Source organism: Pseudomonas sp. NPDC085632 (genome assembly GCF_044541255.1).
Taxonomy (GTDB): Bacteria; Pseudomonadota; Gammaproteobacteria; order Pseudomonadales; family Pseudomonadaceae; genus Aquipseudomonas.
The window spans coordinates 1-57469 of sequence record NZ_JBITSX010000037.1 but is presented as its reverse complement, the minus strand read 5'-3'; the positions used below and the strand labels follow the sequence as shown (position 1 = coordinate 57469).

Annotated in this window: 48 protein-coding genes and 1 pseudogene (1 of these 49 cut by a window edge); 23 read left to right on the top strand and 26 right to left on the bottom strand. The window is 60.0% G+C overall.

Features of this window, described 5'->3' with window-relative positions; all coding sequences use genetic code 11:
• The 6 genes from thiL to ACIF4X_RS20875 all read left to right on the top strand — a co-directional run.
• Positions 1-456: the 3' portion of a thiamine-phosphate kinase gene (gene thiL / locus ACIF4X_RS20900; RefSeq protein WP_397483568.1), read on the top strand. 510 nt of this gene lie to the left of the window's left edge; the window shows 456 of its 966 coding nt (coding positions 511-966); its start codon lies beyond the left edge, outside the window; it ends in the stop codon at positions 454-456.
• Positions 453-956: a phosphatidylglycerophosphatase A gene (locus ACIF4X_RS20895; protein ID WP_007910933.1), complete on the top strand. Its 504-nt coding sequence runs from the start codon at positions 453-455 to the stop codon at positions 954-956. The genes thiL and ACIF4X_RS20895 overlap by 4 nt, the downstream gene beginning before the upstream one ends.
• A 37-nt stretch (positions 957-993) precedes the next feature.
• A complete protein-coding gene (locus ACIF4X_RS20890) occupies positions 994-1737 on the top strand; it encodes a substrate-binding periplasmic protein (RefSeq protein WP_397483567.1) in 744 nt (247 codons plus the stop codon).
• Between the two features lie 222 nt (positions 1738-1959).
• Entirely contained in the window at positions 1960-2577 is a 618-nt protein-coding gene (ribA, locus tag ACIF4X_RS20885; RefSeq protein WP_053124247.1) for a GTP cyclohydrolase II, read from the top strand.
• On the top strand, positions 2574-2993 hold the full coding sequence (locus ACIF4X_RS20880) for an MFS transporter (RefSeq protein WP_397483566.1): 420 nt from the start codon (positions 2574-2576) through the stop codon (positions 2991-2993). The genes ribA and ACIF4X_RS20880 overlap by 4 nt, the downstream gene beginning before the upstream one ends.
• Positions 2993-3796 (top strand): cobalamin-binding protein, encoded by an 804-nt coding sequence (locus tag ACIF4X_RS20875; RefSeq protein ID WP_397483565.1) that lies wholly within the window; start codon positions 2993-2995, stop codon positions 3794-3796. The genes ACIF4X_RS20880 and ACIF4X_RS20875 overlap by 1 nt, the downstream gene beginning before the upstream one ends.
• 14 nt (positions 3797-3810) lie before the next feature.
• Here ACIF4X_RS20875 and ACIF4X_RS20870 read toward each other — a convergent pair whose 3' ends face one another.
• The 4 genes from ACIF4X_RS20870 to ACIF4X_RS20855 form a co-directional block, all read right to left on the bottom strand.
• A complete protein-coding gene (locus tag ACIF4X_RS20870) occupies positions 3811-5697 on the bottom strand; it encodes a TonB-dependent receptor domain-containing protein (protein ID WP_397483564.1) in 1887 nt (628 codons plus the stop codon).
• A gap of 140 nt (positions 5698-5837) precedes the next feature.
• The gene (gene dxs / locus ACIF4X_RS20865) at positions 5838-7736 is read right to left on the bottom strand and encodes a 1-deoxy-D-xylulose-5-phosphate synthase (RefSeq protein ID WP_397483563.1); all 1899 of its coding nucleotides are present in this window, start codon (positions 7734-7736) and stop codon (positions 5838-5840) included.
• A 91-nt stretch (positions 7737-7827) separates the two neighbouring features.
• Positions 7828-8715 carry a (2E,6E)-farnesyl diphosphate synthase gene (gene ispA, locus ACIF4X_RS20860; protein ID WP_397483562.1) on the bottom strand — a complete coding sequence of 296 codons (888 nt, stop codon included), beginning with the start codon at positions 8713-8715 and terminating at the stop codon, positions 7828-7830.
• Positions 8712-8954: an exodeoxyribonuclease VII small subunit gene (locus ACIF4X_RS20855; RefSeq protein ID WP_397483561.1), complete on the bottom strand. Its 243-nt coding sequence runs from the start codon at positions 8952-8954 to the stop codon at positions 8712-8714. The genes ispA and ACIF4X_RS20855 overlap by 4 nt, the downstream gene beginning before the upstream one ends.
• A gap of 355 nt (positions 8955-9309) precedes the next feature.
• Here ACIF4X_RS20855 and ACIF4X_RS20850 point away from each other — a divergent pair, with 355 nt between their 5' ends.
• The 6 genes from ACIF4X_RS20850 to ACIF4X_RS20825 are packed head-to-tail and all read left to right on the top strand — an operon-like array spanning position 9310 to position 19505.
• On the top strand, positions 9310-10101 hold the full coding sequence (locus ACIF4X_RS20850) for a YfaP family protein (protein ID WP_397483560.1): 792 nt from the start codon (positions 9310-9312) through the stop codon (positions 10099-10101).
• Positions 10102-10149: 48 nt separating this feature from the next.
• Positions 10150-11862: a DUF2138 domain-containing protein gene (locus ACIF4X_RS20845; RefSeq protein WP_397483559.1), complete on the top strand. Its 1713-nt coding sequence runs from the start codon at positions 10150-10152 to the stop codon at positions 11860-11862.
• A complete protein-coding gene (locus tag ACIF4X_RS20840) occupies positions 11847-12497 on the top strand; it encodes a DUF1175 domain-containing protein (RefSeq protein ID WP_034153738.1) in 651 nt (216 codons plus the stop codon). The genes ACIF4X_RS20845 and ACIF4X_RS20840 overlap by 16 nt, the downstream gene beginning before the upstream one ends.
• Positions 12494-17068 (top strand): alpha-2-macroglobulin family protein, encoded by a 4575-nt coding sequence (locus ACIF4X_RS20835; protein ID WP_397483558.1) that lies wholly within the window; start codon positions 12494-12496, stop codon positions 17066-17068. The genes ACIF4X_RS20840 and ACIF4X_RS20835 overlap by 4 nt, the downstream gene beginning before the upstream one ends.
• 1 nt (position 17069) lies before the next feature.
• Positions 17070-18689, top strand: coding sequence for a DUF2300 domain-containing protein (locus ACIF4X_RS20830; RefSeq protein ID WP_397483557.1), 1620 nt, complete (start codon positions 17070-17072; stop codon positions 18687-18689).
• A 3-nt stretch (positions 18690-18692) separates the two neighbouring features.
• Positions 18693-19505: a YfaP family protein gene (locus tag ACIF4X_RS20825; protein WP_397483556.1), complete on the top strand. Its 813-nt coding sequence runs from the start codon at positions 18693-18695 to the stop codon at positions 19503-19505.
• 24 nt (positions 19506-19529) lie between these two features.
• Here ACIF4X_RS20825 and ACIF4X_RS20820 read toward each other — a convergent pair whose 3' ends face one another.
• The 14 genes and pseudogenes from ACIF4X_RS20820 to ACIF4X_RS20755 form a co-directional block, all read right to left on the bottom strand.
• A complete protein-coding gene (locus ACIF4X_RS20820) occupies positions 19530-19964 on the bottom strand; it encodes a hypothetical protein (protein ID WP_397483555.1) in 435 nt (144 codons plus the stop codon).
• A gap of 62 nt (positions 19965-20026) precedes the next feature.
• On the bottom strand, positions 20027-20584 hold the full coding sequence (locus ACIF4X_RS20815) for a hypothetical protein (protein WP_397483554.1): 558 nt from the start codon (positions 20582-20584) through the stop codon (positions 20027-20029).
• 127 nt (positions 20585-20711) lie between these two features.
• Complete coding sequence (locus tag ACIF4X_RS20810; protein ID WP_397483553.1) at positions 20712-21887, bottom strand: GGDEF domain-containing protein; 1176 nt, start codon at positions 21885-21887, stop codon at positions 20712-20714.
• 189 nt (positions 21888-22076) lie between these two features.
• Positions 22077-23648 (bottom strand): annotated as a pseudogene (locus tag ACIF4X_RS20805) (DUF2875 family protein); the annotation flags it as partial.
• A gap of 133 nt (positions 23649-23781) precedes the next feature.
• On the bottom strand, positions 23782-24519 hold the full coding sequence (locus ACIF4X_RS20800) for a hypothetical protein (protein ID WP_397483552.1): 738 nt from the start codon (positions 24517-24519) through the stop codon (positions 23782-23784).
• 460 nt (positions 24520-24979) lie between these two features.
• Positions 24980-25726, bottom strand: coding sequence for a helix-turn-helix transcriptional regulator (locus ACIF4X_RS20795; RefSeq protein WP_397483551.1), 747 nt, complete (start codon positions 25724-25726; stop codon positions 24980-24982).
• A gap of 223 nt (positions 25727-25949) precedes the next feature.
• Positions 25950-26477 carry an inorganic diphosphatase gene (ppa, locus tag ACIF4X_RS20790; RefSeq protein WP_003205933.1) on the bottom strand — a complete coding sequence of 176 codons (528 nt, stop codon included), beginning with the start codon at positions 26475-26477 and terminating at the stop codon, positions 25950-25952.
• A gap of 112 nt (positions 26478-26589) precedes the next feature.
• Positions 26590-27402 (bottom strand): zinc-dependent peptidase, encoded by an 813-nt coding sequence (locus ACIF4X_RS20785; protein WP_397483550.1) that lies wholly within the window; start codon positions 27400-27402, stop codon positions 26590-26592.
• A 4-nt stretch (positions 27403-27406) separates the two neighbouring features.
• Complete coding sequence (locus tag ACIF4X_RS20780) at positions 27407-28057, bottom strand: DedA family protein (RefSeq protein ID WP_397483549.1); 651 nt, start codon at positions 28055-28057, stop codon at positions 27407-27409.
• 229 nt (positions 28058-28286) lie between these two features.
• Positions 28287-28748: an N-acetyltransferase gene (locus ACIF4X_RS20775; protein WP_003228592.1), complete on the bottom strand. Its 462-nt coding sequence runs from the start codon at positions 28746-28748 to the stop codon at positions 28287-28289.
• 115 nt (positions 28749-28863) lie between these two features.
• The gene (gene eutC, locus ACIF4X_RS20770) at positions 28864-29688 is read right to left on the bottom strand and encodes an ethanolamine ammonia-lyase subunit EutC (protein WP_397483548.1); all 825 of its coding nucleotides are present in this window, start codon (positions 29686-29688) and stop codon (positions 28864-28866) included.
• A gap of 5 nt (positions 29689-29693) precedes the next feature.
• Positions 29694-31088, bottom strand: coding sequence for an ethanolamine ammonia-lyase subunit EutB (locus ACIF4X_RS20765; RefSeq protein ID WP_397483547.1), 1395 nt, complete (start codon positions 31086-31088; stop codon positions 29694-29696).
• A gap of 163 nt (positions 31089-31251) precedes the next feature.
• Entirely contained in the window at positions 31252-32622 is a 1371-nt protein-coding gene (gene eat, locus ACIF4X_RS20760; protein ID WP_141126569.1) for an ethanolamine permease, read from the bottom strand.
• 303 nt (positions 32623-32925) lie between these two features.
• Complete coding sequence (locus tag ACIF4X_RS20755; protein ID WP_034153748.1) at positions 32926-34446, bottom strand: aldehyde dehydrogenase family protein; 1521 nt, start codon at positions 34444-34446, stop codon at positions 32926-32928.
• A gap of 380 nt (positions 34447-34826) precedes the next feature.
• On the opposite strand from ACIF4X_RS20755, the gene ACIF4X_RS20750 reads away from it, so the two are divergent.
• From ACIF4X_RS20750 to ACIF4X_RS20735, 4 genes are all read left to right on the top strand, one after another.
• Positions 34827-36737, top strand: coding sequence for a sigma-54-dependent Fis family transcriptional regulator (locus ACIF4X_RS20750; RefSeq protein ID WP_397483546.1), 1911 nt, complete (start codon positions 34827-34829; stop codon positions 36735-36737).
• Positions 36738-37003: 266 nt separating this feature from the next.
• Positions 37004-38353, top strand: a complete 1350-nt coding sequence (mpl, locus tag ACIF4X_RS20745; protein ID WP_397483545.1) for a UDP-N-acetylmuramate:L-alanyl-gamma-D-glutamyl-meso-diaminopimelate ligase — start codon at positions 37004-37006, stop codon at positions 38351-38353.
• Positions 38350-38997: a flavin prenyltransferase UbiX gene (gene ubiX, locus ACIF4X_RS20740; protein ID WP_187678807.1), complete on the top strand. Its 648-nt coding sequence runs from the start codon at positions 38350-38352 to the stop codon at positions 38995-38997. Before mpl ends, ubiX begins: the two co-directional genes overlap by 4 nt.
• Positions 38990-39274: a YceK/YidQ family lipoprotein gene (locus ACIF4X_RS20735; RefSeq protein ID WP_397483544.1), complete on the top strand. Its 285-nt coding sequence runs from the start codon at positions 38990-38992 to the stop codon at positions 39272-39274. Before ubiX ends, ACIF4X_RS20735 begins: the two co-directional genes overlap by 8 nt.
• Before the next feature lie 127 nt (positions 39275-39401).
• Here the strand turns inward: ACIF4X_RS20735 and ACIF4X_RS20730 are convergent, their stop codons facing one another.
• The 3 genes from ACIF4X_RS20730 to ACIF4X_RS20720 form a co-directional block, all read right to left on the bottom strand.
• Positions 39402-40043, bottom strand: coding sequence for an oxidoreductase (locus ACIF4X_RS20730; protein ID WP_397483543.1), 642 nt, complete (start codon positions 40041-40043; stop codon positions 39402-39404).
• Positions 40044-40070: 27 nt separating this feature from the next.
• Complete coding sequence (locus ACIF4X_RS20725) at positions 40071-41798, bottom strand: C13 family peptidase (RefSeq protein WP_397483542.1); 1728 nt, start codon at positions 41796-41798, stop codon at positions 40071-40073.
• A 102-nt stretch (positions 41799-41900) separates the two neighbouring features.
• Positions 41901-42356: a MaoC family dehydratase gene (locus ACIF4X_RS20720; protein ID WP_034153755.1), complete on the bottom strand. Its 456-nt coding sequence runs from the start codon at positions 42354-42356 to the stop codon at positions 41901-41903.
• A gap of 194 nt (positions 42357-42550) precedes the next feature.
• Here ACIF4X_RS20720 and ACIF4X_RS20715 point away from each other — a divergent pair, with 194 nt between their 5' ends.
• The 5 genes from ACIF4X_RS20715 (at position 42551) to ACIF4X_RS20695 (ending at position 45214) form a co-directional block, all read left to right on the top strand.
• Complete coding sequence (locus ACIF4X_RS20715) at positions 42551-42913, top strand: CidA/LrgA family protein (RefSeq protein WP_397483541.1); 363 nt, start codon at positions 42551-42553, stop codon at positions 42911-42913.
• Positions 42913-43629, top strand: coding sequence for an LrgB family protein (locus ACIF4X_RS20710; protein ID WP_397483540.1), 717 nt, complete (start codon positions 42913-42915; stop codon positions 43627-43629). Before ACIF4X_RS20715 ends, ACIF4X_RS20710 begins: the two co-directional genes overlap by 1 nt.
• Positions 43630-43639: 10 nt before the next feature.
• A complete protein-coding gene (locus tag ACIF4X_RS20705) occupies positions 43640-44230 on the top strand; it encodes an LON peptidase substrate-binding domain-containing protein (protein ID WP_397483539.1) in 591 nt (196 codons plus the stop codon).
• 90 nt (positions 44231-44320) lie between these two features.
• On the top strand, positions 44321-44581 hold the full coding sequence (locus ACIF4X_RS20700; RefSeq protein WP_397483538.1) for a hypothetical protein: 261 nt from the start codon (positions 44321-44323) through the stop codon (positions 44579-44581).
• Positions 44582-44653: 72 nt separating this feature from the next.
• Entirely contained in the window at positions 44654-45214 is a 561-nt protein-coding gene (locus ACIF4X_RS20695; RefSeq protein WP_397483537.1) for a hypothetical protein, read from the top strand.
• 171 nt (positions 45215-45385) lie between these two features.
• Here the strand turns inward: ACIF4X_RS20695 and ACIF4X_RS20690 are convergent, their stop codons facing one another.
• The 5 genes from ACIF4X_RS20690 to ACIF4X_RS20670 form a co-directional block, all read right to left on the bottom strand.
• A complete protein-coding gene (locus tag ACIF4X_RS20690) occupies positions 45386-47359 on the bottom strand; it encodes a hypothetical protein (protein ID WP_397483536.1) in 1974 nt (657 codons plus the stop codon).
• A 109-nt stretch (positions 47360-47468) separates the two neighbouring features.
• Positions 47469-50942, bottom strand: a complete 3474-nt coding sequence (locus tag ACIF4X_RS20685; protein ID WP_397483535.1) for a calcium-binding protein — start codon at positions 50940-50942, stop codon at positions 47469-47471.
• A 49-nt stretch (positions 50943-50991) separates the two neighbouring features.
• Positions 50992-52809, bottom strand: a complete 1818-nt coding sequence (locus ACIF4X_RS20680; RefSeq protein WP_397483534.1) for a hypothetical protein — start codon at positions 52807-52809, stop codon at positions 50992-50994.
• Between the two features lie 565 nt (positions 52810-53374).
• On the bottom strand, positions 53375-54691 hold the full coding sequence (locus tag ACIF4X_RS20675; RefSeq protein ID WP_397483533.1) for a bifunctional DedA family/phosphatase PAP2 family protein: 1317 nt from the start codon (positions 54689-54691) through the stop codon (positions 53375-53377).
• A 71-nt stretch (positions 54692-54762) separates the two neighbouring features.
• Complete coding sequence (locus tag ACIF4X_RS20670; RefSeq protein ID WP_397483532.1) at positions 54763-55458, bottom strand: DNA-3-methyladenine glycosylase; 696 nt, start codon at positions 55456-55458, stop codon at positions 54763-54765.
• 177 nt (positions 55459-55635) lie between these two features.
• On the opposite strand from ACIF4X_RS20670, the gene ACIF4X_RS20665 reads away from it, so the two are divergent.
• Positions 55636-56907: a glutamate-5-semialdehyde dehydrogenase gene (locus tag ACIF4X_RS20665; RefSeq protein ID WP_397483531.1), complete on the top strand. Its 1272-nt coding sequence runs from the start codon at positions 55636-55638 to the stop codon at positions 56905-56907.
• Positions 56876-57469 (top strand): nicotinate-nucleotide adenylyltransferase (gene nadD / locus ACIF4X_RS20660; RefSeq protein WP_397483530.1); only part of this gene is annotated, 594 nt, incomplete at its 3' end. The genes ACIF4X_RS20665 and nadD, both read left to right, overlap by 32 nt.

Below are 57469 nucleotides of genomic sequence, written 5' to 3'. Positions count from 1 at the left end.
GTGCTCGGTCAGCGTGACGCCGAACCTCATGTCGCCCAACCGCTACTCGGTCATTACTGGTCGCCACAGCCACAACTCGCCCTCGGTCAGGCCCTGCGCGGCAAAGCCACCTCGGCACTGGACATCTCTGATGGCCTGCTCGCCGACTGCGGCCACATCGCACTGGCGTCGAAGGTGCGGCTTGAGATTGAACGCGAGCGCGTACCGCTGTCGGATGCTTTAGTGGCGTTTCTTGGTCAGTGTGGCGCCGAGCGCGCGGCGTTGAGCGGTGGCGATGATTACGTGCTGGCCTTCACACTACCGTCCGTCGAGTTGCCGGCGCTGCTGGCCAATGGCTGGCCGATTCATGTGATCGGTCGTGTGTCAGAAGGTCAGGGCGTGGTCCTGCTGGACCGCGAAGGGAAGGACATCACCCCGCAAATCCGGGGCTATCAACATTTTCAGGAGACACCGTGACAGATCACCCGAAACAGGTTCCGGCCGAATTCGTTCCGCCGTCGGTCTGGCGCAATCCCTGGCATTTCCTCGCGTTCGGCTTTGGTTCCGGCACCCTGCCGAAAGCCCCGGGCACGTGGGGCTCGTTAGTTGCGCTACCCTTTATCCCGTTGTGGCAGATGTTGCCCGACTGGGGTTACTGGCTGATGCTGGGGATCACCATGCTGTTCGGCTTCTGGCTGTGCGGCAAGGTCGCCGACGATCTGCGGGTGCACGACCACGAAGGCATCGTCTGGGACGAGATGGTCGGGATGTGGATTACCCTGTGGCTGGTACCGGAAGGTTGGTACTGGTTGCTTGCGGGTTTCCTCGTGTTCCGCTTCTTCGACATTCTCAAGCCGTGGCCGATCCGCTGGATCGACCGGCATGTGCATGGCGGCGTCGGCATCATGCTCGACGACGTACTGGCCGGTGTGTTCGCCTGGCTGGCCATGCAGGGTCTGGTGTGGATTTTCGCCTGATTCCAAGGGATATCAGGGTCATGTGAGGGGACTAGGGATGGCTCGACGCTGGTTGGCGCTGCTGGTTTTTGCTTTGCTGAGCACTGTTATCAGTGCGCAGGAAGCTGCGCCGACGCCGGCAGTCATCCATCTGGCCAGCGAAGATTGGGAAGACTACACCGCCGCTGACGGCCATGGCCTCGGTTGGGATGTGTTGCGCAAAGTGTTTGAACCGGCCGGGGTGAAGCTGGACCTTCGCACGGTGCCTTACACCCGTTCGGTTGGTCTGGTGCAGTTGAAAGAGGTCGATGCGCTGGTCGGCTCTTATCGCGATGAAGCCGATCAAGTGCTGTACCCGCGCTGGAATTTTGATTCCGATCACATCTACGCGTTGGGGCTGGCGAGCAATCCGGCGCCCACCCAGGCGACGCTGGGCAAGTATCGGCTGGCCTGGGTGCGTGGTTATCGCTACGAAAACTACCTGCCGAACATCAAGCGTTACAACCAGATCGAGCGGCGCACCGGAATTCTGTCGATGCTCAAGCAGGGGCGGGCGGATTACTACATCGATGCGCTGACCGAGATCGAAGCCGTGGTGAGAACCGCGGCCGATCCGACTCAGTATCGCTATTCGCATCTGGCCGAACTGCCGTTGTTCCTCGGCTTCGCCGATACCCCGCAGGCGCGTGCGCTGATGGCGCTGTATGACCAGCGCATGGAGCAACTGGTGAAAAGCGGTGAGCTGAAGCCGATCTTCGAGAAATGGAAGCAGCCATATCCCTTCACCACCAATCCCCTGTAGGCGCTGCGGCACGCTGCGATCTTTTGATCTTGATTGTAAAAACCAGATCAAAAGATCGCAGCCTCGTTTCACTCGTCAGCTCCTACAGGAATCCATGTTGTCCGGGTTGTTATCAAACTTTTTGATCGTTATGCCCGATAATTCAGCCTAAGCGTCTGTAGGAACCTGCTGTTACAATGCCGGCCTGCGAATTTTCAGACTCTTTAGATCAGGAGCACACCGGTGCCTGTCGTCTTTGTCGCCGCTTCCAAGCTGCCAACGCCTTTTGCGCAATTCACCATGCACGGTTTTCTCGATGAAGCCACCGGCCGCGAGCACGTTGTGCTGAGCCTCGGTGAATTCACAGACGGTGCCCCGGTACTCGGCCGTTTGCACTCCGAATGCCTGACCGGCGACGCCTTGTTCAGCCAGCGTTGCGACTGCGGTTCGCAACTCGAAGGCGCCCTCAAGGCCATCGCCCGTGAAGGCCGTGGCGTGTTGCTTTACCTGCGCCAGGAAGGTCGCGGCATCGGTCTGCTGAACAAGATCCGTGCCTATGAATTGCAGGACGGCGGCGCCGACACCGTTGAAGCCAACGAACGTCTGGGCTTTGCCGCCGACCAGCGTGACTACGCCATGTGCCTGCCGATGCTTGAGCATCTGGGCGTTAAATCCCTGCGCCTGATGACCAACAACCCGCGCAAGGTCAAAGCCTTGACCGATATGGGCATTACCGTCGCCGAACGCGTGCCGCTGCACACCGGTCACAACCCGCACAACAAACTCTACCTGGCAACCAAGGCCAGCAAGCTCGACCACATGATGGGCAACGAGCATCAGGGCGAGGTTGATCGCGCGTGACGCGGGGCCAGGTGCGGCGCCGGTTGTCGGTTGATTGGTGGAAATACCTCGCGCTGGCGCTGGTGCCGCTGTTCGTGCTCAACGCCTTGTTTGGTCAGGGCGAAGGAATTCTGCCGGTATTGGCGATGCCCTTGTTCATTGCCGGTGTGGCGTCGATGTTTGTCAGCCTGAAGTTTTTCGGCCGCTATAAACACGCGCTGATCGCCACGCATAAAGCCCTCGATACCCCGGATGAACCGGCCGCGTGGATTGCCCTTGCGGCGCGACGCCGTGCCGCTTTCCTCGCGGCAGCGTTGCCAGCATGGATCGGTGCGCTGGCGGTGTTTGTCGGTCTCGAAGCCGTACCGCTGATGTTGCTGGCGCTGTCCACGGCGGTGCTGTTCTACCTCTACCGTATCCCGCGTCAACTCGGCTGATGCGCCGTCTCTGGCTGGCGCTTCTGCTGCTGCTGGCCGTTAGTGGCCCTGTGCTGGCGCAACTGCGGGTGGTCAGCCTCGCGCCGTCGCTTTCTGAAATCGTTGTCGAACTGGATTCGGCTGACTTGCTGGTGGGCGTGCTGGATGCCGGTGAGCGTCCTGCGGCGATTGCCAACGTCCCCTCTGTCGGCCGTTATGGCCAACTCGACGTGGAACAATTACTGAGCCTCAAACCTGACCTGTTGTTGCTCTGGCCCGGCAGTGTGGGACCTGCACAGCGCGATCAATTGAAGCGTCTGGACATCCCGACCTTCGTCGCCGAACCGCATTCGTTAGATCAACTCTCCACGCAGATAGAAGCCATTGCCACGCAATTGGGCAGGCCTGAACGTGGGCTGAAACTGGCTACAGATCTGCGGCAAGCACTCACCGACCTACGCCAGCGCTATCACCGGGAAGTGCCGTTGCGGGTGTTTTATCAGGTGTGGGACAAGCCGCTGTACACCGTCGGTGGCGGGCAGATCATCAGTGATGCGCTTGAAGTGTGTGGCGCGCGTAATGTGTTCGCCGACCTGAGTCTACCGGCGCCGCAGGTGAGTATTGAGGCGGTGTTGCAGCATGATCCAGAAGTGATTCTGGCGGGGGATCAGGTGCAGCTGAATGCGTGGAAAACCTGGCCGCAGGTGGCGGCGGTGAAGCGGGGTAATCTGTTGCTGATCACCGACAAAGGCCTTGAACGCCCAAGCGGCCAAATGATCAGCGCCACCGCCAAGCTCTGCCAATTGATCGCGCCGGACAGGTAATCCTGTAGGGGATTTCAGCGGGTCTCGGGGGTCCAGGTGACGCCAAACATCCACACCCGACCTTCCTCGCGATAGCCATACTGGCTACCGTCATAGCTGTAATTCGCCCGGCTGTAGCCTTTGTCGAAAACGTTATCCACTTTCAGATCCAGCTTGATCTCGCGATTCAGCGCCCAACTGCTGCGCAAGCCGAACAGCGCATAACCACCCAGCGCCTGCATATTGTCCTTGTCGTCATAACTGCTGCTGACCGCCTGCCAACTGGCGCCGAGGCTGACTTGATCAAACTGGCGATCCAGATCCCAACTCAACGTGCGCCGCGCACGCCGGGCCAAAGTGTGCCCGGTATCGCGATCGCGTGGATCGATGATCGAAACACCAAGGTTGCTCTGCCAGTCGAACAGTTCCTGCTTCAGCGCTGCTTCGAATCCATTGATTCGCGCAGAGGCGACGTTCTCCGGGCGTGAGTTGCTGCCGACGATGATCGCGTCTTCCAGGTCGGTACGGTAAATCGACGCTTCCAGACGGCTGCTGTCGCTCAACTGGCTGCGCCACTGCAGCTCATAGCTTTTCGAGGTTTCCGGTTTCAGATCCGGGTTGCTGAAATCCGGGTAATACAGGTCGTTGAAGGTCGGCGCACGGAAGCCTTCGCTGTAGCTCAGCAACAGATCATTGTCCGGGTTCAACGGCAGGGTGAACGTGCCGCTCCAGGTGTTCTGGCTGCCGAACTGCTGATTATCGTCATGGCGCAGGCCCAGCTCGGTGGAGAAACTGTCGGCCTGATAACGATGCTGAATAAACGCGGCGCGGTTCCAGCGGCTGTCTTCGTCGAACGCGGTGCTGCTGTTGACCCGGTCTTCGTACCAGTCGCCGCCGAGGATCAAGCTGTTGCGCGCGTCCAGTGTCAGGTCGTTCTGCCAGTTCACCGAGTCGCGGTAGGTGTTGAACACCGTGCGCTCGTCGCTGAGCTTGTCGAGGGTCTTTTCGCGGTTCTCGGTATGGCCGAACTCGACGCGGGTTTTCCAGGTTTCGTTGACCCGGGCATCGACGTAACTGCTGACGCTACTGACGTTGAAATCGCTGTATGGCTGCTGCTGGTAGGACTGATCCGTCGCGAAGTCATATCTACCGAACGGGTTGTCGAACTCGCTCTTGCCACGGTTATCCAGCAGATTGGCGCCGATTTCGATGTCATTGGTCAGCGCATGGCTGAGGCTCAGGCTGACAGATTTATTGCGGTAGGCATCGTGATCGCCATCGCTCGGGTACGACTCGTGAGTACGGTCAATCCCGGCGGTTTCATCAAGGCTGGCGCCGAGGTTGAATCGGGTTTTCTCATCGCCACCGGACAAGCCGAGGCTGCGCTCCCACGTCTGGTTGCTGCCGAAACCAACGTGCATCCGTGGCTGCAAGCCCTGCTCAGTGCCGCGTCGGGTGAAAATCTGAATCACCCCGCCAATCGCATCGCTGCCGTAAATCACCGAACGCGAACCGCGCAGCACTTCCACGCGTTCGATCTGCTCGATGTTCAGATGCTGCAGATTGCTGTCACCAGACGTCGAACTGCCGATGCGCTGGCCGTCGACCAAAACCAGACTCTGCGCCGACTGCGTACCGCGAATGTAGATCCCCGGCAGGCTACCGCGCCCGCCGGCCTGCGCCACTTGCACGCCGGGTACGCGACGCAGCAGGTCTGGCACATCGCTCGGTTGCAGGCGGTCGATGTCTTCGCGGGTGAACACCGTGTTGGCGGCGCTGCTGTCGTTGCGAGCTTCGACCTGACGGTTGGCGCTGATCAGCATGTCGGGCAGCTTCAGGGCTTGGTCGCGTTCGAAGGTATCGGCGAGCGCGTTGGCGGCTGGCAGCAGGAAGAAGGGCAGGGCGAGGCGCGAGAGTTTCATGGCAATCCATGGTTTGTGCAAAACCCTGTAGGAGCTGCCGAAGGCTGCGATCTTTTGATTTTGCTTTTTTGGAAGGTCTGGAGCCGCCGAGAAGCAGGATCAAAGATCGCAGCCTTCGGCAGCTCCTACAGGGGGAACGCTTAGCGGTCGAGTAGGGCCAGACGCTCACGAATCGACGCTTCGATCCCGGCCTCGTCCAGTCCGCACTCGGCCAGCATCTGCGCAGGCTTGGCGTGTTCGACGTAGATGTCTGGCAAGCCCAGATGCAGCATCGACTTGAGGATGTTCTCACGTGCAAGGAACTCGCTGACCGCGCCACCGGCGCCGCCCATGATGGCGTTTTCTTCGATGGTCACCAGCAATTCGTGGCTGCCGGCAATCTCGCGCACCAGAGATTCATCAAGCGGTTTGACGAAACGCATGTCGACCACCGTGGCATCCAGCTTCTCGGCAACTTTCAGCGCCTCGGCCAGTTGCACACCAAACACCAGCAGGGCGACTTTGCTGCCCTGACGACGGACGATGCCCTTGCCGATTTCGATTGGCTCGAGGTCTTTTTCGATGGTTGCGTTCGGGCCGCTGCCGCGTGGATAACGCACTGCCGCCGGGCCGTTGTACAGGTGGCCGGTGGTGAGCATTTTGCGCAGCTCGTTTTCATCGCTCGGGGTCATGATGACCATGCCCGGGATGCAGCGCAGGTACGACAGATCGAAGCTGCCAGCGTGCGTCGGGCCGTCTTCGCCGACCAGACCGGCACGATCGATGGCGAACAGCACGTCGAGGTTCTGCACTGCAACGTCATGCACTAACTGGTCGTAACCGCGCTGGAGGAACGTCGAGTAGATCGCCACCACCGGTTTTGCGCCTTCGCAGGCCATGCCGGCAGCGAACGTCACTGCGTGTTGTTCGGCAATCGCCACGTCGAAATAGCGCAGCGGGAAACGTTCACTGAACGCCACCAGATCCGAGCCTTCTTTCATCGCCGGAGTAATCCCGACCAGACGCGCATCAGACGCCGCCATATCGCACAGCCACTCGCCGAACACAGCCGAGTATTTCGGCCCGCTGGCCTTTTTCGGCGCAGCGGCCGGAGCGTCCAGCGGTTCGAGTTTGGTGATCGCGTGGTAACCAATCGGGTCAACTTCCGCCGGGGCGAAACCTTTGCCTTTCTTGGTGACGATGTGCAGGAACTGCGGGCCTTTCAGATCGCGCATGTTGCGCAGCGTGGCGATCAGCGTGGGCAGGTCGTGGCCATCGATCGGGCCGATGTAGTTCCAGCCCAGCTCTTCGAACAGCGTGCCGGGGACCAGCATACCTTTGGCGTATTCTTCGGTACGACGGGCGATTTCCCAGGCGCCGGGCAGGCGCGACAGGACCTTTTTGCTGCCTTCGCGCATGCTCGCGTAAGTGCGGCTGGAAAGGATTTTCGCCAGATAATTCGACAGACCGCCGACGTTGCGCGAGATCGACATGTCGTTGTCGTTGAGGATCACCAGCATGTTGGCGTTCACTTCCGGCGCATGGTTCAGCGCCTCGAAGGCCATGCCGGCGGTCAACGCACCGTCGCCGATCACTGCGATTGCCTTGCGATCACTGTTCTGCAGGCGGGCGGCAATGGCCATGCCCAGCGCCGCGCTGATCGAGGTGCTGGAGTGGCCGACGCCGAACGTGTCGTACTCGCTCTCGGCACGGCGCGGGAAGGCGGCGATGCCGTCCTTCTGGCGCAGCGTGCCCATGCGCTCGCGGCGACCGGTGAGGATCTTGTGCGGATACGCCTGATGCCCGACGTCCCACAGCAGACGGTCGTCTGGCGTGTCGAAGACGTAATGCAGCGCGATGGTCAGCTCGATCACGCCCAGGCCGGCACCGAAATGCCCACCGGTCTGACCGACCGTGTAGAGCAATTCCAGGCGCAACTCATCGGCCAGGGTTTCCAGCTCGGCTTCGCCTAACCGGCGCAGGCCGTCCGGCGTATTCGCGCGGTCGAGCAGGGGCGTGGTCGGGCGCTTGCGGGGACTCTCATGAAACGTCGTGGGCATCAGGCGAATCGTTATAGGTATAGAAGATGCGGCAGTTTACCTGATGCATCGCCCCCTGCCCACGCGTTGGTCTTTTTTGGCGGATACGCCGTCAGTTGCGCCGCTCGACGATATACCGGGCCAGCTCGCGCAAGGGCTCGGCCGCCGCGTCAAACGGTCGCAGTGCGTGCAGGGCCTGATCGCGCAGCTCCAGCGCGTAGGCCTTGGCCGCATCGAGACCGAGCAGGGCGGGATAAGTCGGCTTGTCGCGGGCAATGTCGGCGCCCTGGCGTTTGCCGAGGGTTTCGGTATCGCTTTCGACGTCGAGGATGTCGTCCTGCACCTGAAAGGCCAGGCCGATGGCCTGTGCATAAGTCTGCAAGGCCTTGAGTTCATCCTTCTCGGCACGGCCGCTGGCCAGAGCGCCGAGTTTGACGCTGACTTCGATCAGCGCGCCGGTCTTGTGCCGGTGCATCTGTTCGAGGGCTTTTTGATCGAGTTTCAAACCGACCGAACCGAGGTCGATAGCTTGACCGCCGACCATGCCTGCCGGGCCTGCCGCCTGGGCCAGCGCGGTGACCATTTGCAGGCGGATGTCGCTGCTGCAGTCGCTCAGGCGCGGGTCGAGCAGGGCGCTGAACGCGAGACTCTGCAAACCGTCACCGGCAAGAATCGCGCAGGCTTCATCGAATTTTTTGTGGGTGGTCGGCTGGCCGCGACGCAGATCGTCGTCGTCCATCGCCGGCAAATCATCGTGCACCAGCGAATAAGCGTGGATCAGCTCAACCGCGCAGGCCGCGCCGTTGGCTTGTTCAGCCTTGCCACCGAGCGCTTCGCAAGCAGCGTAGGCCAGCAACGGACGCACGCGTTTGCCGCCGTTCATCACGCTGTAGCGCATGGCTTCATAAAGCCGTGCGAGTTCCGGCAGCGGTGCGTTGAACAGGCTCTCAAGCGCCACGTTGACCCGGGTCTGGCTGGTCGCCGTATACGCCGCAATCATTCTGGCTGTTCCGCGTCGAAGGGTTCCTCGGCGAGTTCGCCATCGCACTCCAGCAGCACCTGCACCTTCTGCTCGGCCTGCGCCAGCGCTGCCTGGCAGTCACGGGTCAGGCCGATGCCCTGCTCGAAAGCGGTCAGCGAGTCTTCCAGCGACAATTCACCGTTCTCCAGACGCTCGACCAATGTTTGCAGGTCGGCGAGGGACTGTTCGAAATCCAGTGCAGCTTTTTTGCGGGCCATGGCGGCGATTTCCGGTTGACGTTAAACCGGCGCGACACTAGCAGATAGGGGGTTTATGGGCAAATGAGCAGGGTGCGACCGGGCCTTTTTCCTGAGGCGATTCTGGAAGGCTGAAACCTATTCGGCTCATTTTGTGAGCCGAATAATCTCTCTATTCGGCTCACACCCCTTAAAAAGCAGGTTTCCTACAGCAACAGCACATGTATCCGATTGTTAAAAAACCGTCGAATCGCTAATCTTCGCGCCTTCTACGACCCCATAGTCACGGGTCTTTCAGACGAAACGCAGTTTTCACCGCTGTGAAGTACCGAGGATCGGGTGCAAGGTTTCGTTCAGGCATGGCAGGAGGCGTCACATGCGTTCATTTCTTTTGCTGCTGGTCGGGTTGGCCTGCGCGCCCGCGCTGCTGGCCGCGCCGAGTGCCGAGTTGTCGGAACCTGTGGGCGGCTGGCGCTATCACGGCCTGCTCGATCGCACGGAAAACCCGCAAGTCGCCTACCCGACGCCGCCAATCGATCGCGGCATCCAGCGCAATCGCACGATGATCCAGGGCCAGCTCAAGGCCATCGGGCACATGCGTCCGCCGCATAGCCTGGCGGTGAATGGCAATCCACTGAATCTGTACACCGACGACGAGGGCCGTTTCGCCCGGCCGTACGCGTTCGGCGCCGGCTCCAATAGCGTCGAAGTGATCAGCGCCGAAGGCCAGTCGCTCAAGCGCGTGCAATTTTATGAAGCAAACAATTTGCGCACGCCGGCGCGAATTCGTCTTGTCTTGGGATGGGATGACCCGAAAGCCGAGCTCGATCTGCACATTGTCACGCCCGACGGCCAGCATGCGTTCTGGGCGCAACCGGCGCTGAGCAATGGCGGTGGTCTGGACCCGGATGGTGTCGATGGTCCCGGCCCGGAAATGTTCACCATGACCGCGCCGTTGCACGGCACTTATCTGGTTTACGTCAACTATTGGGGCAACTTCGGCAACGGCGGCTATAACTTCGAGGAGACCAGCAACCAGAACGAGGTGATCACCTCGCAAATCACGCTGGTGCTCAACGAAAACACCGTCGACGAAAAACGCGAAACGTTCATCGTGCCCCTGCGGGCGATCGGTGATCTGCTGCTGGTCAAGACTTTCAACTATTAAGCATTCCGCCACGGATGAAATCCTGAGCTTTGGGAAATGAGCGAGAAGATGAGCGATAACACTGTGACTTCGGCTGCCGACACGCCAGCGGCCAAACCTTCGCGGCGCTGGCCTTTGCTGCTGGCCGGGTTGTGCCTGGTGGCCGGCGTGGCGGGAGGTTTTGGCTGGCTGCTGCTCAAGCCCAAGGCGCCGCCGGCGGAACTGGCGAGTGACAAGCTTGGCCTGAGCCGTCCGGATGCGTTGCTGGAGACTCGCTCCCTGAGCCAGTTGCCAAAGGACCTGCTGACTGTGCCGTTCCTAAAGGCCACGCTGACCGAAGATTTCGTCTTCTATTACGAGACTCACGCGGATCGCCTCGGCTTGATCGGCAGCCTGCGCCGGATCATCTACGAGCATGATCTGAAGTTGCAGGACAGCCTGATCGAACAGCTTTTCGATCAGCCGGCTGACGTGGCGTTGTGGCGAGGCGCGGATGGTCGCCTGAAGGATTTCCTGCTGGTGATGGATCGTGGTGGGCTGGCGAAACTGCTCGAGCCGCTGGCGAAAGTCGCGCTGGATGACACGCAGCTCAGCCAGATGGGCGAACTCAAAGTCGGCGGCGATACTGTACCGCTGTACCAACTGACCTATAACGCCAGCAAAGCCCTGTTGTTCGCCTCCCACGGCGACAAACTGGTGGTGCTGTCCAATCCCGCCAAGTACTACGACCCGGAAAGCGGCGTGTCTGAAGAGTCCGGTCACGTCTCCCCACAAGCGCTGGCGGCGCTGCTCAATGGCGAAAAACTCTTTCCTGAGGCGTTCGGTCTGCCGGCGAAAACCGCGGAAACCAAGCAGCGTCTGTCGGTCAATTCCAGTGTTCTGGCCATGGGTTATCAGCGCTTCATCCCGAACTTCGCCGGGCTGCGCTTCGACATGGACGACAAGGGCTGGCACAGCTACCTCGCCATGGACGAGCTGGAAAACCAGCCCGACTTCGATTTCAAACCGGTCTGGCAAGCCATGCCACTCGGCGCCAGTGCCTGCGTAACCCTGCCGGTCGCGGCCGAACCGCAAAAACCGCTGTTGGTAAAACTTGGTGCCGAAGAGGCCGTGGCGCAGACCCTCACCGAACATGTGGCCGGCGCGGCAGGCCTGTGCTGGTACGCCGATTCGCGTTTGTACACCCCGTTGCTGGTGGCCAGTCTGAAAGACGAGGACAGCAGCAAGCTTGATGGCGACCTCGGCAAGCTGTTCGGGTCGATGGTCGGTGCGTTCGAGGCCAACGCCGACGAAAACGTCTTCCCGGTGGTCGAGAAGCAGGAAGGCCAAAACCACGTCTGGCAGCGTCAGGTCAGTTCCAACTTCGGCCCGTATGCGGCGAAGACGGCGGAAAACCCGGACGCGATTTCTGGCAAGGCGTTCATGAAGGTCAGCCTCGCCCGTCACGGTTCGACGCTGCTGTTTTCCCTCGACGACAAGCTCGTCGACAAGGCCCTCGGCACCCTCGACAAACGCTTCCCGCCGATGGCCGACGTACTGCCCAAAGGCGTGCTGATGCCGATCTACTTCGGCCCGGATTCGATGGCGCAACTGATGCAGCAGGAAACCCTCGACAGCCTGCCGCAGGACATGGAGCCGGTGTTCTACAACGCCGCGCAAACCTACCTGATTCCGAAACTGCGCACCCTCGGCGGCTATGGCAAATACGCGCTGACCTTGCCTGAAGGCAGCGAGCCCGACGGCCACTGGCAGTGGTTGCCGCTGGAATGGAAAGCGCTGTGACCGCACTGATCCGCAGCCTCGGCCTGCTTGCGCTGTTACTCAGTGCAGGCGCCCGCGCCGTTGAAGCGCCGGCGCTGGACCCTGCGCAATCCCAGGTGTTTCGCGCCTGGTTCGTGCGTATCGCCCAAGAGCAACTGAGCCAAGGCCCGAGCCCGCGTTGGTATCAGCAGGACTGTGCCGGGCTGGTGCGCTTTGCCGCCAACGAAGCGCTGAAAGTCCACGATGACAAATGGCTGCGCAGCAATGGCCTGTCCAATCGTTATCTGCCGCCGGAGCTGTCGCTCAGCGACGAGCAACGCAAGCTCGCCCAGCAATGGCAACAGGGCGGCGGCAAGGTCGGGCCGTACGTCAACGCGATCAAACTGATTCAGTTCAACAGCCATCTGGTCAGCCGCGACGTCTCGCAGGCGCGGCCCGGTGACTTGATGTTTTTCGATCAGGGCGACGACCAGCACCTGATGATCTGGATGGGCCGCTACATCGCCTATCACACCGGCACCACTACCCCCACTGACAACGGCATGCGTTCGGCAAGCCTGCAGCAACTCATGACATGGAAGGACACCCGATGGATACCCGACGCAGCCAACCCCAACTTCATCGGCGTCTATCGACTGAACTTTCTCTCCCAATGACCGGTGCCCGCATGTTGCGTATCTGCTCGCGAATTCCTTTGCTGCTGGCGCTGTTGCTGCCATTGGCGACCGTTAACGCCGAAGATTCGGTCGAGCCGAGCGGTTATACGCCGGTGTCCGGTGAGAGCTTTTTCCTCCTCGCCGACAGTAGTTTCGCGGCAGACGAGCAGGCAATGGTGCGCCTCGAAGCGCCGGGACGTGACTACCGTCGTTTCCGCATGGAACCGTATGGCGGCGCGGACATTCGTGTGTACCGCATCGACAAGCCGCTGGACTTCCTCAAGCGTCAGAAGAACCTGCACCGCGTGGTCAGTGACGGTCAGTTCAAGGGCGAAGGCCTGTCCAACACCCTCGCGTACCTGTGGGACAACTGGTATCGCAAATCCCGTCGGGTGATGCAGCGCGCGTTCTCCTATGAATCGCGCAAACAGGTCACCGAGGAAGTGCCGGAACTGAAGATGGGCAACGCCATGGTCGCGCCGACGCCGTACGACGCGCAGCCGCAATTTGCGCTGATTCCGGGTCTGCCGGTGGTCAGCCAGTTCCGTTATCCACTGTGGCAAGCCAAGCCGATTGAGCCGCCGGCCGGGGTCAATCTGGCCGGGTCTTCCAGCGATTTCGTCAGCGTTGCGCCGGGCAACGTCTATATCCCGTTAGGCAAGCTGAAGCCGGGCCTGTATCTGGTCGAAGCGCTGATCGGCAAGTACCGCGCGACCACCATGGTCTTCGTTTCCAACACCGTCGCGGTGAGCAAAATTGCCGGCGATGAATTGCTGGTCTGGGCCGCACGCAAACACGAAGGCAGCTCGGTGCCCAAGGTCAACGTGCTGTGGACCGATGGCCTCGGCGTGATGAGCAGTGGCGCCACTGACGCCGACGGTTTGCTGCGCCTGAAACACGTCAGCCCGGAGCGTTCGTTCGTGATTGGCGAGGACGAAGAGGGCGGTGTATTCGTCTCGGAAAACTTCTACTACGACAGCGAAATCTACGACACCAAACTCTATGCCTTCACCGACCGGCCGCTGTATCGCCCGGGCGATTGGGTGTCACTGAAAATCGTCGGCCGCGAGTTCAAGAATGCGCGGGATTCGGTGTTGCCGGGGGCGGCGGACGTCACGGTCAGCGTGCTCGATGCGACCGGTATCGAGCTGCAACACCTTGACCTGAAACTCGACTCGAAGGCCGGCACTCAGGGCCGTTTCCAGCTGCCGGACAACGCGGTAGCGGGTGGTTACGAGATCCGTTTCAACTACAAGGATCAGGCCTACAGCAGCGCCTTCCGTGTGGCGGAATACATCAAGCCGCACTTCGAGATTTCGCTGAACCTGGGCAAACAGGATTACCGCACCGGCGAGCCGGTGAAGGGCAGTCTGGTGCTGCTGTATCCGGACGGCAAACCGGTGGCCAACGCCAAACTGACCCTGAGCCTGCGTGCCCAGCAACTGTCGATGGTCGATAACGAGCTGCAATACCTCGGGCAATTCCCGGTGGAACTGACCAGCACCGAACTGACCACCGACAGCAAAGGCAACGCGAGCCTCGACCTGCCGGCCGCCGACAAGCCGAGCCGCTACATGCTCACCGTGTTCGCCAGCGATGGCGCGGCGTATCGGGTCAAGACCACCAAGGAAATCCTCATCGACCGTGGCGCCGCGAGCTTCCGTCTGAGCGCGCCGCAACGCTTCAGCGCGGTCGGCGACAAGGTTGCGTTCAGCTACGCCAACGAGGGCGGCACCGAGCAAAGCAAAGCAGTGACGCCGAGCACGTATGGCTGGGTGCGTCTGGAAGACCAGAGCACCGGCGAAGGCAAACTGGCGGCGACGGATAAAGGTTTCAGTCTCGCTTTCGAACGTCCGGGCACCTACAACCTGACCTTGAAAGATCAACACGGTCGCGTGCTCGGTGCCACCGGGCATTCGGTCACCGGCGACGGCGTCAAAGCGGTGCCGGGCACCGTGGAAATCGTCCTCGACAAAGCTGAGTACAAGGCTGGTGATGAAGCGCTGGCGCTGATCACTTTCCCTGAGCCGGTCAGCGATGCTCTGCTGTCGCTTGAACGCGACAAGGTCGAAGCCACCGCGCTGCTGGCCAAGGGTGGCGACTGGTTGAAACTGGAAAAACTCAGCGACACCCAATATCGCGCGCGCATCCCGGTGAAGGACAACTTTGCGCCGAACCTGACCTTCTCCGTGCTCTACACCAAGGGCGGTCAGTACAGCTTTCAGAACGCCGGGATCAAAGTGGTCGCGCCGCAAATCGACGTAGCGATCAGCACCGACAAATCGGTGTATCTGCCGGGCGACACGGTCACGGTTGACCTGACCACGCAGTTCGCCGGCAAAGCGGTTCCGGCGCATCTGACGGTCAGTGTTGTTGACGAAATGGTCTATGCGCTGCAACCGGAAGTCGCGCCGACCATCGACCAGTTCTTCTATCACCCGCGCCGCAACAACGTGCGCACCAGTGCGAGTCTGTCGTTCATCAGTTACGACGTCGCGTTGCCGGGCAGCCCCGGCGCGCCGGGCAAAGCCAACCGCAGTGAGCGCGGAGTTAAAGTGCTGGAGCGACCGCGTCGGGAAGACGTTGATACCGCTGCGTGGCAACCGGAGTTGTTGACCGGTGCCGACGGCAAGACCCGCTTTACCTTCAAGATGCCGGACTCTTTGACCCGCTGGCGCATCACTGCTCGTGCCATCGCCGATGACGGTCAGGTCGGGCAGAAGAAACAGTTCGTTCGCTCGGAAAAACCGCTATACCTGAAGTGGAGCGGCCCGAGCAAATTCCGCAAAGGCGATCAGCCGCAACTCGGCGTGTTCGCCTTCAGTCAGGCCGAGAAACCGGTCAAGGCTGAACTGGTCACGCACTACGCTGGCGCCGAACAACGCCTGCCGGTGACCTTGAACAACGGCATCAACTACCTGCCGCTGCCGGCGTTCGCCCTGGCTTCCGGCGAGTGGACGGCGGAGTTGGTGCAGGACGGCAAAACCGCCGACTCCCTCGCGGTGCACTTAAGTGCAACCGGTGACGGCTGGCAAGTGACGCAGACGCAAAGCCTTGATGTCGCCAGTGGCGACACACCGTTGAGCCTGCCGGCCGACGCCACGGACATTCGCCTGCGTCTGGATGACAGTCCACAAGCGCTGTTCCGTTCGGCGCTCGATGATCTGCTCAGCTATCCGTACGGCGGCGTTGAACAGACGGCCAGTCGTTTGCTGCCACTGAGCATCGCCTATCCATCGCTGGCGTCGAACCCGCAGATACGCGATCGCTTGCGCCTGATCATGCAGAACAGCCGTCTGCGTCTGGTGCAAATGGCCGGGCCATCGGCAAGTTTTACCTGGTGGGGTTACGACGGTGAGCCGGATGCGTTCCTCACCGCCTACGCCTATTACGCCGACTGGAATGCCAGCCAAGTGTTGGAGCTGACCTTGCCACCGGAGCACTGGCAGCGGGTGCTGGAGGTGTACGCCAAGCAAGCGCCGAACACGCCGTTGCTGCAACGGGCGCTGATTCTGTCGTTCGCCAAGCAGATGCATTTGCCGGTGAACACGTTGCTCAGCGGTTTGATGGAGGATCTGGCCAAGGCGGGTGAGGGTAACGCCGAGACGCTGATGGACGACGGCGAAGACAGCCTGGTAATGAGTGATCCGGATTCGGCGCTCGGTCTGGCAGCGGCGCGGGTACTGACCGCAGCGCTGGCCACGCAGTCGAAGGTCTCCTTGCCGGAAGCGTTCAATCGTCAGGTGGGCGCTGCGCAACAGCGGCTGTCGGTCAGTTCGCAGCCGTTTGCCGAAGCCTTGAACCTGTCGCTGCAAGCGTTCGATCAGGCCCGTGCGCAAGCGTTACTGCAACGTCTGCTGCCACAGCAATCAACCCTCGAACGTGCGTTGGCGCTGACCTGGCTGCAACGCAGCATCGCCCAGGCGTCGCCAACCATCGCGCTGATGCCGGGTGAAGGCTGGAAGAAAAACTACAGTGCAACCGGTGAGATGTACTGGACCTGGCAAGGCGCCACTCCGGTGCCGAGCGTGCTGACCGTATCTGGCACACAAGAGCGTCCGCTGCGCGCGGCGCTCAGCTTCCAGACCCAGCAACCTGCGGTCGATCCGATGGCCGTGACCATCACCCGTCGCCTGTCGCGACTGGTGCCGGGCGACGAAGCGTTCACCTTCAAACTGGAGCCGATCGGCACCAAACCGCTGTCCAGCGACAGCCTGTATCTGGACGAAGTGATCCTTACCAGCAAAGCACCGAAACCACTGCGCTACGGCATGCTCGAAGTGCCGCTGCCACCGGGCGCCGATGTCGAGCGCACGACGTGGGGCATCAAGTTGCAGGGCAAGGACGGCACCGAACCGACTGCGCTGGAGAAGGCGCGTTTCGAACCGGGCCAGTTGGCCTACGCGGTGCCGGTCGATGCACTGAGCGGCGAATTGCGCCTGCGCCACTTGGTGCGCTTCTCGCAGAAAGGCCAGTTCAACCTGCCACCGGTGCGTTTCAAGCAGGTCTACGCGCCGCAGCATCAGGCCCAGGAAGCGAAAGCCGCCCTCGGTCAGGTCACGGTCAACTGACATGAGCCGGCCGCTGCTATGGCTGCTGATGTGTGTAATTCCTGCGCTGGCGACGGCGCAGGATGAGCCGTTGCGCGTGGCGTACAAGGGCGAGTTGTTGTCGTTGAGTCAGACGCAACTGATCGCCCGTGAACCGTTGCCATCGTCGCTGGACACGCCGCTAGGCAGTCTGTGGAAGTTGTTTGTTTACGCGTGGCTGGTGGACAGCGGCGCGCGGGAAGCGGCCTATGAATGTCGCGGACAGTCGAAGGAAGAGGTTTATTGCTGCTCGGCGGGCGGCAGGATCGAGCGTGATCAGGCGTTGGTGAAATCCTGCGGGTTGTATTTCGAGCCTGCGCGGCTGGGTATTGCGACGGCTGATTGGAGAAACTATTGGCAGGCGCGACAAGCGCCGTCGTGGTTGCTGGATTTGCCGTCGGTGCAACCGGCTCAACGGGTTTCCGTGGTTGAGTTGCTAAGGGTCCTGGCTGCTTTGCCAGCGCAGGCTCAGGCCCGTCGAGTGCTGCTCGACGTGGTGCTGAACGCGGCGGACGGCAATGTCGTCGGTGAACTGGGCGGGCGTCTGCGGGTGAAAACCTGGAGCTGGCTTGGCGATCAGGATCCGCAGTCTCGGCAGGGTGGTTTTGCTGGCTGGACAGCTGATGGCTCGCCGGTCTGGGCAGGAGGCCGCGGCACCAGTCAGATGGTTTTGCGCCATTACGGTCAGGCACTGGCGACGGTGTTGCCAGCGGCATGGCCGGCGGAAGCGGGGCGTTGTGTTGAAGTCGGATTGTTCTCGCGCTATCGGGTTTCACGGGTTTTGACCGGTGAGCAGGTCATGGCTTCCGGCCCATTGCAAGGCGATTACCGCGTCGAATTCGCCAACGGCAACGCGCTGGATATCCACAGCGACGGCGAACTGTTTCTGCTCAACGACAAACTCGTCGCAAGGCTTGATCGCGAAGAATACGTCGCCCGCGTGCTGGAACGTGAAGCCAAACCCGAACCCGCCGAAGCGGCCAAGGCTTTGGCCGTAGCGATCCGCACTTATCTGCTGCAAAACGCCACACGCAACGGCGACTGTCTGAGCATCGACGACAGCAGCAATCGCCAACGCGTGGCGCCGCGCCCGGCCTCCTCCGAATCACGCAGCATCGCTGCGTGGACGGCCGACCTCGTGCTGGCCGGCAGCACCGTCACCTATCACTCCGATCAACCCGGCCCGGACAAACTCGCCTGGCAACAAGCCGTCGAGCAAGCCAATGCCGGTCAACGTTACGACGCGATTCTGCTGCACGCTTATCCGCGCGCCAGCCTCAGTCGTTGGGACAACCCGGTCGCTTCCTGCGAAGCGCTGCCCGCCGCGCAAGACTGGTTGCAGAAACAGCGACGCGGCTGGCGTCCGAAGCTGGAAAGCGAAACCGGCTACAACGAAGTCAGCACATTCGCCGTGTGCAAACTCGCCTTCGGCAGGCCCTTCGTCGACCGCGAACGCCAACGCATCTACGTGCGCGGCGTGCTGACCCTGCAGGATCGCCTCGACCTGACCCACGAATATCTGCACCTGGCCTTTGAAGCACACCCCAATGGCCAGGATGAAACCTACATCGAAGGGCTTGCCCGTCACCTTTTGCTGGAATAGACCATGACACTTCGTTATCCACAGGTCTTGCTGCTGCTTTGCACGTTGACCGCGCTCTCGCCGGCCATCGCCGCTGACAGCGTCAAGCTCGACACCCCGGTCGGCGGCTGGCGCAGCGGCGCACCGGAAGGCGAGGGCGAAAGTTTCCGCCAGACCGTCAACTACCCGGCCTCGTCGGTCAACACCCCGGTCGGCCAGGCCAACACCGCGCGCATCAGCGGCGAGATCAAAGCTGCGCGGAAGGACAACGAACCCGGTCGGCTGATCGTCAACGGCGTGAGCATGCCGCTGAAAATCGACGACAGTGGCCGCTTCGACCGCCCGTTTTCCTTCCCCAACGGCAGTAACAGCGTCGAAGTGCGCAGCCCCGACGGCCAGCAACGCCACCGCACGCAATTCCTCAACACCAGCGGCGGCGCCACCCCTGCCAAACTGCGCGTGTTGCTGGCATGGGACAGCGACGGCACTGACCTCGACCTGCACCTCGTCACCCCCGACGGCGCGCACATCTGGTACGGCAACCGCACCGCCGCCAACGGCGCCGCGCTCGACGTCGATGTCACCACCGGTTACGGCCCGGAAATTTTCGCCATGCCGGCGCCGATCAAGGGCCAGTATCTGGTGTATGTGAATTACTACGGCGGTGGCTATCGCGGGGATGAGGATGGCGGCGATGAGGCGGTGCAGCCGCTGACCACGGCGCAGGTGACGGTGATTACCGAGGAGGGGACACCAAGCGAGAAGATGGAGACGTTCCTGATCCCGATGCGTGCGGTGGGGGAGCTGACGTTGGTGAAGTCGTTCAGTTATCCGTGAGCCGTTACTTGTTCAGGAGCAACATTAGAAACCGGGCGGAATGTAACCGGGTACGAACGGAACGTTGATGCATTTGCCATGAATGATTTTTCCGTCCTCGATCCTGAACAGTACGATCTTTTTGGCTTTATTGACGGTGGCTTCCAGTTTGCAATCAGAGCTATGGCCGACCGTATCGTAGTACTCGGTGTACACCATGCCGTTGCCGGTGTGATTCATGGAAGTACCGGCCGCTTCAGTGGTGGTCCAACTTGAGGACTTGAACCAAGTCAGGACGGCCAGATTTTCGCCGTTGGCAGCGGTCTGTTTTTTCATTGAGTCGGGTTTGCCGAACAGATCGAGTGCTTCCTGAACATCCCGTCCTTCCCAGCGCGACTGTGCAATCAGGTGGCAGCCATTCACCATTGATACTGTGGCTGTCATCAGCAGCGTCAGTAACGTTTTAGTCCATTGATTCATCATGACTCCCGATGTCATGTGCGATACGAAATAGCGCGCTGCAGCGTTAAGCCGTCAGGCTGTTACTTGTTGCCCAGTATCGAATCGAGGTTGTCCATCATCTGGCCTTTTTCCTGAATAGGTGCCAGTTTGAAGAACATTTGCTGCATGCCCTGAATCATCTGCAAGTGCTCCATCCTGCCCACGGCAATCATGTCTTTTTTCTCCGCAGAGCAAACAAAAGCAAGGGCACGCTGCACCCAGAACTCCTTCGGCTGCTGCCATTGTTCGTTCACTTTCAGGTGCCGCAGCATGTAGGCAATTCGATCCACCGACTGGCCATTAACAAACCGCAGCTTGTTGGTCTTGCACTGAACTTCCAGGTTGTAGGCATCGATCATTGGCTTGCCCGGCTCTTCATACACCAGCGTCACCGCCAACATCTGCGCGCCCTTGGTAAGTGTCGACGGCACTACTGAAGTTTTGTCGGCCACATACATGATGTTTTTGTGCGGGACGCCGCTGCCGTAAATGATCCACCAGTCGCCGACGGGGTTCGGTTCTTCTGCTGACACTGAAGTAGCCGTCAAGAGTGCAGTCAGTAGAGCGAGGGATTTACTCAGGTTGAAAAACGGTGACATGGTGCTGCTCCATTCCTTGGCGCTTTTGTGAAGCACAAAAACAGAATGGAAATTTAGTGGCGGGTGCCGATAGGGGCAATTAGGGCGGATGTGCTAATGGCTTATTGAAATGGTCGTTTGTTGAGCATCAATTATCGGTAAGGCTCAGGTACATCGAACGCAACGTCTGCACGCGGTTGCGCCCCTGATCCTTGGCGCCGTACAGCGCCTGATCAGCTTCCGAGAGCAGGCGTGACAGGTCATGACCGGATTCACGGGTGGTCACCACGCCGATACTGACACTAAGCAATCCGGGCTCAAGAATCGACAATTGCGAGAACGAACGACGGATCCGTTCGGCAATTTCCAGTGCAGTCTGTTCATCGCAATCGTTGAGCAAACAAGCAAATTCCTCACCGCCGATCCGCCCGCAAACATCTTCCTTGCGCAGGCTCTCGACCATGATCCGGCCAAACGCAATCAACGCCTGATCCCCAACGGGATGGCCAAAGGTGTCATTCAGACGCTTGAAGTTATCCAGGTCGCACAGCAACAACGCTGCCGGTTCCCCGTATTGCTGACTTTCGGCAAGCAACTGCCCGGCGTTCATCATGAACGCGCGACGATTGCCAATGCCCGTCAGCGGATCGCTGAACGCCGCCGCTTTGAGCTTGAGCTCTGCACGCTCCTTGACCATCGCCAGCGTGATGTAGGCAATGCCGATGACATACAGCATCGACTCGAACAGCATGAACGAGAAAAACGGCACGCCCTCGCCACTGCCCAGAAGCGCCTTTGTCACCGGCAGCCCTTCATCGGTCGCACTGCGAACGGCGTAGAACACCGTGTGCAAAACGGTCAGCACCAGCGCCGGCATAAACGCGACGTCCAGGGTGTGGCGGCTGCGCCAGAGCTCCAGCGTGGTCAGCACGCCGTAACCGAATGCCAGCAAGGAGTAGATCAGAACCCGATTGGGCATCGACTCGTAGAAGGCGGGAATCAGGCACAAGGTCAGCCAGGCGAACGCCCCTGCCAGAATGCCGGACACTGACGGCTTGCGCCCGACCAGCGTACGCATGGCCGTCCAGTTCATCGCTGCACTGAGCAATAGAACAACATTGCCGAACACAATGGGAATGAAGTCGACCCCTCGATCACGCCAACTGACCAATACCACGCCCAAGGCGCCAAGCAGCATCATGCTGCCGAGGTACGCCAGTGGCGGCTCGCGGGTTTCGCGATACCAGGCGTGCAGCGTCAAAAGCCCCATCAAAAAGAAGACGAAGACTGAAACGACCAGCAGGGTCGGGATATGCAGGGCCATTCCATGGATTCCCGTGAGGCTCAATACCGGAATCCGGCCGGGGTCGGGGATGCGGGTAAAAACAGAGGGCGGTGACAGGGCGGGATTTAGCACCGAGCCATTGCAATTGGCAAGTGTCGGTTGCCGAATGACACAGCGGAACCGCCTAAAGGCTCACGCCGTATCCGCGGTTCACGGGGCTGAATAGGGACTGGCGGAGGATGGCATCAAGGTGACGCTGAAGTGCTCGTTGCCCACCGGTTTCTTTCCGGGTGTCGGGGAGGTTACGGCGATGATCATTGCCTGATCCTGACGCCGCATCGGCATGACCACGCTGGTGTCGGCATTCAAGTAGCTGGCCATCGTCGCGAGCGTGAGCCCGACAAAAGGTGAAGCCGAGCCAGTGTCACCCAAGCGCTGAGTCAGGTCGTAACCCGCGCGCGAATCGAGCAGGTTCAGCGAACTGTGTGCTGCGTTGAGCGCCGGCAACAGCTGCGCCATTGCCGTGGCGTTCGAGCCACTGTCGAAGAACAGCCGGGTGGGCTTTTGCGCGAGCCCGGCCGTGGCCTCTTTCCAGCCAGCGGCCAGTTTCAGCGTCATGGCCTCACGCTTCAGCGATTCACCATTATCCGGCCGCCGCAGCGACACGCTGACCGGCCGATGTAGCCTGGCCAGTACCGGCAGCGCATCCCATTGCTCGAACGCACGCTGGGTCCAGGGTTGAGGAATGAACGGCGAGGGCTGAAATGCCACGGCGGGTTTGCGCACTCCCCAACCGTTGAACTCCGGATCGATTCTGTTCTCGTTGATCCTGGCAAACTGAGCGTAGTAACGCAGCCATTCGACGCGCTCGGGGCGGCCGACGACCATGGCGACCATCGAGTCGGTGAGTTCACCGGGCTTACGCGGCCCGGGTCCACCAATCAGCGGCGCTTTTTTTGCCGAGAGGGCAAACGACATGCTGAAGCCCTCCACGTTGTAGATCAGTACGGCGGGGAGGTCGGGGTTTTGCTCGAACAACCGGAACAACTCTTCCAACAGATCTTCTGGGGTGTCGTTGCAGACAATGCCGTCTTGCAGATTGCGCACGCGATGCCAGTGCAGGCCCGCTTCCGTGCGGTAAGCGTTGACCATGCCTGAGAGCATTTTTCGGGTTCTTTCTGCAGAGAAGCGCAGGCTCGGTGTATCAGGATTCCAGCCACGCACGACCGTGATGGTCGGGATGGGCCATTTCTCCACGAAGTCGCGTAAACCCAGTTCCAGCGCATCAGCCTTGCGCTTGTCGTAGGCCATGTCCTTGTCGTCGCTATCCACCGGATATTTTCCTGGATCAGTCGGCAGGATGCTGCCAGCGTGCTGGGATTCGGCGTGTTTTGTATTCTGCTCCTGCAAGGCTTTCCAGACCTGACCTTGCCGGAATACGTCGAGACTTATGCCGACGGCGAGCACATCGAGAGTGTCCAGACGGGGCGAAGTGGCTGGCGCGCGGTAACGGGCATCCACGGGCATGGCTGTCGCTTCGTTGGCCGAGGTATAGGGCGTGACGGCGGAGGTCGGACTGGCAAAGCAACGGCTGAGCGTCAGCGGTTGTTCAGCCGCGCGAGCCAGCGGGCTGGTCAGGAAAAAACCGACGATAAGCAGGCAAGCAGGATTGAGATGAGTGCGGTTTTTGCGTTTGCGACGCAAGCAGGCCTTGCCGTCATCGTCGGCGCGCAGGCTGATGCTGGCCAGGGGGAGCAATGGGGCGATACAGAATTTCTTTGCCAGAACTGCGTGAGTCATCGTGCATTTCTTCCTTGAAAGTTACCCCGTTGGTCGCTAGGAACAGGGGTGACTGCCTGACCTTTCCCTTTGATCCCCGCCCATGATGACCTTTGTGCTGCGGCAAGGTCATTACATATCTGCACGCGGCCGCTTATTGACGGTGCGCCTCAAATACGTAGGGGTTCCCCGGGTCCGGGAAGTGCAACAGGTACTGCGCAACCGGCGTTTTACCATCGGACAGCCGATAATCCATTTTCAGACCGAGAGGGTTGTTTTCCAGCTCTGGACCCAGATAGGAGTTGTCCGGATAACTGAACTGGTTCTGCGGCGCCCTGCGAATGCCTGCACAGGACGCAAACAGCGGCGGTAGTGCGTAAAGGTGTTGCTCGTGTACCAACAACACATGAGTGTAGCGAACACCGCGGCCACTGCTCACATACTGCATCTCGACGCACGTCGAGGTGCCATGGCGCCAGACCGTGGCCGACGCCAGATTTTCCGGGTCGACGGGATCATTTGTGCGCCATGCCGGTGGCGCGAAGTTGCTGGCGTCGCGCAGCAGCCAACGCTGCTCCCCAATCGTCAGGGCCACGCCATCGAAGACAATCTCGGGTATGCCTTTGGGCGGGCTGAGAGCCAGGTCTTCGGGGGCGCTCCACTGCGCCTGGTCATAACGTTCAAACGCTGGCCGCATGGCATTGACCCAAAGGCAATGCCTCGGTGATTCCGAGCAGGGCATGGTCAGTTCAATTCCGGGCCCCGTAAACAAGTTGCTGCCCAGCGACTCGTAAAAAGCACGGTAATCGGTGAACTGCACCGGGGCTGCCTTCGCCAGAAAGGACAGGCTCGCGCCAATAAACAGGCTCAGACAACGGGTAAGTTTGCTCATCGATGCCCCTTGGCGCCGGATGCCTATTGATGTCATCGGAAATGACGGCATGCAAATCGTTTTTTCGATGGCGGCGGTGGACGGATACCTGTGCGAATAACGTGGGACGGGTTTATTTCAGGCATTAAAAAGCCGGCTTGTGGCCGGCTTCTCGGGGACTGGCTTGGCCTATTTTTGGTAAGCCTTGCCAGCCTTCAAAACGTACATCCGGATCTGCGTCCGGCTGTGGGACTTGGCCAGACGTTGGTCTGCCGCGTCGGGCGCTGTCTGAGCCGCGGGGCGGGTCGATGCGCAAATGTGGGGCGCAGGATACTGAGTTTTGCTTGGGATTCCCAGCCTGAAGTGCGGGTTAGAGCGACTTCTGCGCCAGAAAACCGGGATTTGTACCAATTGTCCGGGCCTCTTCGCGAGCAGGCTCGCTCCCACAGGGATCGATGTTTGCCGAGAGAACGCACCGTTTCTAGAGAAACGGCACCACCGGCCGCCGCTTGCTCACCGTCGACCACCAGAACACCCATCCCAATATATGAATCCGTTGCTCCTCGATCTGCGCCGGGCGGAACACTTCGTCCGGGTATTCGGCGCTGTTGTGGCTACGCAGGCGCAGGCCGTTGCCGGGCATGCGGTGCAGGTATTTGATGCGCAGCATACCGTCGTGTTCGATGGCGTAGATTTCACCGTCCACCACTTGGGTCAGGCCGCGATCGATGGCGACAACGGAGCCGTCCTCGATGCGCTCGGCCATGCTGTTGCCGATCATGTGTGCGCAGATGGCGTCGGCGGGGCGGATCTCCAGTTGATCAACGTGTGCCCGCAGCAGGCGGATGGAGAGTTCCGGATCCTGGATAACGTGGGTTTTGTCGGAGCCGTTGGTCTGTGGTGTTTCTTTGAAGAAGGCCAGTTCGATGTCGTTGGGATGGATGAATCGGTAGGCGCCCTGTGGGTCGTGGGCGTCAAAGCTGTCGCCGTTGCTGGCAGGTGGAGTCAGGCTCGGCAGCTCTTTTATGCCTTGGCCGGTTTTCAGCCATTCGCTGTTGACGGACAGCAGGCGTGAGACTTCTTCCATGCGATACGCCGGGACGCCCCGGGTGTACCAGTTGTGGACATTTTGGGCTTCCGTGCCCCAGAACTTTGCGAAACCCGTCGTCGAGATGTTCGCAGCTTCCAGGAGTGCCTTGAATCTTGGACCGCTAGTGTTCTTTCTCATAAACACGGAGTCTACGGCCGTGCCAGAGCGGTTTGAATAAACCGGACGTTCAAAAACGGGCTGAATTTTGCGACGGGATGTAAGACGATCTTGTGGGAAATTACACAGGCTAAAACTTTTCTGTAGTCCGTCATAAACGCTCTGTTTAAGACAGCTTTTCCCGAGCACAAAAAACCCCGGATCAACCGGGGTTTTCTTCAAGCCTCACGCGTAGCGCTGGTGCTTAGCCTTTGTAGGCGGCAACCGACTTGGTGATCGCTTCGCGGGCGGCGTCTGCACCGGCCCAGCCTTCGATCTTGACCCATTTGCCTTTTTCGAGATCTTTGTAGTTCGCGAAGAAGTGCTCGATCTGCTGGATCAGCAGTGGCGGCAGGTCGGTGTATTCCTTTACATCGACGTACAGCTGGGACAGCTTGTCGTGTGGTACCGCGATGACTTTGGCATCGCCGCCGCCGTCGTCGGTCATGTTCAGGATGCCGACTGGACGCGCGCGGATCACCGAGCCTGGAGCAACCGGGTAAGGGGTCACAACCAGCACGTCGAGGGGATCACCGTCGTCAGCCAGGGTGTTCGGGATGTAACCGTAGTTGGCCGGGTAGAACATTGGGGTGGCCATGAAACGGTCAACGAACAGGCAATCGCTGTCTTTGTCGATTTCGTATTTGATCGGCGCGTGGTTGGCCGGGATCTCGATCGCGACGTAGATGTCGTTCGGCAGGTCTTTGCCAGCCGGAATCTTGCTGTAGCTCATTGGGCGTTGCCCCCGTAGTTGACCAAAAACACTTGGCCGGATTGACCAAAAAGTGGCGGCGATTATAGGCATATTCTGCCGTCTACGCCATGTACCGAAAGTCGTGCAGAGCTTAGTCGTGCGCCTGATAGACCGGGTCTGTGGCCTGAAGTTGCCGCAACCGGCTCAACGGGTCCTGGCGGTAGAAAAGCTGTAGCTGCGCATACACCTGTGGATAAGCCTCGTACAGCATATCCGGGGCGCTGAAAAAATATTCGCTGGTGACGGCGAAGAACTCGGCGGGGTTTTCCGCCGCATACGGATCGATGGCGGTTTCGGCATCAGGGTTGTGATCGAGCTGGCGGTTGAGGTCGTCGTAGGCGTGTTGCATCACCCCGGCCCAGTCGCTGACGCGCATGTCGGCGTGCAGTGGCGGCAGGCCGTTGGCGTCGCCGTTGAGCATGTCGAGTTTATGCGCCAATTCGTGGATGACGAGGTTATAGCCTTCCCAGCCACCACTGGCCATCACCCCCGGCCAGGCGAGGATGATCGGCCCCTGCTGCCAGGCTTCGCCGCTGTGCTCGCCATCCCACTCATGCTCGACACCGCTGGCGTCGCGATGACGTTGCGGGCTTAGAAAGTCGTCGGGATACAGGACGATCTCGTGGAAGCCCTGATACCAGTTCAGATCGCCCAGGTTGAGCAGCGGCAATTGCGCCTGGGCGGCGAGCAGCAGGCGTTGTTCCTGATGCAGTTCGATGCCGGGCAGGGCGCTCAAATGTTTGTCGTCGAGGAACAGCACGCAGGCTTCGCGCAGCCACTGATCTTCGGCAGCGCTGATGCCATCCAGAAAGCTCAGGTGATGGCGCACCCGTTGCCACATGTCGTCGGCAATCGGGTGCTTCGCGAGAAGGCGCCGGCGACGCCAGGCGCTCAGCGACCACATCGGCTTAGTGCGATTGCGCTTTGGTGCCGCCGAATCGGCTGCGAACCACACCAAGGATCATCGGCACCAGCGACAGGAGAATGATTGCTACCACCAGCACCGACAGGTTTTTCTTGATGAACGGTACGTTGCCGAAGAAGTAGCCCAGCGTCACCAGACCGCCGACCCAGAGGATGGTGCCCAACACGCTGAAACCGAAGAAACGCGGATACGGCATTTTTGCCACACCGGCGACGAACGGCGCGAAGGTGCGAATGATTGGCAGGAAGCGCGCGAGAGTCACGGTTTTGCCGCCATGCTTGTCATAGAAATCGTGGGTTTTTTGCAGGTAGTCGCGACGGAAGATCTTCGAGTTCGGGTTGCTGAACAGCTTCTCGCCGGCCGTTCGTCCGATCACGTAGTTGGTGCTGTCGCCCAGTATCGCCGCGAGCATTAGCAGACCGCCCAACAGCACCGGATCCATGCCACCCCCTGCAGCAACGGCGCCGGCGATGAACAGCAACGAATCCCCCGGCAGGAATGGCATCACCACCAGACCGGTTTCACAGAAGATCACCAGAAACAGGATGGCGTAGATCCATGGACCATAGTTGTTCACCAGCAAATCGAGGTAAACGTCGAGATGCAGGATAAGGTCGAGCGGGTTGAAATCCATGGGGGCACCTGTGTGACGGCCCGACTCGGCAGGCCTGTGCGGATGACTTCGTGTAAGCCTACAAGCGGGTGTAGTTTTTCTTACAAGCCGGAAAGGTCGGGATTATACGGTCTGAAAGATGAAAAGCGCGTTGCTTTTGTAGCGAGGGATGTCGAGGTGTGAGCAATTGTCAGGATGCGTCTAGCGTGGCTGAGGGAGCAGGCTCCCTCATCACAGGTTGCAGGCGCGGTCAGAGTTCGTCGCTGATCGGCAATACGTAGTTTTTGAACTCGGTGTCTTCCTTGAACCCGATGGATTCGTAGGTTTTCTGCGCGACTTCATTGTTGCTGCTGGTGGACACGCGCATGCGCACGGCCTGGGTTTCCTTGGCCATTTTTTTTGCGGTGCGGATCAGGTTGTCAGCGACCAGTTGGCGGCGGGCATCTTCGGCGACATAGATGTCATTGAGGATCCAGACGCGTTTGAGTGACAACGAAGAAAAGCTTGGGTACAGCTGACAGAACCCCATCAGTTTCTTGTCGTCATCATCGGCCAGCGCCAGATAGATCACCGATTCCTTGCGGCGCAGGCGTTTTTCGAGGAACGCGCGGGAGGAGTCCGGGTAAGGCAGGGAACCGTAGAACTCGCGATATTTGACGAACAACGGAGTCAGTAAATCCAGATGTTCGAGGGTCGCTTGAATAATCCGCATGATAGGTCTCGTCTTCAAGTGGCTGTCTTCAACTGCTCTGACGGCGATGGGAAACCCGTGCGGCCGTGCATCGATCCTGCCTGAAACCTGCGCAGAAACGCAATGCGGAAACGGTTCAGGCAGGGGGCGGGCTGAGTAGGAAGTTTCCTTTCATGTCCGCACCGGCGTCCGACTCCAGCGTCTGAACCTGTGCTTCGTCCTTCAGATTCACGCCCGATAGCTGTCTGCGACAAGCTTCCCGCATCAAGTACAGCAAGCGATGCGCCGCCATGCCGTAGCTCAAGCCTTCGAGCCGTACATTGGAAATGCAGTTGCGGTAGGCGTCGGTCAGGCCGATCTTGGGATTGTAGGTGAAATATAAACCGAGGCTGTCCGGTGAACTGAGACCCGGGCGCTCGCCGATCAGCATCACCAGCATTGTTGCGCCGAGCAGTTGGCCGATTTCATCACCGACGGCAACGCGACCCTGTTCCACGAGGACAACGGGGGCCATCGACCAGCCGTCAGCGCTCATTTGCTCATCCAGACGGTTGAGAAACGGCAGCGTATGCCGATGCACCGCCAACGCCGACAGGCCATCGGCCACGACAATCGCCAGATCGACACCGCCGGGATGCGCCGCAGCGTATTCGCGCAAGGCCTGCGCCGATTCATCGCTGAGCTTGCGCCCCAGATCCGGGCGTTGCAGATAACTGTTTCGATCCGCAGCGGCGCTGTGCAACAGCAGGCTTTCGCGCCCGCGTTCAGTCAATTGCGCACTGAGTCCAGCATGATCAAATGGCAGATGCACGGCATCACGTGCCTGGGCATGGGCAAACTGGAAATCCAGTTGCGCGCGGGTCGGCAGGCTGGTGCCAGTGCGGCCGAGGGCGATCCGAGCCGGGGTCAGGCGGCGCAGTTCCAGCCAAGGGTTCTGCGGGTCGATGGGTGGTTTTTCCATGTGACTCATCCCAGTTGCGCCAGCGCCTGGCGGAAGGCCGGCGGCAAGTTGTCACCGAAGCGGACCTTGCCGTCCGCTTGGGTGAAGATGCCCATGTTCGCCAGCCATTGCTCGAACTCCGGCGCCGGTTTCAAGCCCAAAGTCTGCCGCGCATAGAGCGCGTCGTGGAACGAAGTGGTCTGGTAATTGAGCATGATGTCGTCGGAACCGGGGATGCCCATGATGAAGTTGATTCCGGCGACACCGAGCAGCGTCAGCAAGGTGTCCATGTCGTCCTGATCGGCTTCGGCGTGGTTGGTGTAGCAGATGTCGCAACCCATCGGCACGCCGAGCAGCTTGCCGCAGAAATGGTCTTCGAGGCCGGCGCGGATGATTTGTTTGCCGTTGTAGAGATATTCCGGACCGATAAATCCTACGACCGTGTTCACCAGAAACGGTTTGAAATGCCGTGCTACGGCATAGGCCCGGGTTTCGCAGGTTTGCTGATCGACGCCGTGATGGGCGTTGGCCGACAGAGCGCTACCCTGACCGGTTTCGAAATACATCAGGTTCTGCCCGAGTGTGCCGCGATTCAGGCTGAGGCCGGCGTCGTAGCCTTCCTGCAGCACGTTGAGGTTGATGCCGAAGCTGGCGTTGGCCGCTTCGGTGCCGGCGATTGACTGGAACACCAGATCCAGCGGCACGCCACGGTTGATCGCCTCGATAGAGGTGGTGACGTGGGTCAGCACGCAGGCCTGGGTCGGGATGTCGTAGCGCTGGATGATCGCGTCGAGCATTTCCAGCATCGCGCAGATTGAGGCGATGCTGTCGGTGGCCGGGTTGATGCCGATCATCGCGTCGCCATTGCCGTAGAGCAGACCGTCGAGAATGCTCGCGGCGATGCCGGAAGGTTCGTCGGTCGGGTGATTGGGTTGTAGTCGGGTCGACAGACGCCCGCGCAAACCGAGGGTGCCGCGAAACTTTGTCACCACGCGGATTTTTTGCGCCACCAGCACCAGATCCTGCACGCGCATGATCTTCGACACGGCGGCGACCATTTCCGGGGTCAGGCCGGGAGCGAGGTTGCGCAGGCTGGTTTCGTCGGCGGCGTCGCTGAGTAGCCAGTCGCGAAAGCCGCCCACGGTAAGGTGGCTGACCACGGCGAAGGTCTGTTTGTCGTGGGTGTCGATGATCAGCCGGGTGACTTCATCGGACTCATAAGGAATCAGCGCTTCCTGCAGGAAATGCGTGAGCGGGATGTCGGCCAGCGCCATTTGCGCGGCCACGCGCTCGCCGTCATTGAGCGCGGCGACGCCAGCGAGGAAGTCCCCGGAACGCGCCGGGCTGGCCTTGGCCATGACCTCTTTGAGGCTGTCGAAGCGATAGGTTTGAGCGCCGACGGAATGGGCGAATGCGGCCACAATATCCTCCTCTAATCGATAATCCCCCTGTAGGAGCTGCCGGAGGCTGCGATCTTTTGATTTTGATTTTCTAAAAACAAGATCAAAAGATCGCAGCCTCCGGCAGCTCCTACAGGGTTCCAGCACAGTGCCTGAATGGGCGCTGTGCACTTTTAAATGGCAGTTAGATACCTTCGAGCATAGCGTCTGCCGGCGCTTCGGAGCGTTGCTTGGCGGTCAGCTGGAAATACAGGTAACCGGCGGCCATAAAGCCAAGGAACACACAACCGATCAGCGTGTTGAACCACGCCATCGCGATCAGGCACACCACCGCCAGAAACAGCGCAATCGCCGGCACCACCGGATAACCCGGGGCGCGGAATGTACGCTCCAGATTCGGCTCGGTCTTACGCAGTCTGAACAGGCTGAGCATGCTGATGATGTACATCACGATGGCGCCGAACACCGACATGGTGATCATCGCGGCGGTCAGGGTCATGCCTTGCAGATTGACCAGCCCGTCGCTGTAAATCGCCGCGATGCCGATGACGCCGCCAGCCAGAATCGCCCGGTGCGGAGTCTGGAAGCGCGACAGCTTGGCCAGTCCCTTAGGCAGATAACCGGCTCGGGCGAGGGCGAAGAACTGCCGCGAGTAACCGAGAATGATCCCGTGGAAACTCGCTACCAGACCGAACAGGCCGATCCACACCAGCATGTGCATCCACGTCGAGTTGTTGCCGACCACAGCTTTCATCGCTTGCGGCAGCGGATCGTTGATGTTCGACAGCTGACGCCAGTCGCCGACGCCGCCGGCCATGACCATTACGCCGATAGCGAGGAACACCAAGGTCAGAATGCCGCTGACGTAGGCCTTGGGAATCGTGCGCTTCGGGTCTTTCGCCTCTTCGGCCGCCATGGCCGCACCTTCGATAGCGAGGAAGAACCATATCGCGAAGGGGATCGCCGCGAAAATCCCCGGAATCGAGCCCAGGGTGAATTCGTTGGCGCCCGACCAGCCGTTGAGCACGAAATTGCTGAAGCTGAAGCCCGGCGCGACCACGCCCATGAACACCAGCAACTCGGCGACCGCGAGTACGGTGACCACAAGTTCGAAGGTCGCGGCGATGCTCACACCAAGGATATTCAGGGTCATGAACACAAAATACGCGCCGACGGCCGCGATCTTCGGATCAAGCTCCGGATATTGCACATTCAGATAGGCGCCGATGGCCATGGCAATCGCTGGTGGCGCGAAGACGAACTCGATCAACGTGGCGATGCCGGCGATCAATCCGCCTTTCTCGCCGAACGCCCGACGGCTGTAGGCAAACGGCCCGCCGGCGTGGGGAATCGCGGTAGTCAATTCGGTGAAACTGAAGATGAAGCAGGTGTACATGGTCGCGACCATCAGCGCCGTGACCAGAAAACCCAGGGTGCCTGCGGTGCCCCAGCCGTAACTCCAGCCGAAGTATTCGCCGGAAATCACCAGACCGACGGCAATGCCCCAGAGGTGCAGAGTGCCGAGTGTGGGTTTGAGCTGTGTGGTGGAAGTCATAAGTCCTCTCTGTTTTTTATTGTTCGATCTGTTGGACTTTCGGGTGTGGCGGTTGGGTGGATGAGTGCTGTTCACGCAGCGGCAGTTATCACGCAAATCCTGAATGACGGGTACGCAAGGGCCGTGCCAGAGCGGCCAGACCTAGGGTGTTGTGTCATTGAGGACGCCATCGCTGGCAAGCCAGCTCCCACAGTGATTTGAGTCGAACTCAAAATGTGGATTCACCCACACCCCTGTGGGAGCTGGCTTGCCAGCGATAGCTGTCTGGAGGCAACACAGAATCATCTGTGTTGCCCAAGGTTTTTAGAAGAAGCCCAACGGATTGATGTCGTAGCTCACCAGCAGGTTTTTGGTCTGCTGGTAGTGATCGAGCATCATCTTGTGGGTTTCACGGCCGACGCCGGACTTCTTGTACCCGCCGAACGCGGCATGCGCCGGGTACAGGTGGTAGCAGTTGGTCCACACGCGACCAGCCTTGATCGCGCGGCCCATGCGGTAGGCGCGGTTGATGTCGCGGGTCCACAGACCGGCGCCGAGGCCGAACTCGGTGTCGTTGGCGATGGCCAGGGCTTCGGCTTCGTCCTTGAACGTGGTGATGCTCACCACCGGGCCGAAGATTTCTTCCTGGAACACGCGCATCTTGTTGGTGCCCTTGAGCAGGGTCGGCTGGATGTAATAACCGGTCGACAGATTGCCCTCGAGTTTTTCCACCTTGCCGCCGGTCAGCAGCTCGGCGCCTTCGCCCTTGGCAATTTCCAGGTACGAAAGAATCTTGTCGAATTGCTGCTCGGACGCCTGGGCGCCAACCATGGTGTCGGTGTCCAGTGGATCGCCACGTTTGATTTGCAGGACTTTCTTCATCACGACGGCCATGAACTCGTCGTAGATCGATTCCTGTACCAGCGCGCGCGATGGGCAGGTGCAGACTTCGCCCTGATTGAAGAACGCCAGCACCAGACCTTCGGCGGCTTTCTCAATGAACGTCGGTTCGGCCTGCATGATGTCTTCGAAGAAGATGTTCGGCGATTTGCCGCCCAGTTCCACGGTCGACGGAATGATGTTCTCGGCCGCGCATTTCATGATGTGCGAGCCGACCGGGGTCGAGCCAGTGAACGCGATCTTGGCGATGCGTTTGCTGGTGGCCAGCGCTTCGCCGGCTTCTTTGCCATAACCCTGAACAATGTTCAGCACGCCCGGCGGCAGCAAATCACCGATCAGTTCCAGCAACACGGTAATGCCCAGCGGGGTTTGCTCGGCGGGTTTGAGTACCACGCAGTTGCCGGCGGCCAACGCTGGCGCGAGTTTCCACGCGGCCATCAGGATCGGGAAGTTCCACGGGATGATCTGACCGACCACGCCCAGCGGTTCATGAATGTGATACGCCACGGTGTTGCCGTCGATTTCGGCCGCGCTGCCTTCCTGGGCGCGCAGGCAACCCGCGAAGTAACGGAAATGGTCGGCCGCCAGCGGGATGTCGGCGTTGAGGGTTTCGCGGATGGCTTTGCCGTTGTCCCAGGTTTCGGTGATCGCCAGCAGTTCGAGGTTGGCTTCGATGCGGTCGGCGATTTTCAGCAGGATCAGCGAGCGCGCCTGCACGGAGGTCGCGCCCCACGCGTCGGCCGCAGCGTGGGCGGCGTCCAGTGCCTTGTCGATGTCTTCGGCAGTGGAGCGCGGGAATTCGGCAATTGGTTGGCCATTGACTGGCGAGGTGTTGGTGAAGTACTGACCTTTGACAGGCGCGACGAACTCGCCGCCGATGTAGTTACCGTACTTGGCTTTGAACGAGACTTTGGCGCCTTCAGTACCGGGGTGAGCGTAACGCATGATGTTGTTCTCCTTGGCTTTGTACTTATTAGAGAAACGCGCAAGTGCGCTTGCTATAAGCGTAGAGCAAAGGTCGGGCCACTGCCGTGCAGGGCAGGTAAATCAAGGCGTTGCGAGTTTTTTGTCGGACGAGTGGATGGCGCCTGTGATGGTTTCGGTACAGAGAGGGTGACAGTTTGTACCGCTTTCGGCACAGCGAGTGACCGGGCAGTCTTGCCAGCATTGCAATACACATTTACCTGGAGGATCCTCAGCCAACAGCAACCCCTGTAGGAGCTGCCGCAGGCTGCGATCTTTTGATCTTGATTTTCAGAAACCCAAGATCAACAGATCGCAGCCTGCGGCAGCTCCTACACGGGGAATATGGAGAACAATAAGAAATGCACGACAACCATTTGAGTCGCCATGCCCAACAGGTTCTCACCGTTACCCAGGGCAAACCGCACCTGCACGGGCCCGGTGCCGATCCGTCGATTGCCCGTTCGTGGCTGCGCTGTCTGGAGGACTATCATCTCGACCCGGCGCTGAGCATGGCGCCTACCGTGCTCGAACACGGACGCGTCCTCGAAAGCCGCGAGCGCCTGCAACAAGTGTTGCAGATCGCCGGCAATGAAATGAGCAGCCTGCATCAACAACTCTCCGGCGCCGGCCACGCGGTACTGTTGACCGACGCGCGCGGGGTGATCCTCAACTGCGTCACCGCGCCAGCCGAGCGCAAGATCTTCGAACGCGCCGGGCTGTGGCTTGGCGCTGATTGGAGCGAAGCCTGCGAAGGCACAAACGGCATCGGCACCTGCCTGGTCGAGCGCCAGGCGCTGACCATTCATCAGGATGAACACTTTCGTGGTCGCCACACAGGCCTGACCTGTTCGGCGAGCCCGGTGTTCGATCCCCACGGTGAACTGCTCGCGGTGCTCGACGTGTCTTCGGCGCGCCACGATGTCTCGCGGCAAAGTCAGTTCCACACCATGGCGCTGGTCAATCTGTCAGCGAAGATGATCGAGAGCTGTTACTTCCTGCGCTGTTTCGATAATCAATGGTTGCTGCGCTTTCATCTGCAGGCCGAATCGGTCGGGCTGTTCAGCGAAGGCTTGCTGGCGTTTGACGGCGAAGGGCGGATCAGTGCGGTCAATCAGAGTGCGCTGAATCTGCTTGGGCATATTCGCGGCGGATTGCTCGGTAAACCGGTCGAGGCGTTCTTCGATTGTTCGCGGGATGAACTGCTCGGACGCGCCAGCGCCAATGCCAGCGCCAGTTGGCCGCTGCGCACCCGCGATGGTCGGCACCTGTTCGCGGTGTTGCGCGGTGAGTCGCGCAAACCTTTACCGATTGTATCGGCGCCAGTGGTTGAAGCACCGCGTCTGTCGGGCATCTGCCTCGGTGATGAGGCGTTGCAGGCCGATTTCCGCAAAGCCCTGCGCGTCTTCGAGCGTGATGTGCCGTTGCTGATCAACGGCGAAACCGGCTCCGGCAAGGAGGCCTTCGCCAAGGCTGTGCATCAGGCCAGTCAGCGATCGAACAAAGCCTTCGTCGCGCTCAACTGCGCGGCGATTCCTGAAAGCCTGATTGAGAGCGAACTGTTCGGCTATCGCGGCGGCAGCTTCACTGGCGCGCGCAAGGACGGCATGCGCGGCAAGTTGCAGCAGGCAGATGGCGGCACGCTGTTTCTCGATGAAATTGGCGACATGCCGCTGGCTTTGCAGACTCGTCTGTTGCGGGTGCTGGAGGATCGACAGGTGGTGCCGATTGGCGGCGAGCCGGAGTCGGTCAACGTGCGGATCATCAGCGCCACCCACCGCAATCTGCTGGAGCGGGTCGCGGACGGCAGTTTTCGCGAGGATTTGTATTACCGCTTGAATGGATTGGAAGTGGCACTGCCGGCACTCCGCGCGCGCAGTGATAAATCCCGGCTGCTGGACTTCCTCTTGGCCGAGGAGGCGGGCGGTGAAACGATAGTGATCGACGAGGCGGCGCGTCAGGCGTTATTGGCGTTCAACTGGCCGGGGAATGTGCGGCAGTTGCGCAATGTGCTGCGCACGCTGGCAGCGTTGTGTTATGAGGGGCGGGTCGGGGTTGAGGATTTGCCGGTGATGATTCGGCAGGGGAGTCCGGCAGTATTTGCGGTTAAAGAGTCGGACCATCCGCTGGAAGATGCCGAGCGGTCGGCTCTGCTCAATGTGCTGGAGCAAACTCGCTGGCACATGACCCATACGGCGCAGCAACTGGGGGTCAGCCGCAACACTCTTTACAGGAAGCTGCGTAAGCATGGGATTGAGCGGCGAGTCAGTTAGAAGCCCCTCACCCTGGCCCTCTCCCGGAGGGAGAGGGGACTGACCGGGTCGGTCTACTGATCTACGCCGACCTGAGTTACCGAGTCGAACTTAGGATCTGAAAGCAACGCAGATCGGCTCCCTCTCCCTCGGGAGAGGGCTGGGGTGAGGGGCCGCAATCTACAGTCGAGCCAAATGCCAGGCGCAACCAGCCCCACCCGATCACCTAAAGAGTGCGATTTCCCCCTCCCTACGCTAACCTGCGGCCATGTTTTACGAGGTCGACTATGCACATTCATATTCTGGGTATCTGCGGGACTTTCATGGGCTCGATGGCGGTGTTGGCCAAAGAGCTGGGCCATCACGTGACCGGCTCCGACGCCAACGTCTATCCACCGATGAGCACACAGCTTGAGGCCCAGGGCATTCAGCTGACGCAGGGCTATGACCCGGCGCAACTCGATCCGGCGCCGGATCTGGTGGTGATCGGCAACGCCATGTCCCGCGGCAATCCGGCAGTGGAATATGTGCTGAACAAAGGCCTGCCGTACGTGTCCGGCCCGCAGTGGCTGGCTGACCACGTGCTGCAAGGTCGCTGGGTATTGGCGGTGGCCGGTACGCACGGCAAAACCACCACCAGCAGCATGCTCGCCTGGGTGTTGGAGCACGCTGGCATGAGCCCGGGTTTCCTCATCGGCGGCGTACCCCAGAACTTCTCGGTTTCTGCTCGCTTGGGCGGCACGCCGTTCTTCGTGATCGAAGCCGACGAGTACGACAGCGCCTTCTTCGACAAGCGTTCGAAATTCGTGCATTACCGTCCGCGCACCGCGATCCTCAATAACCTTGAGTTCGATCACGCCGATATCTTCCCGGATCTGCCGGCGATCGAGCGGCAATTCCATCACTTGGTGCGGACCATCCCGAGTGAAGGCCTGGTCATCCACCCGACCACCGAACCGGCCTTGCAACGTGTGATCGAAATGGGCTGCTGGACCCCGGTGCAAACCACCGGTGCTGGCGGCCAGTGGCAGGTCAAACTGCTGAGCGAAGACGGCTCGGCGTTCGAAGTGATGTTGGAAGGCGTGTCGCAAGGCACCGTCGAGTGGGAGCTGACCGGTCAGCACAACGTTGCTAACGCTCTGGCTGCGCTGGCGGCTGCGCGGCATGTTGGCGTGGTGCCATCGATGGGCATCGCTGGTTTGAGCGCGTTCAAAAACGTCAAACGCCGCATGGAGAAAGTCGCTGAAGTGCGCGGCATCACCATTTATGACGACTTCGCCCACCACCCAACGGCCATCGCCACCACCCTCGATGGCTTGCGTAAACGCATTGGCGACGCACCGCTGATCGCGATCATCGAGCCACGTTCCAACTCGATGAAGCTCGGCGCGCACCGTGACGGTTTGCCGGACAGCGTGGTCGATGCCGATCAGGTGATCTGGTACGCCCCGGCCAACCTCGGCTGGGATCTGGCCGGCACCGCCGCGCTCTGCACCGTGCCGTCGATTGTCAGCGATTCGCTGGAAGGCATCATCGAGCGCGTGAAGAGCCAGGCCCAGCCCGGTACGCATGTGGTGATCATGAGCAACGGCGGCTTCGGCGGCTTGCACGGCAAACTCGCCGAGGCGCTGAAATGAACACTCGTTTGGAGAGCAACGGTCCGGAACGCATCACGCTGGCCATGACCGGGGCGTCTGGCGCTCAGTACGGCTTGCGCCTGCTCGATTGTCTGGTGCGTGAAGATCGCGAAGTGCACTTCCTGATCTCCAAGGCTGCGCAATTGGTGATGGCCACCGAGACCGATGTGACGTTGCCGCCGAAGCCGCAGATGATGCAGGCATTCCTGACCGAATACACCGGGGCCGCCGCCGGGCAGATCCGCGTGTACGGCAAGGAAGACTGGATGTCGCCGGTAGCCTCGGGCTCTGGCGCTCCGGCGGCGATGGTCGTGGTGCCGTGTTCTACGGGCACGCTGTCGGCGATTGCCACGGGCGCCTGCAACAACCTGATCGAGCGCGCCGCCGATGTCACCTTGAAAGAGCGTCGCCAGTTGATTCTGGTGCCGCGTGAAGCGCCGTATTCGAGCATTCATCTGGAGCACATGCTCAAGCTGTCGAACATGGGCGTGACCATTCTGCCGGCCTCGCCTGGGTTCTATCACCAGCCGCAGACCATCGATGACCTGATCGATTTCGTCGTGGCGCGGATTCTCAATCTGCTCGGCATTCCGCAAGACATGCTGCCACGTTGGGGTGAGCATCATCTGAGTAGCGATGAATAAGCTGCTGGCGATTGGGCTGGTGTTGTTGCTGAGCGGGTGCGCCACGGCGCGCACGCTGGATGCAGCGAAACCGGGCGCGCCGGTGGTGTACTCAGGCACGCGGCTGGATCTTTATGCATTGAATGGCGGGTGTTGCGCGATGGATCGGTTCGGGGCTGAGGCGCCGAGCTATCCGGGGGTGGATCTGCCGGCGAGTGCCTTGCTTGATACGCTGTTGTTGCCGTTGTCATTGCTCACGGTGATTGGTGTGAGTTTTCAGGCGACTGGCGGATTGTAGTTAGACAGATCGTTCCCACGCTCTGCGTGGTAACGCCTCCGGTGACGCTCTGCGTCACGCTTTGGGACGCAGAGCGTCCGTGGCTGCATTCCCACGCAGAGCGTGGGAACGATCATGCGGCGGAAGATTATTTGCCCAACTTGCGCAAATCATCCGACTCGATCACCCGCACCCCATCCTGTTCTTCCAGCGCCAATCGCCACATCGCCCGCGCCAGTTGGCAGGCCTCGATGCCACGGTATTTACCGGGAATCAGCTTCGACAGCGGCCCGGCGAGCTGCTCGGCCAGTCGCGGTTCAGTCCGTTCACCCAACAACAGCGAAGGCCGGCAAATGGTCAGTTGCGGCCAGTCCTGCGCACGTAGTGCCTGCTCCATTTCACCTTTGACCCGATTGTAGAAAACCGACGATTTCGGATCGGCGCCAATTGCACTGATCACAATCAGATGCCGCGCGCCCATTTCCCGCGCGCGTTTGGCAAACGCCACCACCATGTCCAGATCCACCGTACGAAACGCCGCTTCCGAGCCGGCCTGCTTGATCGTAGTACCAAGGCAGCAGTAGGCGATATCGACGCGGCCACTGAGCTGAGGCAGAAAAGCCTGCGGATCGCCGACCGGGTTTTCCAGGTGCGGATGTTCGGCCAATGGTCGACGGGATGGGGCGAGCACGCGAGAAATCGTTGGCTCGTTGAGCAAACGGTCGAGTAGATGTTCACCGGTCAAACCGGTGGCTCCGGCAAGCAATACGTGCTGAGGCGTCAAGTACATAGTGTCTCTCCCTTGATACTGTTCAGCTTAGTTGCTCTTTATCGCTCCGTCGTTCAACGCAGCACTTTGCAATGCTTTTCTGGCTTGCTGTTTGCGCAGCAGTTGCCAGTGCGAGAGCACGGTTTTCGGCGCCCAGATCTGCGGCTCCGACGCTTCGAAATTGTCCGCCAGTTCACGCTCGGCGACGGTGGCCTTGGCCAGTTTGAAGGCTTGCTCCAGATCATCGGTCTGGTTCAGCGCCTGGGCGAACAGGGCATCTCCGAAGTAAGTGAAGTTGGCTTCTTCCGAACAGCCGAAGGACACTCGATCGGCGCGTGAGGCGGTCATGATCAGCGTGCGTTCGTCTTTCAGCGCTGGGATGAAACCGCCGGAGTAGCACGAGGAAATCACGATGATCTTGTCGCGGTTTTTCAGCGGCGCCAGCACCGCGGCGAGTTCGTCGGCGGGCAGGTCGGCCAGTTCCATGCGCGGTTGGTCGAGCACCAGTTCATGCTCGGCGGTGCCGTGGCTGGTCAGGTAGATGAACAGCAAATCTTCCGGGCCACTGCGTTCGGCGAGGGTTTGCGCGGCGCGGCGCAGGTTCTCGCGCGTGGCCATCGGTCGGTCACCGAGGTGGTCGCGATGGTTGACCAGACGGATCTGGCCATAAGCGCCGAAGCGCGTGTTGAGCATATTGGCGACGTAGTCGGATTCGCGCAGGAACACGCTCTGCTTGCCGTCGCCACCGAGGGTCAGGGTGTACAGCTCGACCGCCGGGGTCGACGCGGGGATGGCGGCCAATGCGTCCTCGAGCAGGCGGCCCTGAGCGAGCAGACCGAGTTCGAGGGTGTCGGGCAGCAATTTGCCGTCGGCGTCGCGCACGCGCTGGCCGTTGATCCAGGTGCCGCTCATCACGCTGCCGTCGGTCAGCACCAGGGTGCCGCGTCCGGAATAACTGTCGTTGTCGAAACCGCCGATGTAGAAGCTGCCGTCGGACAGGTTCAAGCGGCCCTGACCGCTGAAGCGCCAGTCACTGAAGGCGCCGATGTAATGGCTGCCGTCGGCGCCGATCAGTTCGCCCTTGCCGGTCAGCGCGCCTTCCTTGAACTGGCCGAGCCAGACGTCGCCGTCAGCATTTTCGTAGCGGCCCTTGCCGTGCAATTGATTGTTCTTGAAACCGCCGACGTAGATGTCACCGTCAGCGCTATTGAAGGTGCCGTTGCCTTCCAGCTGACCGTTGACGAAATGGCCGCTGAACGAATTGCCGCTGGCGTCGCCGCGCTGACCTTCACCGTTGGGTTTGCCGTGGGCGAACTGTCCTTGGTAGGAACTGCCATCATCCATTTCCAGACGACCGAGCCCGGAATACTGGTCGGATTTGAATTCGCCACGGTAGGTCATGGCGTTTTCTTTCAGGGTGCCTTCGCCTTCGCGCCGGCCCTGCTTGAAGCCACCGGTGTAACTGCTGGCGTTGGTGGTCAGGCTGCCCTGACCGTCGAACAGCCCTTGCTGGAACTGCCCGCGATAGACCTCGCCATTACTGCCATGCCATTCGCCCTGACCATGCCACTGGCCCTTGTCGAACTGCCCGGCATACCAACTGCCGTTGGGGTAGTCGACGCGGCCCTGACCTTGCAGCAAGCCATCGACCAGGTCACCGCGATAGCGTCCGCCGTCCGGCAGGCGCGCATCCGGCGGCAACAGCGATTCGCCGTCGCCGCACGCGGTGAGCATCAGGGTCAAGGCAAGGGGTGCAAGACGTGCAAGTGAGCGCATAGCGGGATCCGGGCAATTAGGCGACCGAGTATGCCGCAGCTATGCGTCGCATATATAGAGACGTGACGCGAAACAGCGTGCGCTGCTTCGCATCCGGAACGTTTACACGAAGCAGAGCGACAGTGGCTCAGCGATATAGGCCGGTTTGTCCGAGCCTTCTATCTCCAGCGTTGCGGTGGCTTTGAGCAGCCACTGGCCCGGTTTTTTCTCGGTGACTTCGCCTAGGTCGACCTTGAGCCGGACCTTGGAGTTGACCTTCACCGGCTGGATGAAACGCACGCTGTCCAGGCCATAGTTGACCACCATCTTCACGCCTTGCGGCAGCACGAGGATGTCTTCCATCAGTTTCGGGATCAGCGACAACGACAGGAAACCGTGGGCAATTGTACTGCCGAAAGGTGTTTGCGCGGCTTTGACCGGGTCGACGTGAATGAACTGATAATCACCGGTGGCTTCGGCGAACAGGTTGATGCGCTCCTGATCGATGGTGAGCCATTCGGAACGTCCGAGTTCCTTGCCGACATAATCTTTGAGCTCTGCAACGGGAACATAGGGCATTGAGACTCTCCTTGGGTTCATCGGTTTTATAGTTTTTCAGGTGGGGGGATTTGACCTCCCTGCGAACCACTGTAGATCATCATGGCGATTTGCTCCGGTCAACCGACCATGCTTTTGGCGAATGCCGATCCATAGCGCAGGCGTGCTTATAATGCGGGCGACTTGCACAGTGGAAAGTAAGACGGAGATGTCGGATGTTGCTACGTGGCCTGACCCTGCTGGTGCTGTTTCAACTGCTTGGCACAGCGCTCAATCATTTGCTGTTGCCGGTGCTGCCGGGGCCGATCATCGGTCTGTTGCTGTTGCTCGTATTCCTGATCATTCGCGGTGAAGTCGGCGAGCCGCTGAACCTCGCGGCCGGCAGTCTGTTGCGTTATCTGCCGTTGCTGCTGGTGCCGCCGGCGGTGGGCGTGATGGTTTATGCGAGCGACATTGCCGCGGATTTCTGGGCGATTGTCGGCGCACTGGTGCTGTCGCTGATCCTGTCGATGGCCTTCGCCGGCGTGCTGATGCAGCGCCTGGTCAAGCGTCACGCACCCACGTCGGAGGAGTCCTGATGCTTTTCGACTGGCAAGGCGCCTGGGCTTCAGTCATTCATCATCCGCTGTTTGGCATCGGCATCACCCTCGGTGCCTATCAACTGGTGCTGGCAGCGTTCGAGAAAACCCGCTGGATCTTTCTGCAACCAGTGCTGGTCTCCATGCTGTTGGTGATCGGCGTGCTGGTCGGCTGCGGTCTGACCTACGCCGAGTACCGCAAGAGCACGGAGATTCTCAGCATTTTGCTCGGCCCTGCCACTGTGGCGCTGGCGGTGCCGCTGTATCTCAACCTGCGGCGTATTCGCCAATTGTTCTGGCCGATTTTTACTACGCTGGTGATAGGCGGGGTAGTGGCAACGGGCATGGGTGTGTTGCTGGGCTGGTGGTTTGGCGCCGAGCACATGATCATGATGACCATGGCGCCGAAGTCGGTGACCTCGCCGATTGCCATGCTGGTGGCTGAACAAATCGGCGGCGTTGCGGCGCTGGCGGCGGTGTTCGTGCTGATCACCGGGGTGATCGGCGCGATCTTCGGTCCGGCGCTGCTGACTCGCCTCGGCGTGCACAGTCCCGAAGCGCGAGGCATGGCGCTGGGCATGACCGCACACGCGGTCGGCACGGCGGTGGCCATGCAGGAAAACGATGAGTGCGGCGCCTTCGCGGCGCTGGCGATGAGTCTGATGGGCGTGGCCACGGCAGTATTCCTGCCGCTGGCGGTGTCGATGGTGGTGTAAGGAAATGTCTATGAGTCTGCCGCTTTTCCCGCTGAACACAGTGCTGTTTCCCGGCTGCAACCTCGACTTGCAGATCTTCGAGGCGCGCTACCTGGACATGATCGGCCGCTGCATGAAACAGGGTGGTGGCTTCGGCGTGGTGTGCATCCTTGACGGCCACGAAGTCGGCGTCGCGCCTGAGGGTTTCGCGCTGGTCGGCTGCGAAGCACGGATTACTGATTTCCAGCAGCAGGACAATGGCTTGTTGGGGATTCGCGTGCAGGGCGGACGCCGATTCAACGTATTGCGTACCGAGGTGCAGCGCGATCAGTTGATCCTCGCCGATGTCGAGTGGCTGGATGACGATCCCGAGCAGCCGCTACAGGACGAAGACGCTGATCTGGTGGCATTGCTCAAGGCATTGGCCGAACACCCGATGGTGGAAGCGCTGAACATGGGCACCGAGGCGCTGGGTCAGCAATCGCTGGCCAATCAACTGGCCTATCTGCTGCCGTTCGCCGAAGAGGACAAGATCGACCTGCTGCAACTCGACGATCCCCAACAGCGACTGGATGCGATCCAGGCGCTGCTCGACGAGCTGCAGGGTGAACTGTTTGCCTAGTTGCACTTTGAATTAACTGATGGCGCCTGCCAGCATTGTTTTACTTTTGTCTTTGTCTTAATTTCAAGTTGCCCGCAGGAAGCGGGTAACTTGAATAAAAATAAGGATGAGATCATGACTGTATATGAGGATGAGTGGGGATTTTGGGATGATATTGCCGGCAAGTATATTTTGAAACATGCCGAGACGGATCATAACATTAGCCGCGTTATCGAGGCGGCCTCAACTTATGCGGACCGGATGGTCGTCGCCCGGCGTAAACGAAAATCTGAAAAAGTCCCCGACGGAGAAGTCCCGCGGATGTCGGCAACAGCCACAGCCATAAACGGTGTGACCGCGACTGCGGTTTGATTAATTCCCTTTTTCAGTATTGCCTGCCGTTGCAATTAATTGACGGCGGGATGTTTACAGGTGGGCAACTCCATGACTTTAGCAAAAATAAACGATCCAACCTTCACGGCGCATCTTTATCTTGATGGACGGCCAGTGATACTCAATCAACAACGTCTGCAACAGGCTTTGCGCGACTTGCGAATAACCAAGGGTGAGAAACTGGATGCCGAAGTGGGGCTGGCAGATTCGCGTGTGTCCAGTCTCCTAACGCTGGCTGACCATGAAGACGAGACACCACTGCTGTTGAAGTTCGTCCCAAAGGCTAATGAATATGCAATCTACCTTGAACGTGCGGGAGCGTTCGAAGGTGCGCGGTTGTTCATAGAGGACAAGACACATAATCTTTTGGCCAGTACCAGCGCTCCCGAGCAGTACTTTTCAATCAGCACATATGGTGCGAAGAAGGCCTCTTTCAGCAATATCGAATCCGGCCCTGCTTATCTCGAACTGAGCAGCGAACCTAATAACAGGCCGCTGTATCGTAATATCAGTAGTGGCATGAGCACATTTCTGAATGTGGACCCTAATGTAACGGGGCATAACGCTTTCAATAACAGACCTGCAAAGTTTGTGGTCGAAGTTGTTAAATAGCGTCCCCCCGCCCTGTTTAATCAAAGCGCCATCCATTAATGAATGGCGCCTTGTGTCAGGCTGTTTACTGCGTCTCAGGCATCTGCGTAATCGCTATGGCTCTTGCGGTGCTGCTGTGAGGGCCGTCGGCGTTAGTGCCCGTTGATTCAGCCATCCGTTGGCTGAATGGGTTCAAGGCCGGTCATGCTCGGGAACCGGCCAGGCGATGTCGTCGGCGAACGTCTTGTCGCCTTTGGGCAGGTCCAGTATCACGCCGCCTGAACGGGCAATGTCGTCGATCAGGCTGTCATAAGCGTTGCTGCCAAAGTAACCCGCCGCTCGATTGTCGGTTCCCGCCCAAGTCGCCTGTTCGATCGCAGCAACTCGGTCACCCGCCTGCTCCAGTACATCCTTGACCCGGGCGGCGCTCGTCAGGTCGGAGCGCACCAGCCAGATCCGCTCGGCACTGATGCCGCGTGTGGGCGTGGAGATATGCCCCTCCAGGTCGTCGAAGAAAAATTTGCCGTTAGCGGGGTTGAATGCCTTGTTCTCTGCCCCTGGGACCACTTCCAGGCCACGGGTGTCGATGGCGTAGACAAATGACGTGGTTTGCTCGCGGCGCGTGGATTCGTAACCTGTCGAGTCGTCGAAAACGAAGGAGTTATCAGAGTCGGCCTCGTCGCCGGTCCGTTTACCCTCCGATACCGAGCTGCCCGAATCGGAGGACTCGCCGGTTTGTCCTTTCGCGCTTTTCGGGTTGACGCCGGGAAAGCGATTGGCCTGCGAGTTGTAATGCAGTTCGTGATAGAAGCCGCCCTTGGTCGCCGCGTACGCGGTGGCGTCATGCAGTCCGAACGTTGCACTCAGCGCGCGCTTGTTGGTGGTACCGGTGGGATTGCCTTTGCGGTACATCATCCGGCCATCCCTGGCCAGCTCGAACGGCAATCGGGTTTCGCCACGGAACATCGCCGGGATGTCGGTGCGGTAGAGCATGTTGTGTGTTGTTCGCTGGTAGCCGAGGTGGGCTGCGTAGTCGGCTAAAAAAGCATCGCTGTAGCGGGTGGCGGGCCAGTGATGATCGAGAGCCAACCCTTTGCTCCTCAAGTCTTGAATGTAGTTGTCCAGCTCATCGGTAATCAGTTTGAAGCGCTGGTCATTGGTCGGGTCGAGCGTCAGGCGTTTATGCTGCTCAGCCCATGGCGGTATCTGGCCATCACCCGACTCTGTACGTAGCCGACACAGTTGATCCTGGGTCAGGTTATAGCTGCGCTGCAATTCCAGGCGCTGGGCCAAAGGCATTTGTGGATGGAGCCACTTCAACGAATCGGCCACAAATAAAGGGTCTTCGCTGTTCTGTGCCCGAGGTGCCCAGTCCGGCGCCTTGCCGGACGCTTGCGCTTGTGTACGGAAGTCCGAAATCCTTGCGTCATCCACAATGTACATGCGCTGGATGTCCTGATCCGACCATTGCGCAACCGCTGACCTCCTGTCCTTCGCTTGCGCAGGATCGATGGCTAGCCAGTGATGCTCCGGGTGCTTGATGGCATAACCGAGGATGGCCGCATCATCGCCCGAGCCGAGGGCGCGAAACGCGTAATAGCCATCAGTATCAGGCGTCGCGGAAAACGCATAGTCATCGCCCTTAAGGACGGTGAGGTGTCGATCCAGACTCCATAGATTGTCCTGCGTGGTCCGGTAGATCGGTGGGCCAGGTGCCAGGCGCCTGAAGGACATCACTCGATATGCCCTCAGGTCTTCATCGTATTGAACGCAAACGTGGTGCCGGCCTTCCGTGTCTGGAAGTTGCACATCCACCCAGTCCTTGCCGAGATAATGGCGGATACCGGATGTATTCGGCGCTGGTAGATCGCCAAAAAACGGGTGCGCGACGTCTTCCAGTGACCTCATTGAAAAAGCGGGCGTGCCTGCTGGAGAGTTCGGTGCAACGCTCACGTCGATGGGGGAGGTTTTTGGTCGGGAGGTTCCGGGTTCTTCCACCCGAGGTCGTTTGGATGAAGAGGGCAAATCGACCGGTAAATGACCCGGAATGCTGTCGGGGGTGGGGAATATCGGGTTGTTAGCCGAATGATCCACCGGTAGCGCTGCTGAGGTCGCCGGTGTGTCGATTTTCGGTGATTTGGGGCGTGGGCCCGGTTTTTGGCGCATGCATGAACTCCTTTTTTGCGAGTCAGCCTGTCCGTCGGCTGAAGTGTGCAGGTGCCAGCGTGGACGTCATATCCACACGGGCACGTCGATGAGACCGGGCGGAGCGCGGTCAGGTCTTGTTGCTTGAAAGGAGCAGATCTTCGGGTTTGATTCGCGCCTGTGGATCGGAATCCAGGCCCCAATACGTCCTCACTGAGTTGTACACCAGCGTGCCAATGGTTCCGGCTCTGACGCCGATGTGGGTGACGTAAACTCTGGCCGCCAGTTCGTTGCGCTGTTGATGCGCATTGATCTCGGCCAACAGCGCTTCGACGCTGGCGTAGCCACGCGCATCGATGACGTACAGCTGAAGCACTTCGAACAGCAGGGAAACTTCATAAATATTGCCGGCCGAAGTCGCCACGTTGATGGACTCCACCGGAACGTCGTTCTCGATATCGGGCAACTCGATCGTGACACTGGCGACGCGCAAGCGATTGCCGTCCAGTTGTATGTCATCGCGTGTGACGGTTTCTTTCAGTGTGTGGGTGTACAGCGTCCAGGTCGAAGCATCGGCGGTTTTGGCCGCGGCGCCTGGTGTCGAAAGGCGAATGATGGTGTTGCTGGCCAGGTGGATGTCGTAAGTCGAACTCTGGCCTTCGAGCACATAGATGCCTGTGTGCGATCCGGTGTCGATGGTAATACGACTGGGCACTGCTGTTATCAGCGGCTTCACGCTGGCCAGCGGTCTGACAAAGCGATAGTTGCCCTTGCGTTTCTTGAGGCAACTGCGGGTGCTGCTTATGCGGGGGCCGGGGTGTTTCGCATCGTCTTCATAGTCCAGCTCTGGAATCTGCAGCCGGTATGAAACCTGGTCCTGCATGATCAGCACAACGTTTTGCCGCAGGCGTGGCGTGGTGACTTTCAGGCTGTTTCTGCCGCTGTAACCGGTGGCCGCTGCGATGGGCTGGACGACGCCTTTGAACATCACGACTTTCGAGGGCAGCCTGAGCGACAGGGTGAAGTCTGTGTAATACAAATGCGTATTGCCGGAGACGCCTTTGCGCACCTGCACTTCATAGCTGACTTGCACGTCGATGATTTCAGTGCTGTCGAACTCCAGATAAACGCTGCGTGCCGTTTCGGCAGTGTTGCGCTGGGCAACGAATTCCACCTGACGGCCCGTGCGCGACACAAAGTGCTGCTTCAAACCTTGTTCGGCGATCTCGACCGTGCCGCCGTTGACGATTTGCGGCGCCGCTGCCGGTTGGCCAATCACGACCACGGCGGGCTCGATATTCTGACGCGGTGCCTCATCCGGCTGCTGGGGTAGCTGAGCCAGTAGTTCATAACCATCCTGGGTCTTGAACCGCAATCGATCATTTTTCAGCTGACGTTTGCCATCGACCCACTGATAGACATTTTCCAGGGTGAGGACATGCTCGGGATCGTTGCCATCCTCGCCGCGCAATGAACTGACCACCAGCGAAGTGCCGACGACCTGCCAGCGCTGTATGACGTCTGCCGGCCAGCCGAACTCGATCAGGCTCGGCTGTTCACCGTCCTCGAGAATGGTCGTTCGCGCGTTGCTGCTGGCGATGTAATAACGATCTGCGCCACTGCCACCTTCCACCCGACAGTCCCATCCGTAGAGCGCAATGGTGTCGTCGCCGCCACCGGCGTTGATGCGGTCGTAGCCATTGGCGGAAATCTGGTTGGCCTCATCGTTTCCGCTGACACGGCTGGTGCCTTTGCGCAATGTCGAGACGTTTTCGATCGAGGTGAGTTGGGCGACCTCAACGGCATCGATGTCAGGATCAAGGCCCCGCAACGTTACTCTGCCGCTGTGCAGGTTGATGTCGTGGCCGATGTGGCGGGTGTCGCTGAGCGGGCGGCTGCCCTCGAAGGCCAGGGTGTCGGAACCTGTGCCGCCATCCAGCACATTGAGGTGCGCCGGTTTGCTGATCCGGTTCAACTCCTGCTCGGTGATGTCCTGATAAAACGCATCGTTCCTGTCGCCCCCGGTCAGTGCCTTGTGATCCGCGCGATAGGTAAACAGATTGGGCTTGTCGCGGACACCGATGACTCGGTCATTGCCATCGCCCAAGCGCCAGAAGATGCCTTTTTCGGCACCGGCACTGCCCGATACTTTGCCTTTGAGGGTGGCGGGCAGGCCGGCGCCGGCATCGATCACGTCGTCGCCGCCTACAACGACTGCCTGGCTGTCGAGCTTGAACGGCTCTTGACCGGCGCTTTCGTCCCATTGGTAGCGCCAGATTTCAACGGGTTTCAATTCAACCTGGAAGGCGCCATTGATCACATGTTCGATGGAGTGTCTGTAGGCGCCCTCCAGCATGTCCCTGGCTGACAATTCGAGCTGCTGCTGGTGGTCTCGATAGCCCTTGGAAAGCTTGAAACGGTCCAGTACGTCCTGGTCCAGCTCCTGATTGGTGAAGGCGAACCAGCCCGAGCGCAGGCGTTCTTCAAAGGTCAGTTCGATGTAATCATCGATGTCGTCCACCACGCGTGCGGCCTGATAGATCATCGAGGCGGCGATGAGCAACCCGGCGGCGACGAGACCGACAGGGCCTGCGGTACTGCCGAAACCGGCCAGCGCGGCGACGCCCAGCACCAGGCTGATTCCCGCACCCGCTACGCTCAGGCCACCGCTGACGTAGTGATCCTGGGCCTCTTTACCCTGCGCTGCGGCGGCGGCATTGAACGATTTGATGGCGTCCGCGATGTCGAAGGGCAGGGTGATTGCGCTGGCGAACATCCCGGCGCCGCGGCTCATGTATTTGCCTACCGACGTCAGCGGGAAGTACTTCAGCGCAGTGCCGCCATTCCTGAGCATGGCTTCACCGGTCTTGGTCAGCCCCCGCTCGATGATCAACGAGCCAAATTCAGCGGCGATCGAGCCGCCCTGGAAAACCGCCTCCAGCGTGTCGCCATGCTTGATCGCATCGATCATGGCCTTGTAGCCGCTATAGATGCCAAATGCCTGCATGCCGACGCCGGCGCCGCTCATCAGATAGCTTTTGTTCTTGCTGATCCAGCCCGGGGCATTTTCCAGCGCGTCGGCGCGATGGATATCCAGCTTTTGCGCAGCCTTGCCCAACTGATTCAGACGATCCATCGCGCTGCCGGGGGCGATGGTCGTATCGGCGACGAACAACGGCCCGGCGTTGACCGAGCGCTTGCAGGCGATTTCATAGAACAGCAGCGCCGCCACATTGCTGTCCGGGGTCTCCACGGACAGCAAGCGCGCCTGCACCCGGTCTGCGTCGAAATTGAGCCCGTCGAGAAAGCTTTGCTCCACGCGCTGCATGCCGGCATTCGCCGGGCTGATGGGCTGGCCATGCACCGTCGCGCCCAAAGCCTGGAGTTCGACGCGGCTGGTGAGCATTTCACCGATGCGCAGGGCGCCGAAATGTTTGTCGAGGGATTTCAGGGTGCGTCGATAAGAGGCGTCAGCGTCGGTTGCCGGCGTAGCGCTGTTGAGCCTGCCCGCCTGCGGTGCATGGGGATTGGCCGAGGCGCTGAGGGGATTGACTTGAACGGGGCTGATATTGGGTATTTGTGGTGGAGCGATAATTTTTGACATGTCATTAATCCTTTAATGAAAACCCATGACCGGTGTCCGTACCGGTGTGTCACTGATGTTGAGTCGTTGGCGTGGCCGACTCGGGCCAACTGATGTCGTAGGCAAATTCTTCGCCGTTACCCGATAGCCTGAGCACGGGTTTGCCCGAGGCCTCGACTTTGTCGATCAGTTGGTCGTACTCGAATTTGTTCTGGTGTCCGGCATGGGTGGCGGCTTCGATGCGCTCAGCGCTGGCGCCAGCCTGGTCGTTGAGGTCGTCGATCTTTACCGCTTTGGTCAGGGCTGAATTGAGCAGCCAGATACGATCGGCATCCAGTCCGCTGCGGCTGACCGAAATCAGCCCTTCGAAGTCATCGGAGGGAAACCAGGTGGGGGGCGTGTCACGGGCTGTTGAATTGAAACTCATGTTTTCTTCATGGGGCACCACTTCCAGGTGGCGGGTGTCGAGCACATACAGGAACATTTCCTTCTGGCGTGTGCGCGTCGATTCATAGTGACGATCGTGATCCCAAGGAGTCGGGCTTGCTGCATCGGACCATTCGGTCGATGTGGTGCTTTCTGTGTCACTGGCCTCACTGCCTGAAGCGTTATTGTCAGCATCCCGTCCCGGGTATTTGTTCGTCTGACTGTTGAAGCTCAAGTACTCGGGATCAGGCGCGCTTGCGTACATTTTTCCTTCTTTGAGGCTGAAGGTCGCGCTCATCGGCTTGTGCGTGGTAGCCCCCGGTTTGTGCTGGTATCGCGGCAGCATAAAGCCGTCACTGGCGAGCTCGAACGGTGTGCGCTCATCGCCACGGAACAGCGCCGGAATGTCCGTGCGGTACAGGCAATTGTTCTTGTTGCGCAGATAACCGAGTTTATTCAGCAATGCTTCACGCACTGGCGCGGTCATGCTGGTTTCGGGGCTGTACCAGTCATGCCGGGCATCGCGCTTGAGGTTGAGTTCCTTGATGGCATCCCGGCTCATTTGTTCGAGGCGCTGCGGATGGTCGATGTCGTCGATCAGGCTTTTGTGCGCTTGCGCCCATTGCGGCATTTTCAGTTCAGCCTTCAGGTCCTGTTGCAAGCGGGTCAATTGACCAGGCAGCAGGTTGTAGGACTGCAGGAATGCCTCGCGCTGGGCAAGGCTCATGGCCGGGTGCAGCCAGCGCAACGTGTCGCGCAGCAAGTCGCGGTGCGGGTTGGTGACTGTGGGTTCTGCCCACTGCGGGCGCTTGCCGCTCGCCTGGGCTTCGGTGCGAAATCGCACGAGATCCTGGCCATGGATGTCATACACCTGCCAGATCTCGTGATCGGTCCAGTGCTTCAGATGCGTGGGCTGAGCAGCGAATCCGCGCGCCGGTGCCTCAACCGGGATCCACCGGCCGAAGCGATCCATGAAAGCAAATTGCGTCACCGTATTGTTCACTCCGGACGCGGATGCCAATTCGTAATAGCCTTGGGCATCCGGCGAACGCAGGGATGCGTTGTACCGATTCGCATCGAGGTGGGCAGGTCGAGGCTGTTTCGCGACGGGAGCCATCCCGGGTTGTACGCTCATGGGCGGTGCTGGGCGTTTCGTCGAGGTCATGACAGGCGCTGGATGTTCGGTCAGGCGCCAGGTCAACCGGCCTTCATTCCTGTAAAGCGCCGGCCCGGACGCTGCTCGCTCGGTGATCAACTTGCAGTGATATAGCCCGGCGGCATCCTGGCCGACATGGGTGGTGCGCAAGCCTCCTTCATATTCGACGTCGACAAACTGGCGTCCGACGATCCAGCGAAAACCGTCAGCCTGCGCCGGTTTCATGCCGCGCAGGAAGTCGTCGCGCAGCCAGTAAGTGTCTGGTGAGTTATCGCCTGAAAGGCGAGCAGGGGGAGTGGTCGGCATGGGGTGGATGACGACGGCAGGCGGGGTGTTATCCAGGGGCGGACGGCCGCCAGCGCTGTGGACGGGGTCCTGGCTACTCGGCAAACCCGGTAAGCGGAAAATGAAAGGCCCGCCTGTAGTGATTGGTGCATCGGTTCGCAAGGGCGGGAATGTGCTTGAGTCAGGTTGTTGCGTTGAGGGCTGGGGTGGTTTGCGCGGTATCTTTGGACTCATGGCGTACTCGAAATCAGTTGATGTATTGAAACCCTCGATTGGTAAGTTGAGTTGTTTATCTGGCAGGCAAGTGCAAGCAGTCTCACTTTAAATGGCGAGAATCTGCCGAAGGGTTTCAAGTGTTGTGGATTTAATCTAACGGTTTTTTCAAGTTATGGAAGGCGTTGTTGTCGCGGTTTACAGGTGATGTGTAACCTCTATTGTTTTTCGTTTGAAGTGTAGGAAGTTGCAGTTTGGTAAATAAGAAGTTTTACCTCGGGCGAGTAAGTTTTAATAAGGAAACAGCGCTGCTCATGTCGGATATTTCCTAAAAGAGCAGCGCGGAGGGAATAAGACTTGTATATCTCCTCATTCAATAGGCGTAACGCAGCAACGTATGAGGCAGATGCCGCAGAACGAAAAAGCCAAACAGCGCCAACATGGCTGGCAGGATCAACCACCAGATCTTGAACGGCATGGGGTTGAGCGGGGTTTTGCGCTGACTCAGCCACAGGGCAGCGGCGCAGACACAGGCGGCGAGCATGGCACCGGCCAATACGTCGGTTGGCCAATGAGCGCCCAGATAGACCCGCGACAGCGCAATGGAAAGGGCCGGAATACAGGCGATCAGCAACCAGGTCAGGCGCATGCGCGGTGGTTGACCACGACCCGCCAGCACCGCCAGAGTCAGAAACAGCGCGAAAGAACCGGATGCGTGGCCGCTGGGCATGCTGTAAGTGGTCAGTGGATCGGTCAGCACTTCCGGGCGCACCCGGGCGAAAAAGTATTTGGTTCCGGTGTTGGCCAGTGCGGTCACCAGTAGCGTGCCGCCGACGAAGATCGCCTGACGCCATTGCCGGCACAGCAGCAACAGCCCGGTCAGCAGGACGCTGAACAGCAGCATGTTGCGGAACTCGCCGATCAGGGTCAGCGTGACCGCGATTTCATCCAGCACCGGCTGGCGATGCTCCTGCACCAGTGTCATCACGCCTTGATCGAGTGCTGTCAGATACGGATAGCCGATGAACAGGCCAATCAGAATCAACAGGCTCATGCTGCTGATCCAGATCGTCGCGCGGCGGTGGCGACGCAAACTGCTGTTCACACTCAGGCCGACCATGACGGCGATGCTGCCGGCGACAATCCCGGCCTCCAGCCAGAACCCTTCAGGCAATGGCAGGCGGAAGGCCGCGCCGGTGGCCCAGCCGGGCAGCAGATAAGCCAGACTCCAGCCGGCGGCGGCCAGCAGGCTGACAGCGGCAAAACGCGGGAAGGGCATGTCGCACATGCCGGCGACCATGGGCAGCATCGGCCGCAACGGCCCGATGAAGCGGCCGACCAGCAGGCTGGCAATGCCGTAGCGCTGGAAGTAGGACTCGGCGCCGGCCATCCACTCCGGATGATGACGCAGCCCCGGCAGGCGCCGAATGTTCTGGTGGAAATGGCGGCCGAGGAAGTACGAAACGGCGTCGCCGAGAATCCCGCCGAGAAAACCCAGCAACAGGGTTTCACTCAGCGACAGTGCGCCGCTCCCGGCCAGAACAGCGACGGCAAACAGCAGCACGGTGCCGGGCACGATCAAACCGGCAATCGCCAGGCATTCCACAAAGGCCACAATGAACACCGCAACAGCCAGCCATTGTGGATTGGCCGCCAGCCAGCCAGTCACGCTATCGAGCCATGGGCCCATACCAAAAAACTCCAAACCATTGATGATCCCATGTAGGAGCAGCCTTAGGCACCTCCTGCATGAGTGCGTGTTTACAGCAGGAAATAATCCCGGCCTTCGACCTGGCCGCGTCGCAGCGGGTTCCGCGTGCACCATTGCGCATAAGCTGAGTCGACGAAGCGGTACATCAGGTGTTCGTCCCGGCCATGGGGAATGCCCAGGCGGGTGGTTTGAATGATGTGCGAAGGCGCCGGTCCGGTGTCTTCGACCAAAAGGACTTCATGATCGAAACGCTTGGCATCCCACATCGGCACTTTCAGCCCCAGCGCTTTGCACAGCAGGGTTTGCCCGGCGCAGAGCTTTTGCGAGGGACGCGCACGTCCCTGCGCATCGGGATTGTTCAGCAGCATCTGCGCCAGACTCGCCGGACCGCTGATTTCATCGACCCACGGATAGGCGGATTTGATCAATACCGCATTGCCAGGTCCCTGCGCGCTGAAGTTCAGCGAATCACCGCCACGGGCGTAATACATATAGATGTGGCCGCCATCCAGAAACAAAGCCTTACGCTTTTCTGTGTAGCCCAACGAGGCGTGGCTGCCTTTTTCTGCACAGTAATAGGCTTCGGTTTCGATGATTCGCGCGCTCAGCCACAGATCGCCGACCCTGTGACGAATGACTTTACCGAGCAGATCCTGCGCCAGCACTTGCGCATCTCGGTCGAAAAAGGCGTCCGGCAGCCCCAGCGGCAGGCGTTCGGCGCGGTTGCGAACGGTCAGGTTGGACATGGCAGGCGATGTTTATCCAGGTTCAGGAGGTCGTGATGATAACAACGCGCGGCTTAATTGGGCCTGAACGCCGGCGAATCAGCGTTCATTTCGACCATCCGCCTGTCACCGCTGTTAGTCCCGGGACGCGACAGCTATAATCTGCCGCTTTCCTCTTTGCCAAGACCCCAGCAGACCATGACTGAGTCCGTTCTTGACTACATGACCCGATTGGGTCGCGCCGCCCGCGAAGCCTCCCGGGTCATCGGCCGTGCCAGCACCGCGCAGAAAAACCGCGCCTTGCAGGCCGCTGCCAATGCCCTCGACGTTGCGCGCGCCGAGCTCGCTGCAGCCAATGAACAGGATCTGGCCGCCGGTCGCGCCAACGGTCTGGAGCCGGCCTTGCTGGAACGTCTGGAACTGACCCCGGCGCGTATCGACGGCATGATCGTCGGCCTGCGTCAGGTGGCAGCGCTGCCGGATCCGGTCGGTGCGATCCGTGACATGAGCTTCCGTCCGTCGGGGATTCAGGTCGGCAAGATGCGCGTGCCACTGGGCGTGATCGGGATCATCTACGAATCCCGGCCAAACGTGACCATCGATGCCGCCAGCCTGTGCCTGAAGTCCGGCAACGCGACCATCCTGCGCGGTGGTTCCGAAGCGATTCACTCCAACCGGGCGATTGCCGCATGCATTCAGCGCGGTCTGGCCGAAGCCGAACTGCCCGCCGCCGTGGTGCAAGTGGTCGAAACCACTGACCGTGCCGCCGTTGGCGCGATGATCACCATGCCTGAATACGTCGATGTGATCGTGCCGCGCGGTGGCCGTGGCCTGATCGAACGCATCAGCCGCGATGCGCGGGTTCCAGTGATCAAGCACCTGGACGGTATCTGCCACGTTTACGTCAGTGCCCACGCCGATCTGCCGAAAGCCCAGCGCATTGCCTTCAATGCCAAGACTTATCGCTACGGCATCTGCGGCGCGATGGAAACGTTGCTGGTTGATCAAACTGTTGCCAAGGATTTCCTGCCGTCGATGGCCGCCCAGTTCCGCGAAAAAGGCGTCGAACTGCGTGGCTGCGAGCGCACCCGGGCGATCATCGAGGCCGTCGCGGCCAGCGAAGACGACTGGAATACCGAGTACCTGGCGCCGATTTTGTCGATCCGTGTCGTCGACGGTCTGGATCAGGCCATCGAACACATCAACCATTATGGCTCCCATCACACCGACTCGATTGTCAGCGAAAACCTCGCCGATACTCGTCGCTTCGTGGCGGAAGTCGACTCGGCGTCGGTGATGATCAACACCCCGACCTGCTTTGCCGATGGATTTGAATACGGATTGGGTGCCGAGATCGGCATTTCTACTGATAAGCTGCACGCCCGCGGCCCGGTGGGGCTCGAAGGACTGACCTGCGAGAAGTACATCGTGGTCGGTGATGGCCAGTTGCGCGGCCAGGCGACGGTCTGACTTGACCGACCTTGACCTGACAGCGCCGCAAGCCGGCAGCGAGTCGCGCCCCCGCCGCATTGGCGTGCTGGGCGGCACGTTCGACCCGGTGCACATCGGCCATTTGCGCGGTGGCCTGGAAGTTGCCGAAGCGCTGGCGCTCGACGAGTTGCGCCTGACGCCGAGTGCACGGCCGCCGCATCGCAATACGCCGCAGGTGTCGGCGCAGGACCGCTTGTCGATGGTCGAGTGCGCGGTGGCCGGAGTGCCGCCGCTGGTGGTGGATGCCCGCGAACTGCAGCGGGACAAACCGTCCTACACCATTGATACCCTGGAGTTGATGCGCGCCGAAATGCCCGCTGAAACCCAGGTTTTTCTGCTTTTGGGCTGGGACGCATTTTGCGGCCTGCCCACTTGGCACCGCTGGGAAGAGTTGCTCCAGCATTGCCACATCCTGGTGCTACAGCGCCCGGACGCCGACAGCGAACCGCCGGATGCCTTGCGCAACCTGCTGGCAGCGCGTTCGGTGAGCGATCCGCTGGCCCACGCCGGCCCGACCATGCTCAATCAGGCGCCGAGCGGC

What these genes read in the sequence shown, in the direction of transcription:
- ACIF4X_RS20890 (WP_397483567.1), top strand. Translation starts at nt 994, where the DNA reads ATGGCTCGACGCTGGTTGGCGCTGCTGGTTTTTGCTTTGCTGAGCACT.
- ACIF4X_RS20875 (WP_397483565.1), top strand. Translation starts at nt 2,993, where the DNA reads ATGCGCCGTCTCTGGCTGGCGCTTCTGCTGCTGCTGGCCGTTAGTGGC.
- ACIF4X_RS20870 (WP_397483564.1), bottom strand. Translation starts at nt 5,697, where the DNA reads ATGAAACTCTCGCGCCTCGCCCTGCCCTTCTTCCTGCTGCCAGCCGCC.
- dxs (WP_397483563.1), bottom strand. Translation starts at nt 7,736, where the DNA reads ATGCCCACGACGTTTCATGAGAGTCCCCGCAAGCGCCCGACCACGCCC.
- ispA (WP_397483562.1), bottom strand. Translation starts at nt 8,715, where the DNA reads ATGATTGCGGCGTATACGGCGACCAGCCAGACCCGGGTCAACGTGGCG.
- ACIF4X_RS20855 (WP_397483561.1), bottom strand. Translation starts at nt 8,954, where the DNA reads ATGGCCCGCAAAAAAGCTGCACTGGATTTCGAACAGTCCCTCGCCGAC.
- ACIF4X_RS20850 (WP_397483560.1), top strand. Translation starts at nt 9,310, where the DNA reads ATGCGTTCATTTCTTTTGCTGCTGGTCGGGTTGGCCTGCGCGCCCGCG.
- ACIF4X_RS20845 (WP_397483559.1), top strand. Translation starts at nt 10,150, where the DNA reads ATGAGCGATAACACTGTGACTTCGGCTGCCGACACGCCAGCGGCCAAA.
- ACIF4X_RS20840 (WP_034153738.1), top strand. Translation starts at nt 11,847, where the DNA reads ATGGAAAGCGCTGTGACCGCACTGATCCGCAGCCTCGGCCTGCTTGCG.
- ACIF4X_RS20835 (WP_397483558.1), top strand. Translation starts at nt 12,494, where the DNA reads ATGACCGGTGCCCGCATGTTGCGTATCTGCTCGCGAATTCCTTTGCTG.
- ACIF4X_RS20830 (WP_397483557.1), top strand. Translation starts at nt 17,070, where the DNA reads ATGAGCCGGCCGCTGCTATGGCTGCTGATGTGTGTAATTCCTGCGCTG.
- ACIF4X_RS20825 (WP_397483556.1), top strand. Translation starts at nt 18,693, where the DNA reads ATGACACTTCGTTATCCACAGGTCTTGCTGCTGCTTTGCACGTTGACC.
- ACIF4X_RS20820 (WP_397483555.1), bottom strand. Translation starts at nt 19,964, where the DNA reads ATGAATCAATGGACTAAAACGTTACTGACGCTGCTGATGACAGCCACA.
- ACIF4X_RS20815 (WP_397483554.1), bottom strand. Translation starts at nt 20,584, where the DNA reads ATGTCACCGTTTTTCAACCTGAGTAAATCCCTCGCTCTACTGACTGCA.
- ACIF4X_RS20810 (WP_397483553.1), bottom strand. Translation starts at nt 21,887, where the DNA reads ATGGCCCTGCATATCCCGACCCTGCTGGTCGTTTCAGTCTTCGTCTTC.
- ACIF4X_RS20800 (WP_397483552.1), bottom strand. Translation starts at nt 24,519, where the DNA reads ATGAGCAAACTTACCCGTTGTCTGAGCCTGTTTATTGGCGCGAGCCTG.
- ACIF4X_RS20795 (WP_397483551.1), bottom strand. Translation starts at nt 25,726, where the DNA reads ATGAGAAAGAACACTAGCGGTCCAAGATTCAAGGCACTCCTGGAAGCT.
- ppa (WP_003205933.1), bottom strand. Translation starts at nt 26,477, where the DNA reads ATGAGCTACAGCAAGATTCCGGCTGGCAAAGACCTGCCGAACGACATC.
- ACIF4X_RS20785 (WP_397483550.1), bottom strand. Translation starts at nt 27,402, where the DNA reads ATGTGGTCGCTGAGCGCCTGGCGTCGCCGGCGCCTTCTCGCGAAGCAC.
- ACIF4X_RS20780 (WP_397483549.1), bottom strand. Translation starts at nt 28,057, where the DNA reads ATGGATTTCAACCCGCTCGACCTTATCCTGCATCTCGACGTTTACCTC.
- ACIF4X_RS20775 (WP_003228592.1), bottom strand. Translation starts at nt 28,748, where the DNA reads ATGCGGATTATTCAAGCGACCCTCGAACATCTGGATTTACTGACTCCG.
- eutC (WP_397483548.1), bottom strand. Translation starts at nt 29,688, where the DNA reads ATGGAAAAACCACCCATCGACCCGCAGAACCCTTGGCTGGAACTGCGC.
- eat (WP_141126569.1), bottom strand. Translation starts at nt 32,622, where the DNA reads ATGACTTCCACCACACAGCTCAAACCCACACTCGGCACTCTGCACCTC.
- ACIF4X_RS20755 (WP_034153748.1), bottom strand. Translation starts at nt 34,446, where the DNA reads ATGCGTTACGCTCACCCCGGTACTGAAGGCGCCAAAGTCTCGTTCAAA.
- ACIF4X_RS20750 (WP_397483546.1), top strand. Translation starts at nt 34,827, where the DNA reads ATGCACGACAACCATTTGAGTCGCCATGCCCAACAGGTTCTCACCGTT.
- mpl (WP_397483545.1), top strand. Translation starts at nt 37,004, where the DNA reads ATGCACATTCATATTCTGGGTATCTGCGGGACTTTCATGGGCTCGATG.
- ubiX (WP_187678807.1), top strand. Translation starts at nt 38,350, where the DNA reads ATGAACACTCGTTTGGAGAGCAACGGTCCGGAACGCATCACGCTGGCC.
- ACIF4X_RS20735 (WP_397483544.1), top strand. Translation starts at nt 38,990, where the DNA reads ATGAATAAGCTGCTGGCGATTGGGCTGGTGTTGTTGCTGAGCGGGTGC.
- ACIF4X_RS20730 (WP_397483543.1), bottom strand. Translation starts at nt 40,043, where the DNA reads ATGTACTTGACGCCTCAGCACGTATTGCTTGCCGGAGCCACCGGTTTG.
- ACIF4X_RS20725 (WP_397483542.1), bottom strand. Translation starts at nt 41,798, where the DNA reads ATGCGCTCACTTGCACGTCTTGCACCCCTTGCCTTGACCCTGATGCTC.
- ACIF4X_RS20720 (WP_034153755.1), bottom strand. Translation starts at nt 42,356, where the DNA reads ATGCCCTATGTTCCCGTTGCAGAGCTCAAAGATTATGTCGGCAAGGAA.
- ACIF4X_RS20715 (WP_397483541.1), top strand. Translation starts at nt 42,551, where the DNA reads ATGTTGCTACGTGGCCTGACCCTGCTGGTGCTGTTTCAACTGCTTGGC.
- ACIF4X_RS20710 (WP_397483540.1), top strand. Translation starts at nt 42,913, where the DNA reads ATGCTTTTCGACTGGCAAGGCGCCTGGGCTTCAGTCATTCATCATCCG.
- ACIF4X_RS20705 (WP_397483539.1), top strand. Translation starts at nt 43,640, where the DNA reads ATGAGTCTGCCGCTTTTCCCGCTGAACACAGTGCTGTTTCCCGGCTGC.
- ACIF4X_RS20695 (WP_397483537.1), top strand. Translation starts at nt 44,654, where the DNA reads ATGACTTTAGCAAAAATAAACGATCCAACCTTCACGGCGCATCTTTAT.
- ACIF4X_RS20690 (WP_397483536.1), bottom strand. Translation starts at nt 47,359, where the DNA reads ATGCGCCAAAAACCGGGCCCACGCCCCAAATCACCGAAAATCGACACA.
- ACIF4X_RS20685 (WP_397483535.1), bottom strand. Translation starts at nt 50,942, where the DNA reads ATGTCAAAAATTATCGCTCCACCACAAATACCCAATATCAGCCCCGTT.
- ACIF4X_RS20680 (WP_397483534.1), bottom strand. Translation starts at nt 52,809, where the DNA reads ATGCCGACCACTCCCCCTGCTCGCCTTTCAGGCGATAACTCACCAGAC.
- ACIF4X_RS20675 (WP_397483533.1), bottom strand. Translation starts at nt 54,691, where the DNA reads ATGGGCCCATGGCTCGATAGCGTGACTGGCTGGCTGGCGGCCAATCCA.
- ACIF4X_RS20670 (WP_397483532.1), bottom strand. Translation starts at nt 55,458, where the DNA reads ATGTCCAACCTGACCGTTCGCAACCGCGCCGAACGCCTGCCGCTGGGG.
- ACIF4X_RS20665 (WP_397483531.1), top strand. Translation starts at nt 55,636, where the DNA reads ATGACTGAGTCCGTTCTTGACTACATGACCCGATTGGGTCGCGCCGCC.